The organism is uncultured Flavonifractor sp. (assembly GCF_944385615.1).
In the GTDB taxonomy this organism is placed as follows: Bacteria; Bacillota; Clostridia; order Oscillospirales; family Oscillospiraceae; genus Flavonifractor.
In genome coordinates, this window is the sequence record NZ_CALWXV010000001.1 from 170266 (window position 1) to 225711 (window position 55446).

The following is a 55446-nucleotide window of genomic DNA, read 5'->3' on the forward strand; positions in this document are numbered from 1 at the left end:
CTGCCCCCAGATGGCGTAGGTGCCCGTCAGCCACAGCTCCAGGTCGTTTTTTGGCTTGGTGTCCTCCGCCAGAATCCAGGTAAGCTTTTTCCCCAAAGCCCACAGCGCCACCATCACCACAAACAGACCCATATAGCAGTAGATGCCGTATTGACGGACAAAATCCTCCTGGGTCATTAAGGTCCACTTGGTGGCCTCCATGTCCACATAGTAGTCGGTGGTAGTCAGTTGGGGGGCTTCCCGGGCCAGAATGGCACGGTCCTGGTCGCTCAATTCCCAGGGCCGCCAGGTTCCCACCGGCGAACACCAGAACACCCCTTCCCAGGGTCTATACTGATCGGTTTCAATGTCGGTGTTATAGCGATAGGCTACGATCTCCCCACTGTCCAGCTGATACAGCCAATAGCATACGCCGGAGAGGTAGACCACGCCCTCCTGCTCGTCCTCCTCCTGATATTCCGGGAGGCAGATCACAAAACGATCTGTTGTCTCCATGTCCTGGATGGAACGGGCCACTGGGGTGTCTTCTGGAGCGATGCTTCCCACCGGAAGGGGCTCGTTCAACCCCTTCCACTCAGACACAATTGCCCACACCGGCCCGCTGACAAGCCAACTGCCCACAGGGAACACTGCCAGAAGGCAAAGAATCAGAGTGAGCATGCTGATGGTTTTCAGTCGCTTCATTAACATGATTTTATCCCGGCCTCTCATCAATTGATAGGATATGGTTCCCCGGTTATTTCCGCCGGATGGTCAGAAAACGAAACAGGTCGGCATCGCCGGTGGGTTGAAAGTAATCCCCCCGCAGGTCATCAACGGTCTGGACGGTTTCCAACTCCTCCGGGGGCAGGCTGTACAGATCACCGGAAGAGTATTGTGGTGGCTCAGATAATGGAGAAATTAAACAGTGATGGTCATGAGGCTGCGCTATGTATGCTACACGGATTGGTGGAGAATCCGCGATATCAGAATAAAGGAGAAACTTCAAACGAGCAGAAAGAAGGTGACCAATAGTGGCTAACATTCAAGAGCGCCGCGACAAGTCCGGCAAGCTGGTTTCCTACTCTATCCGCGTCCATCGTGGCCGGGGGCTGGACGGAAAACAACTCAAACCCTGGACGGCAACTTTTGAGGTGTCGCCCACCTGGACGGAAAAAAGCGCAAGAAAAAAGCGCAAGAAAAAAGGCCGAGGCTTTTGCCGCGACCTTTGAGAAAGAGTGCAAAGAGGGCGTGACCTCTGACAGCCGCCAGAAGTTCGCCGCTTACTGCGATTATGTAATTGAATTGAAAGAGCAACGGGGCGTGAAGCACTCTACCATAGTGAGATACAAAGAGATGACAGGACGAATCTATCCGCAGATAGGCCACATCAAGCTACGGGATCTGCGGGCCGACCACCTGAATGATCTGTACACCCTGCTGGGACAGGATGGGCAGAATAAGCGGGGCGGCAAGCTGTCGGCAAAGACAATCCTGGAGCACCACAGGCTCATTTCCACAGTGCTGGAGCAAGCGGTGAAAGAGGGCCTCGTCCCCTTCAATGTGGCCAGCCGGGCCACGCTCCCAAAGGCAGAGCACAAGGAAGTAAACTACTTCCAGCCGGAACAGGTGGCCGCCATCCGGGACGCACTGGAGCGGGAGCCAATGAAGTGGAAAACATTAGTTCACCTGTTACTCATCACCGGCGCACGGCGCGGGGAAGTGCTGGGGCTGAAATGGGACAAGGTGGACTTTGAAGGAAACCGCATTTACATCTGCAACAGCGTTCTATATTCTCCAGACGTGGGTATCTATGAGAGCACACCAAAAACAGAGCGCTCCCGGCGGTATATCACCCTGCCACCTGAGACCATGCAGCTCCTCCGCCAGTATCGGGCATGGCAGGCAGGGGAGCGGTTGCAGCTGGGGGAGTATTACCAGAACCAGGACTTTGTATTTTCCCAGGACAACGGCAAGCCCATGCACCCGGACAGCGTGACGGACTGGCTTAAGAAGTTCAGCAAGCGGCACGATCTCCCACACATCAACGCCCACGCTTTCCGGCACACAATGGCCTCCATGCTGTACTTCAACGGGGTAGACAGTGTGAGCATTTCCAAACGGCTGGGGCACGCCCAGGTCAGCACCACGGCCAATATTTATGCCCATGTGATGGAGGAGGCCGACCAGCGCAACGCCGACATTCTGTCCAGCATCTTTTTGAAAAAGGCTTGAATTTGAGAGGCGAGTTGAATTAAAGTTGAATTTCTCGACACGCCTCATTTTTGAAAATGGCAGAAAAGTAATAAAAAACACCTGATTCTCGTGGAATCAGGTGTTTTTTCTGGTTGCGGGGGGAGGATTTGAACCTCCGACCTCCGGGTTATGAGCCCGACGAGCTACCAAACTGCTCTACCCCGCGATATGGTGCCGGAGACCGGGGTCGAACCGGCACGGGATTGCTCCCACGGGATTTTAAGTCCCGGGCGTCTGCCAATTCCGCCACTCCGGCGTGGAGGGCTCCAGTCTCGCGCTCTCTCGAGTGCCTAGATAGAATACCACAGTAAGAAGAACATGTCAAGCCTAAATTTAAAAAATTCTGCGACAGAAATCGTACACATCTTTTCCGCCCGCCGGCATATACTGATACGTACATCACCGGGAAGGAGGGAACCCTATGAAACAGTACCCGCATGATGACACCATTCAGCGCGCCGGTCCCAACGGAGACGTAGACGATCTGATCTTCTGTACCGATCCGGCCTGGCCCGTCAGCAGCCGATAAAAACCGCCCGCCTTCGGGCGGTTTTTTGGTGCCCGTCTCTTTACATCGGCCCTGACGTTGGGTATAATAATATGGCTATTTTACGGAAATGAGAGTGGATCTATGTTACAGTTTGATGAATATAAGGTAAAGCTCAATAATCTGCGGCCGGAGTTGGACGAGCTGGAGCAGGCTCTGGGCCTGGAGGCCGCCCGCCGGGAGGCCGAGATGCTGGAGTCGGAGAGCGCCTCCGACGGCTTTTGGGACAACCTGGAGAAGGCCCAGAAGGTACAGCAGCGGGTGAAGAACCTGCGGGACAAGATCGAGGGACAGGAAAAGCGCAAGACCCAGTGGGAGGATTTGATGACCCTGTGCGAGCTGGGCAACGAGATGGAGGACGAGAGCCTGGTGCCCGAGGTGGAGGAGGGTTTTGCCAAGCTGGAGGCCGGTATTGAAGAGGCCAAGCTGTCCACCCTCTTTACCGGAGAGTACGACAACTCCAACGCCATCCTCACCTTCCATGCTGGCGCCGGCGGCACCGAGGCTCAGGACTGGGCTCAGATGCTCTTTCGGATGTACACCCGCTGGGCCGAGCGCCACGGCTTCACCTGCAAGACCCTGGACTATCTGGACGGCGACGAAGCCGGCCTGAAGAGCGCCACCATCCTCATTGAGGGAGAGAACGCCTACGGCCATCTGCGCAGTGAGCACGGCGTCCACCGCCTGGTGCGGGTATCCCCCTTTGATGCCAACGCCCGGCGGCAGACCTCCTTTGCTGCCATCGAGGTTATGCCCGACCTGCCTGAGGACGCCGACGTGGAGATCCGGCCCGAGGACTATGAGATGCAGGTCTTCCGCTCCTCCGGCGCCGGCGGCCAGCACATCAACAAAACCTCCTCCGCTGTGCGCCTCATTCACCACGCCACCGGCATTGTGGTGTCTTGCCAGACCGAGCGCAGCCAGTTCCAGAACAAGGACACCTGTCTGCGGATGCTGCGGGCCAAGCTGGTGGAGCTGAAAATGCAGCAGCACGCCGAGAAGATTTCCGACATCAAGGGCGTCCAGCTGAAGATCGAATGGGGCAGCCAGATCCGCTCCTATGTCTTTATGCCCTACCAGCTGGTGAAGGACAACCGCACCGGCTATGAGACCAGCAACGTCAACGGCGTCATGGACGGCGATCTGGACGGATTTATCAATGCGTATCTGAAGGCGGAGGCCACCGGTACCTGGGCGGAAAAATAAGCCGCCGGAGAAAAAGGAGAATTTGCCATGCGCAAGGTACTCTATCTGCTGAATTACGCGGGCAAGGCGGGCACGGAGCGGTATGTGGAGACCCTGGTCAAGTACCTCTCCGCCGACGGGCTGGTGCAGCCCTTCTTTGCCTACAATGAGGGCGGGCTGCTGGTGGAGCGGCTGGAGGCCATGGGGGTCCCCTGCCGCCAGATCACCATGCGCCGCCGGTTTGATACCCAGGCGGCCAAGGCGCTGGCCCAGCTGTGCTGGGAGTGGGACATTGATCTGGTCCACTGCCACTATCTGCGGGAGCACTATACCGCCCTGCTGGCCAAGAAATACAACAAAAAGATCCGGGTGGTGTACACCAACCACTTTGTGCTGGCCAACGATTTTATCACCCGGCTGTCCAACCGCTGGATGGACAAGCGGCAGGACCAGATGATTGCCGTATGCAACAAGGGCAGGGAACAGCTCATTGCCAACGGCTGGAGCGGGGACCGCATCCAGGTGATCTTCAATGCCGTGGACCCGGAGGCCTGGGAGGGGGACCGGTCAGAGTCCACCCTGCGCTCTGAACTGGGGCTGCCGGAGGACCGGTTTGTTATGCTGTGCGCTTCCCGTTTTGCCGACGATAAGGGGCATAAATACCTCATCGACTCGGTGAAGCGGCTGACCCAGCTGACAGATAAACCCTTCACTCTGGTGCTGGCCGGGGACGGCCCCCTGTTGGAGTCCTCCAAGGCTCAGGTCAAGGAGCTGGGTCTGGAGGAGCAGGTAAAGTTCATCGGGTTCCGCAAGGATATCAAAAATCTGTACAAAGGCTCCGACCTGTACGTCAATTCCTCCCAGCACGAGGCCCTGTCCTTCCTCATCATTGAGGCCATGGCCGCCGGTCTGCCGGTGATCGCCACCGATATGGGAGGCAACTCCGATATCGTCAACGATCAGGCGGGCTGTGGGCTGCTGGTGACCTATGACGACCCGGACTCCATGGCGGGGGCCATGAAGCGGTTTTTGGAGGACCCGGCCTTTACCGCGGCCTGCCGGGACCGGGCGCTGCAAACCATTCAGGAGAAATTTGAAGTCCATAAAATGGCCCAGGTCACCTATGGGGTCTATGAAAAAGCACTGCACAACTGATTCCAAGGAGTAATTATACTGATGTCTATCACAGAAAGTAGCCTGTTTCTCCGCTTTTTCCTGGCCTTCTGGCTGGGCATCCGGCGTGGGTGGGGCGAGAGCCTGCCGGGCCGGATGTGCGGAGGCCTGGAGCGGTGGTTCACCAGACAGCTGAGAGGCAGTGTGATCTTCCGCTTTGTCTGGCGGGAGGGAACGGTACCCAAGGCTTGGCCCAACAGCCTGTCCTGCCGTTTGTTTACCGCAATCATCAACATTCCCTGTACCATCTGCAAGTGGCTCTATCAGCTGGGCCGGCCGGTGTGGGACAGCAGCCTGTTCTGCCGCTTCCTGAGCGCGGTGGGCGGGGCCGGATTCTTCTTCCTGGGGCTGTTCATGCTGGTGATGCTGATGGCTCCCCATGAGATGTGGAACAATACCTATGGCCTGCTGGGAACGGTGGCTGTCGCTGGCCTGTTTATTATTGGCAGCGCCTCCCGGAGCCGTGACCGGCTGGAGCTGGACACCCTGGGGCCCTATATGACCCTCTATATGGGCCTCATCTGCGTGGCTCTGATGGGGTCTATTTCCACCCATCTGTCCATGCGCTTTTTTGCCTTCCATCTGACCGGCTTTTTGCTGGTGCTGCTGGTGGTGAGCAGCGTACGCAAGTATGAGCAGCTCCAGCTGATGGTGGCGCTGGCGGTGCTGGGTATCTCGGTGGCCGCCCTCTATGGCTGCTATCAGGGATATGTGGGGGTGGATGTGGTAGCCTCCCAGCAGGATATGACGGTGAATGAGGGGATGCCCGGCCGGGTCTATTCTTTCTTTGACAACCCCAACAACTTTGCTGAACAGCTGGTCATGCTGCTGCCCCTGGATTTTGCCCTCTTCCTCAACTCCCGCTGGCGGGGGAAGATTCTCTCTCTGCTCTCCCTGTGCGTGGGCGTGGCGGCTATCGGCTTCACCTACGGCCGTTCCTGCTGGATTGGCCTGACCCTGGCGGTGGTGGTGTTCCTGGCCCTCATGGACTGGCGGTGGGTGCCCCTGTTCATCCTGGCCGGATTGGTGGCCATCCCCTTCCTGCCGGAGACCATCTACAACCGGATCCTCACCATCACCAATACGCAGGACAGCTCCACCCGGTACCGCTTTGAGATCTATTCCACCACAGAAAATCTCATGCGGGACCACTGGGTCAAGGGTGTGGGCCTGGGTACCGATGTGATGAAGCAGGTCTTCCAGACCTATCCCACCAACTTTGACGGAACCTATCCCGTCCACACCCACAACAACTATTTGCAGATGTGGGCGGAAACCGGCATTTGGGGCGGGATCTCCTTCCTGGCGCTGCTGCTCTATCAGCTGAAGAGCGGCGTCAAGGCCTTCCGGGCCGCCGCGGACAAAAGGGTCAAGCGGCTGCTGGCTGCCGGTCTGGGCGCCTTCTGTGGGATTCTGCTGGTCAGCGTGGCGGAGTACACCTGGTTCTATCCCCGCAATATGTTCACCTATTGGTTCCTCTTCGGCGTTATCGCCGCCTGTGTCAAGCTGGTTCAGCTGGATACGAAGAAGAAGGAGGCATAAAAAACCGTTGCCGTTTTGAGGTCCTCTGACAGGGGAACCCTGTAGGCGTTTAAAACCCCGGCAGATATTGCTTCAGCAATATCTGCCGGGGTTTACTACTACACAGTATAGCAGAGAAGAAACGTCCCGGCTAAACCCATGTCCTCACAAAGTTTCGTTCTTGGGGTTGTCCCACAGTTCATACAGCCACTCAAATTCTCCCACAACATCCACAGATATAATTTCGTCCTTGTTCTCATCAACACATAAACGCAGATAGGCCACGGTTTCATCCTCTCTCTGCAATGCATAGTACCAGAATACATCGAACGCATTGGGCTGACCAAATCGTTCTAAAAAATCGGAAAAGCGGTCGGTCTTCTCCAGCAGATTCCGTGCAAGTTCTTCCTGCAGAGGTGGTGTGGCTGCGTCGTAGCGGTGCAGGTATCCCTCGATGGGCCGCACCGGATAGTCCGCAGGATGGTCCATATAAATGTAGAGCCCCGTATCGTCTGAGTCCGGCCAACCTTCTTCGTGGTACTTGAGATAATCACCGGCGGAATAAAAATCTACACTGGTAATTCCGATCTCGTTCTCGTCCCAGTCGTCTTCATCTACCATCTTCAGGGAACACCAGAAATAGGTTCCGTCACAACCAACCAGGAAGGCATCTGTCAATTCCGAGCGGCGCATTCCATAGGAAATCCGGTCATTGCCTGAGCTGCCTGTATCCCACCGCAGGTTAATTTGGGTGGGGCCAGGGTAAAGCTCAGTCAGCGTAACCAGCTGATCTTCCAGATCTGCGTCCGCGTTTTGGACGTTGACAGAAAAAAGTGATTTCATGGTCTGAACATCGCCTGTATCCAAGGCCGCAAAAAAGGCATCCACAGTCTCGCCATAGACGTGGCTTTTTTTGGATTCTTCCTCCAGCTGAGATAGACGGAGGGAAGATAAGCTGCAACCTGTCAGACCAACACACAGTACCGCCAGAATACCGATAACTGCCCAGCTTTGAAGGATAGAACTTACTTTTGGATGATATCGTCTCATATTGATCCCTCTTGTGGGGCCGATGCCCGGAGTCTTACTCCAGCACGGCACCCCGGGAGGCGGAGGTGACCAGCTTGGCATATCGGGCCAAATACCCTGTCTTGACCTTGGGCTCGGGGCACACCCACTTAGCCTTTCGGGCAGCCAGGACAGCGTCGTCCACCTGAAGCTCGATCTTGCAGGCGGGAATGTCGATGGAGATAATATCGCCCTCTTCCACCAGGCCGATGGGGCCGCCCTGGGCCGCCTCAGGGCAGACGTGGCCGATGGCAGCGCCACGGGTGGCGCCGGAGAAGCGGCCGTCGGTGATGAGAGCCACGCTCTCGCCCAGACCCATGCCTACAATGGCGGAGGTGGGGTTGAGCATCTCACGCATACCGGGGCCGCCCTTGGGGCCCTCGTAGCGGATGACCACCACGTCGCCAGGGACGATCTTGCCGGCATAGATGGCGGAAATGGCCTCCTCCTCGCTGTCAAACACCCGGGCGGGGCCGGTGTGAGCCATCATCTCAGGGGCCACGGCGGAGCGCTTGACCACACAGCCCTCGGGGGCCAGATTGCCCTTGAGCACGGCGATGCCGCCGTCCTGGGAGTAGGGATTCTCGATGGGCCGGATGAGCTCGGGATTGCGGTTTTCCACGCCCTCTAGATTCTCCTCCAGAGTCTTGCCGGTGCAGGTCATGACGGAGGTGTCCAGCAGGCCCTTTTTGGTCAGCTCTTTCATGACGGCGTACACGCCGCCGGCGCCCTCCAGGTCCTCCATGTAGGTGTCCCCAGCGGGGGCCAGGTGGCACAGGTTGGGGGTCTTGGAGGAGATCTCGTTGGACATGTCCAGATCCAGCTCAATGCCGCACTCGTGGGCGATGGCGGGCAGGTGGAGCATGGTGTTGGTGGAGCAGCCCAAAGCCATGTCTACCGCCTCGGCGTTGTGGAAGGCGGCGGGGGTCATGATGTCCCGGGGCTTGATGTCCCGTTTCACCAGCTCCATGATCTGCATACCGGCGTGCTTGGCCAGCCGCAGCCGGGCGGACCACACGGCGGGGATGGTGCCGTTGCCCCGCAGACCCATGCCGATGGCCTCGGTAAGGCAGTTCATGGAGTTGGCGGTGTACATGCCGGAGCAGGAGCCGCAGGAGGGGCAGGCGTTGTTCTCGTAGTCCTCCACACCGGCCTCGTCCAGCTTGCCCGCCTTGTAGGCGCCTACCGCCTCAAACATGTGGCTCAGGCAGGAGCGGCGGCCGTCGTTGAGCCGACCCGCCAGCATGGGACCGCCGGAGCAGAAGATGGTGGGGATGTTTACACGGGCGGCGGCCATCAGTAGGCCGGGCACGTTCTTATCGCAGTTGGGGATCATCACCAGACCGTCAAACTGGTGAGCCATGGCCATGGCCTCGGTGGAGTCGGCGATGAGGTCCCGGGTGACCAGGGAGTATTTCATGCCGATGTGGCCCATGGCGATGCCGTCGCACACGGCAATGGCGGGAAACTCCACCGGGGTACCCCCGGCGGCCCGGACACCGGCCTTGACGGCCTCGGCGATCTTGTCCAGATTCATGTGGCCGGGAACGATCTCATTATAGGAACACACCACGCCGATAAGGGGCCGCTCCAGCTCCTCCTTGGTGTAGCCCAGAGCATAAAAGAGGGAGCGGTTGGGGGCGCGCTCCACGCCTTTTGTCACGTTGTCACTGCGCATAGGGGATGACCTCCTTGTTGATCTGTATATAAGTTGTATGATAATACTTGCGTTGTCTGACTATATACTATATGATAGAGGCACAACTGTCAAGGACTGACCGGAAGGGAAGTAGGGTATGGAAAAAAAGAGTTTGGCCCAGCAGACCGCTGAGGGGTTATATGGCCGCATTGTGGTGGAAAAGGGCCTGAAGGCGGGGGAAAAGCTGCCCAACGAGGTGGACCTGGCCGGGGAGCTGGGGGTGAGCCGGGCCACCCTGCGGGAGGCCATCCGCACCCTCACCGCCCAAGGAGTGCTGGAGGTGCGGCGGGGGAAGGGGACCTTTGTGTCCCAGGAGGTGGAGGAGATGAGCGATTTCGGCTTTTCCACGCTGGAGCGGGTACGGGGCCAGCTGCGGGACCTGTTCGAGCTGCGCTCTATCTTTGAGCCGGAGGCCGCCGCCCTGGCTTGCCGCCGGGCCACAGAGGAGGAGCTGGCGGCTATCCTGGACCGGGGGGCGGAGGTGGAGCGGTGCATCCGGGCCGGGGCCGACCGGACCCAGGCTGACCGGGCCTTTCATGCCGCCATCGTCCGGGGGACACACAATGAATTTCTGGTGCGGCTGCTCCCGCTCATCGACCAGGCGGTGTCCTCCGCCCTGACAGCGGGGGAGCACCAGGAGCAGCTGGCGGAGGATACTTGCCGGGATCATGCGTTGCTGATGGAGTTTCTGCGCAAGCGGGATGGGGCGGGGGCCAAATACGCTATGGCCATCCACCTGCGGCACAGCATGGACGTGATGGGGCTGGAGCGGCCGAACTGATGAGGGCGCTTTCCATAACCGGCAGGATGGTCTTAAATACATTCAAAAAAGGGGTCCCGGATGATTCCGGGACCCCTTTTATAGCGGCAGTATATTAGTTGGAAGCAGTATCCAGGTCGGTGTCGCCGCCCCAGATCATGTTCTTGCGCAGCTCCTCGCCCACGATCTCCATCTGGTGCTTCTTGAGCGCGGCACGCTTGGAGTTGAAGAAGGTGCGGCCGTTCTTGTTCTCGGCGATCCACTTGCCGGCGAAGGTACCGTCCTGGATGTCGTCCAGCACCTTGCGCATGTTCTTCTTGGTCTCCTCGTAGGGCAGCACACGGGGACCGGAGACGTACTCGCCGTACTCAGCGGTGTCGGAGATGGAGTAGTTCATGGCAGCCACGCCGCCCTTATTGATGAGGTCGATGATGAGCTTCATCTCGTGGATGCACTCGAAGTAGGCGTTCTCAGGCTCATAACCGGCCTCCACCAGGGTCTCAAAGCCGCAGCGCATCAGGTCCACCACGCCGCCGCACAGAACAGCCTGCTCACCAAACAGGTCGGTCTCGGTCTCGTCGTGGAAGGTGGTCTCCATAACGCCGGCGCGGGCACCGCCGATGCCGGCGATGTAGGCCAGGGCGATCTTGTAGGCGTTGCCGGTGGCGTTCTGCTCTACGGCCACCAGGCAGGGCACGCCCTTGCCGTTGACATAGGTGGAGCGGACGGTGTGGCCGGGGCCCTTGGGGGCGGCCATGAACACATCCACGCCGGCGGGCGGGACGATCTGCTGATAGCGGATATTGAAGCCGTGAGCAAAGGCCAGAGCCTTGCCCTCGGTCATGTAGGGGGCAATGTCCTTCTTGTACACATCGGCCTGGACCTCGTCGTTGATGAGGATCATGACGATATCGCCCCACTGGGCGGCCTCGGGAACAGTCTTGACCTGGAGACCGGCCTGCTCGGCCTTGGCCCAGTTCTTGGAGCCCTGGCGCAGACCCACGCACACGTCGCAGCCGGAATCCTTCAGGTTCATGGCATGGGCATGGCCCTGGGAGCCGAAGCCGATGATGGCGATCTTCTTGCCGTTCAGGTAGGACAGGTCACAGTCCTTCTCGTAATACATCTTAGCCATAGTGATTGCACTCCTTTGTCGGATATGGTTGATGGCCCAATAGTAGCACAGCAGGGCACAAAAGAATGATAAGCATGATACAATCTTGAAAACTTTTTGAGCGGGGGCGGAGCAACGGAGTTTACAGGATATTTTTGCCCAAGTTAAACTCGGTCTGCTCCTTGGTCTCGTCCTCAATGGTATAAGCGCCCCGTTCCAAAGCCACCATGCCGGTGCGTACCAGCTCCAGGATGCCGAAGGCCTCCAGCAGCTTCTGCATGGCCTCGGCCTTGGTCTCGTCACCGATGAGGGCCAGGGTGAGGGATTTCAGGGACACGTCAATGATGGAGGCCCGGAAGATGTTGGCGATCTGGATGACCTCGTTGCGGATATCGTGGGTCTCGGCCTTTACCTTGAACATCACCAGCTCCCGGCGGATGGACCGCTCCGGCTTCAGCTCCTGCACCGAGTAGACGGGGAACTGCTTGCGCAGCTGGTTCATGATCTGCTCGATCATGGAGGCGTCGGCCATAACCTCAATGGTGATACGGGACACAGTGGGATCGTCGGTGGTGCCCACGGCCAGGGACTCAATGTTGTAACCCTTCCGGGAGAACAGCCGGGAGACCTGAGACAGGACGCCGGCGGAGTTTTCCACCAGCACCGAGAGGGTGCGGCGGGTGACAGTCAGCTCATTCATGTTCCACGCCCTCCTTTAATCCAGAATGAAGTCGGTAACGGGGGTACCGGCCGACACCATGGGGTGGACCATGGCGTCCTTGTCAATGGCGCACTCGATCACATAGGGCCGTCCGGCGGCTACCGCCCGGCGGAAGGCTGCCTCAAACTCGGTCTGGGTGGCAGCCCGCTCGCCCTGGATGCCATAGGCCTCCGCCAGTTTGACAAAGTCGGGGCCCCGGTCCAGATCGGTCTGGGAGAACCGTTTGTGGTAAATGAGGTTCTGCCACTGGCGGACCATGCCCAAAGTCCGGTTATTGAAGATAACGGTGATGACGGGAATATTGTAGTGCTCGGCGGTACACAGCTCATGACAGTTCATGCGGAAGCAGCCGTCGCCGGTACACTGGACCACCACCTTGCCGGGATTGCCCACGGCGGCTCCCATGGCGGCTCCCAGGCCAAAGCCCATGGTGCCGAAGCCGCCGGAGGTAATGAACTGCCCCGGCCGGGAGAAGTGGTAATACTGGGCGCACCACATCTGGTGCTGGCCCACGTCGGTGGCGATGATGGCGTCCCCGTCGGTGACTGCCTGGATGGTCTCCAAAATCTCATGGGGGTGGAGGATCTCGTCCTTCTTCAGGGGGACCTCCTTGTGGGAGAAGACCCACTGCTTCCACTCCGGGTAGTCGTGGGCGGGGAGCTTGGCGTTGAGCAGCTCCAGCACCCGCCGGGCGTCTCCGATGATGTGGTGGTGGGTCTTGACGTTCTTGTCGATCTCCGCCCGGTCGATGTCGATGTGGACGATCTTGGCATTGGGAGCGAAGGTGGCCGGGTCGGTGGCCACCCGGTCGGAGAACCGGCAGCCGATGGCGATGAGCAGGTCGCACTGGTCGCTGGCCGTGTTGGAGGCGTGGGAGCCGTGCATACCGATCATGCCGGTAAACAGGCGGTGGTCGCCGGGGCAGGCGCCGCCGCCCATAATGGTGGAAGCCACCGGAGCATTGAGAGTCTCGATGAACTGGCGGAACTGAGGCACCGCGCCACGGGAGCGGATCACGCCGCCGCCCACCAGCACCAGAGGCCGGTGGGCCTCCTCGATCATGTCCAGCAGGGTCTGGATGTCGCCGGAGTCAGGCTCGGGGGCCTTCAGGTCGTGGCTGGCCCGGCGGAGCATGGCGCCCAGACGGCCATGGTTGGGATGCTCGGATAGGGGCAGGGGCGTATATTCCGCCTCGGCGGCGGTGACATTCTTAGCGATATCCACCAGCACCGGGCCGGGACGGCCCGAGCGGGCGATGGCAAAGGCCTCCCGGATCACATCGGCCAGCTGGTTGGGGTCCTTCACCAGGTAGTTGCACTTGGTGATGGGCATGGAGATACCGGTGATATCCACCTCCTGGAAGGAGTCCTTGCCAATCAGGTTCTCACTGACGTTGCAGGTGATGAATACGACAGGGGAGGAATCGTAGTAGGCCGTGGCGATACCGGTGGTCAGGTTGGTGGCGCCGGGGCCGGAGGTGGCAAAGCATACCCCCACCTTACCGGTGGCGCGGGCGTAGCCGTCAGCGGCGTGAGAGGCGCCCTGCTCGTGGGCGGTCAGGATATGGCGGATCTTATCCTTGTAGCCGTGCAGCTCAAACTCATCATATACGTTCAGGATGGTGCCGCCGGGGTAACCGAATACGGTATCCACACCCTGCTCCAGCAGACATTCCATCAGGATCTGGGCTGTTTTCATTCTCATGGTGGAAAAGACCTCCTTTGGCTGGTATGGGAGAAAACAACATGGCGGCTTCGTCCCATAGGACGAAGCCGCCATGACGCTCCGTGGTACCACCTAATTTCGCGGGCAGGCCCGCGCGCTCTGCCCCCAATAACGGAGGGTGACCGTCCCCGCCTACTGTGGTTCAGCGGGACCGCTCCCGGGTGACCTTCCGGTGCGGCCTCACGGGAGCTTACACCAGCCGCTCCCTCTCTGCGCTTATGCGCCGCCCGTACTGTCCCGGTCATTGCGTTTCTGCCGCCTCCCGCCGGACGGCGGGGTGTGGCGTGAATTGTAGGTATAATCATACGCTTTTCCAAAGGGCTTTGTCAATCGGCCTTTTCAAACTTCTGCGTTTTAAACAAGTGAAGTGCCCTGGGGCGGGGGTGAAATCCACGGTTCCGTCAATTTGGAAACCAGCTGGTTTAGAAAGAACACTGAGCTCAATTTGGGGCAAAGTATATGTAAATTTCACAAAACTTGTTGGTTTAGCAGAAAAAACGGGGAGAAATTTAATGGTTTTAACTGGACAATTTGTGCGCTTTGCGCTATGATAATTCTGTTTGAGATACCGGTCAAACGACTCAGAAAAATGGCCCGTGTGTGGGTCAGATTTGCGAGGTGGACCTATGAAGCAAAGCTTTTACGGCGGCGTGCACCCCCATGACCGGAAGGAGCTGGCACGCCACAAGGAGATAGCGCCGCTGAGCGCTGCTCCCAAGCAGGTGGTCATCGCCATGTCCATGCATATCGGCGCCCCCTGCAAGCCCATTGTCGCGGTGGGCGACCACGTCAAGGTGGGACAGAAGATCGGCGAGATCGCCGGACTGGGCGCGCCCATCCACGCCTCCGTGTCCGGTGAGGTCAAGGCGGTGGAGCCGCGTCCCTACGTGGGCGGCGGCAAGTGTATGTCGGTGGTCATTGAGAACGATTTCCAGGATACCTGGGGTTCGGAGCTCACCCCCCATCCCGACTACAGCAAGCTGAGCACCCAGGAGATCGTGGACATTGTCAAGGAGGCTGGCATCACCGGTATGGGCGGCGCCGGTTTCCCCGCCCATGTGAAGATCAGCTCCGGGATTGGCAAGGTGGACACCCTGATCCTCAACGGCGCCGAGTGTGAGCCCTACATCACCGCCGACCACCGCCTGATGCTGGAGCAGGGCGAGCGGGTCATCGGCGGCGCCCGCATCCTGATGCAGGCCTTTGGCCTCAAGAGCGCCGTCATCGGTGTGGAGGCCAACAAGGAGGACGCCATCGAGCACCTGAAGAACCTGGTGGGCGGCAAGGGCGATGTGCAGGTGGAGAGCCTGCGCACCCGTTACCCCCAGGGCGCTGAGAAGCAGCTGATCCAGCGCATCACTGGCCGGGAGGTACCCCCCGGCGGCCTGCCCGCCCATGTGGGTTGCGCTGTGTTCAACGTGGGCACCGCCGCCGCCGTGTATGACGCGGTTGTGGAGGGCAAGCCTGTCACCCACCGTGTACTTACCGTCACCGGCGACGCCATCCAGGAGCCCAAGAACCTGCTGGTGCCTCTGGGTGTGTCCTTCCAGTCCCTCATCGACGAGGCCAAGGGCTTCAAGGAGGAGCCGGAGCGTATCCTCACCGGCGGTCCCATGATGGGTATTGCCCAGTACAACCTGGACGTCACCTGCATCAAGGGCACCAACGCCGTGCTCTGCCTCACCAAGCGGGAGGCTGCTCCCGTGGTGGAAGAGGAAGTCTGCCTGCGCTGCGCCCGCTGCGTCAACGTCTGCCCCATGCACCTGACCCCTGTGTACATGCATCTGTACGCTGAAAAGGGCATGTGGAAAGAGGCTGAGGCGCTCAACGTCATGGACTGCATCGAGTGCGGTTCCTGTAACTACATCTGCCCCGCCCGTATTCACCTGGTCCAATCCTTCCGTGTGACCAAGGGTGAGCTGCGGAATCTGGCGGCCAAGGAAAAAGCGGCGAAGGAGGCGGCCAAAGCATGAATGAGGAAAAGAAGCTGAATCTGACGGTGGCCTCGTCTCCCCACGTGGCCTCTCCCATTGATACCCAGAGCCTGATGCGGGATGTGCTCATCGCTCTGGTGCCCGCCCTTGTCATGGGCGTGGTGTTCTTCGGACCACGGGCTCTCGTCGCCACCCTCATCTCCGTGGTGGCCTGTGAGTTTTTTGAGTGGGCCTACCGGAAACTGATGCATAAGTCCATGGCCAACAAGGACCTGTCCGCCGCCGTCACTGGCGTGCTGCTGGCCTTTGTGTGCGCCCCCACGCTGCCCTATTGGATGCTCATCATCGGCGATTTCTTCGCCATTGTGGTGGTCAAGCAGCTCTTCGGCGGCCTGGGTCAGAACTTTATGAACCCCGCCCTAGGCGGCCGTGCCTTCCTGATGCTGTGCTATCCCGTGGCCATGACCACCTGGGTCGTGCCCGGGATCGGCGCTGACAAGTGGGCCGGTCTTCTCTCCGGCGAGGTCACCATGGCCGGCGCCGATATCGTCACCGGCGCCACTCCTCTGAGCGCTGACTACATGCACGGCGGCCTGCTGCCCGACGTCTCTCTGCTGGACGCTTTTGTGGGCAACGTGGGCGGCTGTATCGGTGAGGTGTCCGCCCTCATGCTGCTGCTGGGTGGCCTGTACCTGATTTGGCGGGGCGTCATCCGGGCCCGCATCCCTCTGGCCTACATCGCCACCGTGGCGGTGCTTACCTTCCTGTTCCCCATGGGCGGAAACGACCGGCTGACCTGGATGGCCTATCAGCTCTTCACCGGCGGCCTGTTCCTGGGCGCCTTCTTCATGGCCACCGACTATGTCACCAGCCCCGTCACCAAGAAGGGCGAGATCATCTTCGGCATCGGCTGCGGCCTGCTGACCGTGTTCATCCGCTACTTTGGCGGCTATCCCGAGGGCGTTTCCTACTCCATCCTCATCATGAACTGCTGCGTGTGGCTCATTGACAAGGTGGGCAAGCCCAACCGCTATGGCGTGACCAAGGAAATGAAGGCCGCCGCCAAGGCTGCCAAGAAAGCCGGAAAGGAGGGCTAAACCATGAGCGAAGCTGTAACCAAGAAAAAGGAGCCTGGGATGGCCACTCTGGTCATCGTGCTCTTTGCCATCTGCGCTATCACCGCTCTGCTGCTGGGCCTGACCAACGAGGTGACCGCCCCCTACATCGCGGCCAACAATGAGAAGACCACCCAGGAGGCCATGGCCAAGGTGCTGCCTTCTGACAGCTATGAGAAGGTCACGGACCAGTACACCGGCGGCGACGCCACGGTGGAGGACATCTATAAGGCCGGCGACGCCGGTTACGTGGTGCAGGTCAAGCCCGCCACCTCCTTCAGCGGTACGCTGACCGTCATGGTGGGTGTGGACACCGACGGCGCCTGCACCGGCATCTCCATTGTTAAGACCGGCGAGACCTCCGGCCTGGGCTCCAACGCCAGCAAGCCGGATTGGCAGGCCCAGTTTGTGGGCAAGACCGGTGAGGTCAAGGTGACCAAGGATGGCGGCGACATCAACGCCATCACCGGCGCCACCATCACCTCCCGCGGCGTGTCTGAAGCTGTTACCAGCGCCATCGCCGCCGCGGCCAGCATGGGCTAAGGAGGTTACATGTAATGAATGTGAAAAAGCAATTCATGGACGGTATGTTCTTCCAGAACCCCGTTACCGTCCAGCTGTTGGGCATGTGTTCCACCATGGCTATCACCACCACGCTGTTCAACGGTGTCGGTATGGGCGTGTCCGTGCTGGTCATCCTGACCCTGGCCAATATCATCATCTCTCTGCTGCGTAAGATCATCCCCAACAACATCCGTATCGCCTGCTTCATCGTGGTCATCGCCGGTTTCGTCACCATCGTTGACCTGTGCCTGCAAGCCTTCCTGCCGTCCCTGTCCGCCAGCCTGGGCCTGTTTATCCCGCTGATCGTGGTAAACTGTATCATTCTGGGCCGGGCCGAGTCCTTCGCCTATAAGAACGGCGTGGTGGTCTCTGCTCTGGACGGTATTTTCCAGGGCCTGGGCTACACCGTGATCCTGGTGATCATGTGTGTCATCCGTGAGTTCCTGGGCAACGGCACCTTCGGCGGCGGCATCCTCAACGGCGGCGACGGTATCCGCATCCTGCCCGAGGGCATCCCTGCTCTGGGTATGATCCTCCCTGTGGGCGGCTTCATTACCCTGGCTGTGCTCATCGCCGCCATGCAGTATTTCCTGAACAAGCCCAAAAAGGGCGAGAAAAAGACTGAGGAGGTGGCCAAGTAATGGATTGGGCACAACTGTTTTCCGTAGCCCTGGGCGCCATCCTGGTCAACAACTTCATCGTGGCCCAGTTCCTGGGCATCTGCCCCTTCATGGGCGTGTCCAAGAAGGTGGAGACTGCCTCCGGCATGGGCCTGGCCGTTATCTTCGTTATGGGCCTGGCCTCCGCCATCTGCTGGCCCATCAACCAGTTTATCCTGGTGCCCATGGGTCTGACCTTCATGCAGACCGTGACCTACATTCTGGTCATCGCCGCCCTGGTGCAGTTCATCGAGATGTTCCTGAAGAAGTCCATGCCCTCTCTGTATGAGGCCCTGGGCGTGTACCTGCCCCTGATTACCACCAACTGCGCCGTGCTGGGCGTGGTGCTGCAGAACACCCAGAACAGCTATGACTTCATCACCAGCGTGGTGTATGGCGTCACCGGCGGTATCGGCTTCCTGCTGGTCATCGTGATCTTCGCCAGCATCCGGGAGCGGATGGAGTTCTCCGATTGCCCCAAGGCCTTTGAGGGCTTCCCCATCGCCCTGATGGCCGCCGGTCTGGTGGCCCTGGCCTTCCTGGGCTTCTCCGGCCTGAAGGTCTTTGGTTAAGGAGGGCGGAAGAATATGAATACTGTTATTTTTGCTGTGGTGGTTCTGGCCGTACTGGGCGCCATCTTTGGTCTCGTCCTGGCCATTGCCGCCAAGGTGTTCGCCGTTGAGGTGGACCCCCGGGAGGAGGCTATCCTGGGCTGCCTGCCCGGCGCCAACTGCGGCGGCTGCGGCTTCCCTGGCTGCTCCGGTTACGCCGCCGCCGTGGTGAAGGGCACTGCTCCCGTCAATGCCTGCGCCGCCGGCGGTGAGGCGGTGGCTGCCCAGATCGGCGAGATCATGGGTGTGGCTGCCGGCGCCTCTGTCAAGCAGATCGCCCAGGTGCACTGCACCGGCTGCGGTCAGAACTACAAGCAGTACAACTATGTGGGCCTCCACGACTGCGTGGCCGCCTCCAAGCTCCCCGGCGGGGGAGATTTGGGCTGCTCTTACGGCTGTCTGGGTCTGGGCTCCTGTGAAAAGGTCTGTCCCTTTGACGCCATCCATGTGGTGGACGGCGTGGCCAAGGTGGACGAGGAGAAGTGTAAGGCCTGTAACAAGTGCGTAGACGTGTGCCCCCGGCACATCATCGCGCTGGAGCCCTACAAGACCAAGCGCCACGTCACCATTCCCTGCTCCTCCCACGACAAGGGAGCCGACGCCCGGAAGGTGTGCGACAACGGCTGTATCGGCTGCTCCCTGTGCATGAAGAACTGCCCCAAGGAAGCCATCACCATGGTCAACAACCTGGCTGTCATCGACTATGAGAAGTGTATCGGCTGCGGCATCTGCGCACAGAAGTGCCCCCGCAAGCTGATTACCGTGGACGGCAAGGTACCTGAGGTGAAGCCTGCGGCTCCCAAGCCCGCCGCTGCGGCTGCTGCCGCACCCAAGGCGGAGGCCCCCAAGGCCGAGAAGCCCGCTGAACCCAAGGAATAACAAGAAAAAAGCTGTGTCCCGGAACAATTCCGGGGCACAGCTTTTTTGTGTGATTTTACAGGTCAAACGGCTGGTTTTTCTGATATTCCTTACTCCAATGGGACAGCTGGAAGAGGGTCCACAGATCGGTGACGCCGGCGTAGAGCAGCACCACACCGATGACCCGGAACAGGGCGGCCTCAGTCAGCAGGGGGTGGAAGATCACAAAAATGCCCAGAGCGGCCGAGACGAGAGAGAGGATCAGATTGACATTCCAGCGGCCATACTCCATCTGACGCAGCTCCAGGGTACGCTTGACGCTGAGCAGGCCGTCAATAGCGATATAAATGCCCAGAATGATGGGGATGATGCTCTGGATCAGCGGGGGAAAGAGGACCATGACGGCCCCCACAGCCAAGGCTACGATCCCCAGGAAGAGTCCCAGGAAGGCCCCGCTGCTGCGGTCGTCGCTGCGGCAAAAGCCGATGATGGTAAACAGGCCGTAGAGCAGCAGAATGGCACCAAAGGCGTAACAGATGAGGTCCATGATGATGGTGGGCCACAGGAGCAGTACAAAACCCAGGACCAAATAGAGGATGGAGAGGAAGACAAAGCTGACGGTCATATTTTTCAGACGTTCTTTCATGAAAAAACCACCTTTCTCCTGTCTATTGCGCGGGGGTCTGCCAGCCCTTGCATACATCGATCCAGCCGGCGCTGTTGGAGAGCTGGGCCAGTTCGTCACAGGTGAGCTCCACCGCTGAGGCGGCGTTTCCAGCGGCGGGATAGACGATATCAAACCGCTGGAGGGAGATATCCAGATAGGTGACGGTGCCCGGATGCTCAATGGCGAAGGGGCATACCCCGCCGATTTCATGGCCGGTAAAGGTCACTACCTGTTCCGGGGTAAGCATGGTGGCCTTGTGGTGGAACTGGGCTTTGAATTTGGCGTTGTCGATCTTGGCATCTCCCGCGCATACAATGAGTACCGCCCCGTCTTCGTGCAGGAAGGACAGCGTCTTGGCGATGCGGGCGGGTTCACACCCAACGGCCTGAGCGGCCAGCTCCACGGTGGCACTGGACACGGTAAACTCCCGGACCCGGTCCTCATAGCCCCGCTGGCGCAGATAGGCCCGGCCTTTTTCAATCGACATGTTATTTGCCCTCTTTCTTGGCCTGAGCTTTGGCCAGGAAACGGTCGGTCTGGATGATGAAGCGCTGATGCTCCCCCTTGCCGATGGGACCAGCCTCGTCATAGGCGGCCACGGTGTAGGTGAGCTTGCGGCCCTCCACAGCGGTGATCTCCGCCTCGGCCCACACCTTCATACCAACAGGGGTGGCTGCATCGTGGCTGACATTGAGCAGGGTGCCTACTGTGCCCTGGCCCTCCTCCAACTGAGCTTGTACCGCGTTGACGGCGGCATTTTCCATCAGAGCGATCATGGCGGGGGTGGCAAAGACGGGGACCAGACCGCTGCCCACCGCGGCGGCTGTATTTTCAGGGGTGACCACCGTTTCGGCCCGGCCCTTCATTCCTACGGAAATCGACATAAAAATTGGCTCCTTTTCTATCAAATTGGTTCGCACAGGTATCATTCTACATCAATCTCCATGATAAGGCAAGAAGAAAGCCGCACATAACTGTGCGGCTTTCTTGCGGTGTTTTAGTTGGAGGCCAGCATGAGCCGGGTCCACTCGGAATCGTAGAGGGCCAGGGTCTCAGCGGGCAGGTTCTTGAAGCTTTCGCAGTTGGCCAGGATGGACTCGTCGGGGTAGGCGTAGGGATCGCCGGACACCTCGGGGTCCAGCTCCTCCCGGACGGAGAGCAGGGGAGAGGAATACCAGATCTCCTCGCAGTTCTTCAGACCGGCGGCAGTGGAGCACATATAGTTGATGAAGATCTCGGCGTTCTCCTTGTTCTCGGCGCTCTTGGGGATGCACATGGCGTCCACATACAGGTTGGTGCCCTCCTCAGGCAGGCAGAAGGCCAGGTCGGGGTTGACCTCAGCCATGGTCAGGTAGTCGCCATAGTAGTAGGCGCCGATGGCGGCCGAGCCGCTCTGCATCTTCTCAAAGATCTCGTCCATAACGTAGGACTGAACCAGGGGCTTCTGCTGGATCAGCAGGTCCACGGCCTCTTTGATCTGGGCCTCGTCGGTGGTGTTGTAGGAGTAGCCCAGCTGCTTCAGAGCCACGCCGATGGCGTCCCGGGAGTTGTTGAACATCAGGATCTGACCGGCATAGTCCTCGTCAAACATGATGTCCCAGCTGGTGGGGGTCTCGTCCACCATAGAGGTGTTGTAGATCACACCCAGCAGACCCCACATATAGGGCACGCTGTACTGGTTCTCCGGGTCGTAGTCGGGATTCTTCAGAGCGGGGTCGATGTCCGCAAAATTGGGAATGTTGTCGAAGTTCAAAGGCTCCAGCATATCCTCTTCGATCATACGGGAGATCATATAGTCGGAAGGGATGACCACGTCGTAGCTGGCGCCGTCGTTCTTCAGGACGCCGTACATAGACTCGTTGCTCTCGAAGGTGTCATAGTTGACCTTGATACCGGTCTCGGCTTCAAAGTCCTCCAGAACGGACTCGTCAATGTAAACGCCCCAGTTGTAGACGTTGACGACGCCCTTGTCGGCAGTGCCGGGGTCCTTGGCCTCGCCGGTGGCGTCGCCGCCGCAGCCGGCCAGCACCAGGCTGAGAGACAGTGCGGAAGTGGTCAGGAGTGCGAGAGACTTTTTCAATTTCTTTCTTTATCCCCTTTCGGAAATGAAATTTATAACAGGGCCACAGGCCATGTTACCGGGAAATAGTTCACTGTCCAGGGTTGAGCTTGGCTTTCCGGCGGGCGGAGGCGGTCTCCTGCCGGGCCTGCCGGATGTTGACAGTGAGAAGCAACACAAACACGAAGATAAACATCAGGGTGGACAGGGCGTTGATCTCGGGTGTCACCGGCTTTTTCACCGCGGTGTAGATTTCCACCGCCAGGGTGGTGACGCCGGAGCCCTTGGTGAAGTAGCTGATAACGAAGTCGTCGATGGACATGGTAAAGGCGATGATAAGACCGTTGAGCACGCCGGGCATGATCTCAGGCAGGATCACCTTGCGGAAGGCGTAGAGGCCGGAGGCCCCCAGGTCCTGGGCGGCTTCGTACACGTTGGGGTCCAGCTGCCGCAGCTTGGGCATCACCGACAGGATCACATAGGGCGCGTTGAAGGTGATGTGAGCGATGAGAAGGGTACCGAAGCCGGTGCGCCAGCGCACCCCCAGCAGATCGCTGAGGAAGCTGTCGTTAAACACACCAATGGCGAACACAAAGAGCAGCATCATGGACACGCCGGTGATGATGTCCGCGTTGGTCAGGGGGATATTGTTGACCGACAGGCAGATGGTGCGGGCCCGCCGGCGCATACTGTAAAAGCCGATGGCGGCGGCAGTACCCAGCAGCGTGGCGATGAAGGCGGCCAGCACCGACAAGATGATGGTGGTGCGCAGGGCCCCTAATAGACGGCTGTTGTGGAACAGCTCCACATACCAATCCAGGGAGAAGCCGCCCCACACCCGGTTACTTTTGGTGGCGTTAAAAGAAAAGACGATCAGCAGGACAATGGGGGCGTACAGGAACAGATAAACCAGAATGGTAAAGACTCTGGAGGGGATACGATGGTTTTTCACAGCACAGCCACCCCCTCTTCTCCTTCACCAAAGCGGTTCATGATCGCCATCATCACCAAAACGATTACCATCATCACCAGGGCGATGGCGGAGCCCAGGTGAGGGTTGTAGGCGTTGCCCAGGAACTGCATTTCAATGAGATCGCCCAGCAGCAGGGTCTTGCCGCCGCCCAGCAGGCGGGACAGGGCGAAGGTGGACACAGAGGGGATAAACACCATGGTCACACCGGACAGCACGCCGGGCAGGGACAGGGGGAAGATGACCTTGCGGAACACCATGGAGCTGCTGGCCCCCAGGTCCTGGGCGGCCTCAATGACCTTGGGGTCGATCTTGTCGATGACCGAGAAGATGGGCAGCACCATAAAGGGCAGGAAGTTGTACACCATGCCCAGCACAATGGCGCCCTGGGTGTTGATCATGTGGAAAAACTGGATGTTGGTGCCGAAAATGGCGTTCCAAACGTTGAAAAAGCCGATGGAGGACAGAAACTGGTTGATAAGGCCGTTGTCGTCCAGAATGGACATCCAGGCGTAGGTCCGCAGCAGGAAGTTCATCCACATGGGGAGCATGATGAGCATCATGGCCACCTTGCGTACCATCAGCTTTTCCCGGGAAAGAAAATAAGCCAGGGGATAGCCGATGAGGATGCAGATCAGGGTGGCCGCAATGGCCAGGCCAAAAGAGTGCCAGAAGGCGGGCACATAGGTGCCCATGTTGCTGAAGTTGTCCAGGGTGACGCTGCCATCCTGGCCGGTGAAGGCAAAGACCACCACCAGAATCAGAGGGGCCACCACGAAGATGGCCATCCATACCACATAGGGCGCAGCCAGCCACTTATTCTTCATCTTCGTTCTCCTCCAGCCGGTCTTCGTTCAGCTCGTCATACTCGGAGGAGTAGGAGCTGTAGTCGCCGAAGGTGCCGGAGTACTGGCTCTTCTTCATGATGTGGAAGCCGTCGGGGTCGATCTTCACCCCAATCTTTGCCCCCACGGGGGAGTAGTCGGTGGTCTGAATGAGCCACTTGAAGCCCCGGAAATCCACGATGATATCATAGTGGATGCCCTTGAAGGTGACCTCGGTGACAGTGCCGGTGAGCTGGCCCTCGGCCTCGGGAACAATGTCGATGTCCTCGGGACGGATGACCACGTCCACTGCCTCGCCGGGGGCAAAACCCTTATCCAGGCACTTGAACTTCCGGCCGTACATACCCACCACATAGTCCTCGTGCATAATGCCGTCGATGATGTTGGATTCCCCGATGAAGTCGGCCACAAAGGCGTTTTTGGGCTCATTATAGATGTCCTCGGGAGTGCCGATCTGCTGGATCTTGCCTTCATTCATCACCACAATGGTGTCCGACATGGTGAGGGCCTCTTCCTGGTCGTGGGTGACGTAGATGAAGGTAATGCCCACCTGCTGCTGGATGCGCTTGAGTTCGATCTGCATATCCTTGCGCAGCTTCAGGTCCAAAGCGCCGAGAGGCTCGTCCAGCAGGAGCACCTGAGGCCGGTTGACGATGGCCCGGGCGATGGCCACCCGCTGCTGCTGGCCGCCGGAGAGGGAGTTCACCGACCGCTTGCCGTAGCCGGCCAGGTTCACCAGGGCCAGGGCCTCCTCCACCCGCTGCTTGATCTCGGCCTCAGGGACTTTGACCATGCGGTTGGGGTTGTTGGGGTCGGGGATCTTGTTCACCCGCAGGCCGAAGGCCACATTTTCAAAGATGTTCATATGGGTGAACAGGGCGTATTTTTGGAAAACGGTGTTGACCTTCCGCTTATGAGGGGGAACGTCATTAATCCTCACGCCGTCAAAATACACGTCGCCGGAGGTAGGCTTCTGAAAGCCGCCGATGATACGAAGCGTCGTGGTTTTGCCGCACCCGGAAGGACCGAGCAGCGTGAGGAACTCCTTATCGTTGATATAAAGGTTGATGTGGTCCAGAATGACGTCGTCGTCAAATTTCATGAAGCAATCCGACAGGCGGATCAGTTCCTTGGACATGTATCCTCCCCCATTTCTAAACGGTAGTAAAGGGCGTACCCAAACCGGCGGTTGGGTACGCCCTTATGACGAAACAAATATATATGGAATTGCGAAAAATGTCAATAATAAAACGGCTTTTTTTTCAGGGATTTTACGGGCCTCATTTCTGAGGGACCGGAGGAGGGCAGGGGGGCAGCAGTTCATAGATCCGTTCCGACTGCGGAGGAGCCCCGCCGGCGGCCTGCCAGCCGGCGGAAAAGGCGATGCGCACCATGGCGAACAGGGCGTTTTCCGCCTCGTCATATTCGTGCCGGTCCAGGAACTGGGAGAAAGCCGCTTCAAAATCGTTGGTGTGCATATCCATCACCTCAATGAATATAATAACACAATGAATGACAAAATACAACATAATATGGTGTATAAAGAGCATAATAAGTTGCCTACAAAAAGAAATGCTCTCGCTACACTTTTAAACAAAAGGAGCGAGAGGTATGGATGCAAAACACTATAAAACCTTTGTCCGTATCGGGTTAAATATTATGTATTATCGGAAAGAACGGGGATGGACCCAGATGGACTTGGCGGAAGCGGTGGATTTGAGCCGGAATCATATGCAGCGTATTGAAGCGGCTACAGCGGTTCCCAGTCTGTCCACACTGCTGGACATTGCAGACGCTTTGGACGTGCCGGTAGAAAAACTATTCAAAGAACGGTAGTTTTATAAGAGGGGAAGTGAGATGTGAAGCATTATAAAACCATGGTCCAGGTCGGGCTGAATATCATGTACTACCGCAAACAGCAGGGATTGACCCAGGAACAGTTGGCCGAACTGGTGGGAATCACCCAACAGCATTTTCAACGGATTGAGACGGCCCATTCTGTTCCCAGCCTGTCTACGCTGCTGGACATTGCCGACGCTCTGGACGTGCCGGTGCAGAAGCTGTTCGACGTGCGGTGAGCGGGCGGATGCCTACATCCGCCCGCCGTTGCCCTGGGAGTTCCCGAAATACTCCTCCACAAAGTCCACATTTTCCACCGTGAACACCTTACCTCTTAAATACTCCAAAATCCCCGCGTCGGTGGGGAAGGTAAACTCCAGCTTGTAGGAGTAGAGGGCCTGGAAGGAGCGGCCATACTGCTTGTTGTCCTTCTCCCGGCCGTACTTGCCGTCTCCCAACAAAGGATGACCCGCGGCGGCAAACTGGGCCCGGATCTGATGGGTGCGGCCGGTGAGCAGCTCGCACTCCACCAGGGACAGCCCCCGGTTGACCTTTAACGTTTTATATAAGGTAGCGGCGCTCTTGCCGCCGGGGACCGGCCTGTGAAAGACCTTTACCTGGGCCTTGTCCTCATCTTTGAGCAGAAAACCCTCCAGCTTGCCCTGGGGGGGCGTCATTTTGCCGTGGATGATGGCCAGATAAAATTTGGCGATCTCCCGGTCCTTGATTTTCTGGTTCAGGATACGCAGCGTCTCGGCGTTCTTGGCGGCCATAACGATGCCGCCGGTGTTTCGGTCGATGCGGTTGCACAGGGCGGGGGTAAAGGAGTGCTCGTCCCGGGGATTCCACTCTTTCTTTTGATAGAGATAGGCCTGGATATGGGTGATAAGGGTGTTGACCTTCTCATGCTCGTCGGCGTGGCAGAGAAGGCCGGGGCGCTTGTTGAGCAGCATCAGGTTTTCATCCTCATACACAATGTCCAGCTTGGGCTTGAACACCGCCAGAAAGGCGTTGTCCTCCCGGGGCTGGTCAAAGAACTCGTCGTTGATGTATAATTGCAACAAATCCCCCACCTGGAGCCGCACGTCCCGCTGGGAACCCTTGCCGTTGACCTTCACCCGCTTCAGGCGGATGTATTTCTGGGCCAGCGGAGCGGGGAGCAGGGGAAGGGTCTTGCCCAGCCACCGGTCCAGCCGCTGCCCGGCGTCATTTTTTCCAATGGTAAATTCCCGCATAATGACCTCCAACGCGCCAAAGCGCGATTTTTTCAGCAGATAGTATTATACTGAACGGGCTGCTTCTGTGCAAGGGGGCGGGGCATTTGGCCCGGAAAAAGTGGCAGAAAAAAGTTGAAAAAAAGATTTGACAACCGGAAGTATTTTCGCTATAATATTCCGCGTACCATTATGAGGAGGGTGTCATGCGCTTAAATCTGAAGGAGATACTTCATGTACCGGGCGCGTCTCTGCCCTTTGAGTCCCAACTGGACCTGACCGAGTTGGATTTTTACGGGGAGCGGCCCTTTGCCCATCCCGTCGCCATCCACGGAACGGTACGCAATATGGCGGACGCTCTGCTGCTGGAGGGAAGCGCGGACACCACTCTGGAATTGGTGTGTGACCGCTGTCTGAAGCCCTTCCAGGAGGAGCTGCATCTGCCTGTCAGTACGCTGCTGGCAGAGACCCTGGAGGACGAGGAGAACGACGAGATCGTGCTCCTGGAGGACGGCTGTGTGGATCTGGACGAGCTGTTCACCACTGCTTTGGTGCTGTCCATGGACTCCAAGCACATCTGTTCAGAGGACTGTAAAGGTCTGTGCGCCACCTGCGGCGCCAATCTGAACGAAGGCCCCTGCGGATGCAGGAAAGAGATTGATCCACGTTTGGCTGCACTTGCGCAGCTGTTGGATAAAGATGAGTAAGTATTGCCCGGCCAGGGCATGAACCTAAGGAGGTGTCATAGATGGCAGTCCCTAAGAGTAAAGTGTCCAAGCAGCGCCGGAATAAGCGCCGCAGCTCCGTTTGGAAGCTGGAGACTCCCGGCGTCACCACCTGCCCCAAGTGCGGTGCGTTCCGTCTGCCCCACCGGATGTGCAAGAACTGCTTGACCTACAAGGGCCATGAGTTCGGCAAGGTGGAGGCTACTACCGCCGAGGCGAAGTAAATAGCCGAAAAAGAACGAGGGGATAGAAGCCCCTCTTTCTTTTTGCCCGGAATTCGGGTACAATAAGTAAGAAGCGCGGAGGCGCGCGGAACAGCCGGGTAAGACCGGAGCGGAGTAAAAGAGCCGACGGGCCTTCGGCCCGGGGGGTATTTTGCGCAGTCGCAGGGCTTATCCGGCGTTGTGCAGCCGCCGCAGCGTGACAGTAAGAAGCGCGGAGGCGTGCGGAACAGCCGGGTAAGACCGGAGCGGAGCAAAAGAGCCGACGGGCCTTCGGCCCGGGGGATATTTTGCGCTGTACCTGCCCCATGATTTTTTCCCTGAAAAGGAGCGTGCCCATGAGCCTGACCAAAATCGCATCGGTGGACCCCCACAGTCCGGCCCGGAAGGCGGGCGTCAGGCCGGGGGAGAAGCTCACCCACATCAACGGCCACCCTATTGTGGATGTGCTGGACTATAAATTTTACGCCTATGATCCCCGGCTGGAGCTGACCCTGGAGGAGCCGGACGGCGGGAGCCGTACCCTCCGAGTGCGCAAGGAGGAGGGGGAGGATTTGGGCCTCAACTTTGAGACCTACCTGATGGACAGGGCCCGCTCCTGCGCCAATCAGTGTATCTTCTGCTTTGTGGACCAGATGCCGCCGGGGATGCGGGCCACCCTTTATTTCAAGGACGATGACGCCCGGCTGTCTTTTTTGATGGGGAATTATATTACGTTGACCAATCTGTCCCAGCGGGAAATACAGCGGGTAATGGATCTGCGCATCAGTCCCATCAATATTTCTGTTCATGCCACCGACCCGGCCTTGCGGGAGCGTATGCTGAAAAACCGCCGGGCAGGGGAGTGCCTGTCCATTATGGAGCGATTTGCCCAGGCGGGGATCACCATGAACTGCCAGATTGTCTCCTGTCCCGGCGTCAACGACGGACCCGCTTTGGACCGAACTTTGGAGGAGCTGAGCGCCCTCTATCCGTCAGTGAACAGCATTGCTGTGGTGCCGGTTGGGGTGACCAAATTCCGGGAGGGGCTGTGCCCTATTCAGCCCTACAGCCCGGAGGGGGCCGCCGCCGTGCTGGATCAGGTGGAGCAATTTGCCGCCAACTTTCAGAAGAAGCACGGGACCAATCTGGCCTGGTGTTCTGATGAATTTTACCTGATGGCGGGCCGGACGCTACCGGAGAAGGGCTATTATGAGGACATGGCCCAGCTGGAAAATGGGGTGGGTATGCTGCGGCTGCTCACCAGCCAGGCCGCCATGGCCCTGGGGGACGGAGCGCCGGAGGAGGCACCCACCCCCTTTACCATTGCCACCGGCGTTTCCGCCGCTCCATTTTTGCGGGAAATTGTTGACATGGCCCGGGAAAAATGTGGTAATATAGAGGCAACGGTCTGCCCTATCCAGAACCGCTTCTTTGGAGAGACCATCACAGTCTCCGGCCTGATTACCGGCGGGGATCTGATAGACCAGCTGAAGGGAAAAAAGCTGGGAGAGCGGCTGCTCATTCCTGACAATATGCTCCGGGCGGGAGAGCGGGTCTTTTTGGATGACGTGACCGTAGAGCAGGTGGAGCAGACCTTGGGTGTGCCGGTGACCATTGTGCCGGCAGACAGTGGATTTGATCTGGCCGACGCTATTTTAGGCCTGCCGGTGGAGCGGGCTGAGTACAGCCTGCCGCCGGAGGATGAATACTATCACTATAACCCCTGAAACAAGACGGGAGGGAACCAATGAAACCCTTGATTGCCATCGTGGGTCGCCCCAATGTGGGCAAATCCATGCTCTTTAATAAACTGGTGGGCCAGCGGCTGTCCATCGTGGAGGACACCCCCGGCGTCACCCGGGACCGGCTGTATGCCGAGGCCGAGTGGCTCAACCGGAAATTTGATCTGGTGGACACTGGCGGTATCGAGCCGGGCACCGACAGCGAAATTCTGGCCTTCATGCGCCAGCAGGCGGAGATCGCCATCCAGAACGCCACGGTGATTATCTTCCTGTGCGACGTGAAAACCGGCCTTACCGCCTCTGACCAGGAGGTGGCCAATATGCTGCTGCGCTCCGGCAAGCCGGTGGTGCTGGCAGTGAACAAGATGGACCAGGTAGGGTCCACCACCAATCCGGATATCTACGAATTCTACAACCTAGGCCTGGGGGACCCCATCGCGGTGTCCGCCGTTCACGGCCACGGTACCGGTGATCTGCTGGACGAGTGCTTCAAATACTTCCCCCCAGAGGACGAGGAGGAAGAGGAGAACGACGTCATCAAGGTGGCCATCATCGGCAAGCCCAACGTGGGCAAGTCCTCTCTGGTGAATAAGATTTTAGGGGAGAAGCGGGTCATTGTCAGCGATATGGCGGGCACCACCCGGGATGCGGTGGACAGCTATTTTGAGAACCAGAAGGGCAAGTATCTGCTGATCGACACCGCCGGGATGCGGAAAAAGTCCAAGGTGGACGACCCCATCGAAAAGTTTTCCGTCCTCCGGGCCACCATGGCCATCGAGCGGGCCGATGTGTGCCTTATCATGATCGACGCCAACGAGGGGGTCACCGAGCAGGATACCAAGGTGGCCGGTCTGGCCCATGAGGCGGGCAAGGCCTGTATCATCGTGGTCAACAAGTGGGACTCCATCGAGAAGGATGACAAGACCATGGACCGGATGCGGCAGGATGTGCGCCGGGATCTGAGCTATATGACCTATGCGCCCATTGTCTTTATCTCCGCCCTCACCGGACAGCGGGTAGACCGGATCTTTGACCTTATCAACTATGTCAATGACCAGGCCTCCCTGCGCATCACCACCGGTATGCTCAATTCGGTGCTGGCCGACGCCACCGCCCGGGTCCAGCCCCCCACTGATAAGGGCCGGCGGCTGAAGATCTATTATATGACCCAAATCGGCATCAAGCCGCCCCATTTTGTCTGCTTCTGCAACGATGCCAAGCTTTTTCACTTCTCTTATCAGCGCTATCTGGAAAATCAGATCCGTTCAACGTTTGGCCTGGAGGGTACGCCGGTGCGGCTGACCATCCGCCAAAAGAGCGATAAGGAGGGGTAATGCCATGCCGGCAGGTTCCAACGAAATGATTGTTTTGGTGGTGGCGGCGGTAGCGGTCATCTCCTATTTCTTTGGCTGCTTCAATGGGGCGGTCATCGTCTCCAAGTATATCCTGCGCAATGATGTACGCAAGCATGGCAGCGGCAACGCGGGCCTGACCAACTTCTACCGGACCTTTGGCGGACCGCTGACCTTTGTTGTAATCCTTACAGATGTGCTCAAGGCGGTAATCGCTATTCTGCTGGGCCAGTGGCTCTTTGGTCTGGTCACGGCGCCCCAGGATTGGCAGGCCATCTGGCCGGTGCTGGGCAAGTACTGTGCGGGCACTTTCTGCCTGCTGGGCCACATGTTCCCCTGTATGTTCGGCTTCAAGGGAGGCAAGGGGATTTTGTCCGGCGGCACCATCGCCATTATGATGGACTGGCGCATTGCCCTGGTGGTGTGGGGCGGCTTTCTGATTCTGGCTGTCATCACCAAGTGGGTGTCCTTGGGTTCCATCTGGGCGGGGGCCTCCTTCCCCTTTGCCAGCTGGTTCGTTTATCAGAATGTGCTGATCCTCATCATTGCCATCTTTATTGGCGGCTTGGTGGTATGGAAACATCGTGGGAACCTGGTGCGTATCCTGAAGGGCACCGAATCCAAATTCAGCCTGCACCATAAACTGAACGGGGGTACGTCAAAGTGAAAATCGCGGTATTGGGCAGCGGCGGCTGGGGTACGGCTCTAGCCCTGGTGCTGCTGGAAAATGGACATGATGTGACCCTGTGGTCTTATGCGGAGCAGGAGTCCGCCCTGCTGAAGGAAAGCGGCGAAAATCCCCTGCTGAAGGGCGTCCCGCTGCCCCAGGAGTTGAAGCTGACCGCCGATCTGGCCTGCGTCAAAGGGTGCGGTGCGGTAGTGCTTGCTACCCCTTCCTTTGCTGTGCGTACTACTGCCCGGGCAGCTGCCGGGCTGCTGGAGCCGGGAGCGGTGCTGGTGTCGGTGTCCAAAGGCATTGAGAAGGACACATCTCTGACGCTGACCGAAGCCATTGAGCAGGAGGTGGGAGAGAGCCATCCCATTGTGGCACTTTCTGGTCCCTCCCACGCCGAGGAGGTAGGCCGCCGGGTGCCTACCGTGGTGGTGTCCGCTTCCAAGGACCGCTCCGCCGCAGAGCAGGTCCAGGATCTGTTTATGAATGAGCGTTTCCGGGTGTATGCCACCGATGATGTGGTGGGTGTGGAGCTGGGGGCAGCTCTGAAGAATGTCATCGCCCTGTGCGCCGGTATCAGCGACGGTATGGGCTACGGAGATAATACCAAGGCGGCGCTGATGACCCGGGGCCTGACTGAGATCGCCCGGCTGGGTGTGGCTATGGGCGGCCGCCGGGAGACCTTTGCAGGCCTGTCCGGTGTAGGGGACCTGATCGTCACTTGTACCTCCATGCATTCCCGCAACCGCCGCTGCGGCATCCTGATCGGCAAGGGTACCCCGGCCGAGCAGGCGGTGAAAGAGATTGGCGCTGTGGTAGAGGGATACTATGCCGCCGCTACCGCCCGTACGCTGGCCCAGAAGGTGGGGGTGGAGATGCCCATCACTGAGGCGGCCTATCAGGTGCTCTACCACGGAAAGGATCCCCGGCGAGTGATCGTGGACCTGATGACCCGGGAGCGGAAGCACGAATTGGAGGACAGTTGGGTGTAAAAAACGATTTTCAAAAAAATCTAAAAAAATCGAAAAAAACACTTGCATTCCTCTGAGGTGTGTGGTAATATAATTAAGCCGTCTGAAACACCGCGGCGACTTCCGGGTGTGGCGAAGTTTGGTATCGCGCTTGAATGGGGTTCAAGAGGCCGCTGGTTCGAATCCAGTCACTCGGACCAAAAAACCCGCAATCCATTGAGAACCAATGGGTTGCGGGTTTTTTATCATTTTCTCCAACGGCAAGAGCGACAACGAGTGAAGAAGGGCGGCGGGTACTCAACCTGCCGCCCTCCGTTCTTTTGAGGCCTGGAGCGGGGGCGGGACAGGACGGGGCGCTCCCCATATCCCCTTTGAAAGAGAAGGGCTTACAATGGATTTGTGAGCGATGTGAAAAGTGGAAGTAATACGCCAAAAAAGGCCCTTGAAAACAGTGCGGCGGAATGATATTTTACCAGCATAAAATTACCTTGCAATACAGCACTATTTTGCTATAATAAGAAGTAAAATTGCTGGATTGTCAGTTTAAAATGCAAGGTGTTTTTTTGGGAGTACCATTGCACTGTGGAACCTGGAGAAATACCCGACTTGAAAAATATTGTGCGGTGCGGTGGAGAGTTTATATGAGTGAAATAAAGAAAATTTCCGAAATGATTGATATTAATTTACTCCAGTCCATTCAGGATAACTGCTCCAGAGCAATGGGGATCGGGGCTGTGACGGTGGATTACCGGGGGAATCCCATCACTCGCTACAGCGGATTTACCGAGCATTGCATGAAGGTACGGGAGGTCCAGGGATTTTCGGAGATGTGCGCCCAGTGCGATGCCCACGGCGGCCTGCATGCGGCCATTACAGGACAGCCGTATATCTATCGCTGCCACGCCGATCTGGTGGATTTTGCCGTGCCGCTGATCGTGAACGGAACCTATATGGGAGCCGTCCTGGGCGGCCAGGTCAGGGTATGCGAGGAAGAAGCGGAACAGCTGGAATATATTCTCCCCCAGCAGAGCAACTGGCAAAAGCACGATCAGATCAAAGAGCTGTATGAAAAGATGGATACCGTTTCTTATGAAAAAATAGAAGCCACCGTTCATGTCCTGCGTGACATTATTGTGACCATGACCGAAAACGAGACCGGCAGGCGGATGCGGAGCACGCTGGAGGAAACGGAAAAAATGTTGTCGGAGGAGCGGGTTGCCCGCTCTGAGCTGGAGCAGATGCTGCGGGAGCGAGAGGATCATACGATTTTCCGCGGTTTGGAATCCAGCTATTTTTTCTATGTGATGAATATCATCTCCCGCCTGGCCTATGAGGAGCAGGCGGAAAAGACGGAACAGGTGGCATACGATTTTGCGGATGTGATCCGATATGCCTTGGGGAAAGAGAAAAAGATATCCACCTTGGGAGAGGAACTGAATTACCTTGAGGCGCTTTTGCGGATCCAAAAGGCCTGGGTGGGGGACAGACTGGAGTTTTCCTTCTCCATCCCCACCAGCTACTGGACCATTTTGTGCCCCTTTATGCTGTTGCAGCCCATCGCTGAAAATATTTTGGACAGCTTTGGAGAGGAGTGCAAAGCGCCCTTCAAGCTGGAGATTTACGGTGAGGAAGAAGGGGACAGCTTCCAGCTTCAGATCCGCTGCGATGGAGCGGTCAAGCCGCTGGATGAGTGGCTCCATTTATTAAACACCCCGGAGAGCGGCAGCCGGCACTCTCTCTACACGATCAACAGCAATATTCAGCGTGTGTTTGGAACGGGATATGGCGTCAGCGTACATAGGCGTGAGGATAGAAAGACAGGAATTCTGATCCGGATTCGACTGCCACTGGAGAAACGAGGACAGTTCTGAGGTAGTGGGACTCCCTGCTGTGTGCGGTAGGAGGAAGACCAGATGAAGCAGATTTTGGTATTAAGCGATAATGCGCTGGAGCGGCAGATTACGGGTAAAATTTTGTCTTCCGGTCTGGAGAAGGTTCATGTTCTTTATGCGATGGAAACGGAACAGGCCTTGCATACGCTGCAAACGGAACAGCTTGACCTTTTTGTAGCGGATATCCCGCAGTTTAACCTGGCCCGGTGCAATATGATTGCCGCGGCGCGGCAGCTGGCGCCTGAAACACCCATCCTGGTGTTGTCTTCCGGCGAACAGGAGCATGTTTCCCTCAATATCTGGAGGCTTGGCATCCGCGACTATCTGCTGAAACCCTGCCGGCCAGCTTGGATCGTCGCCGCGGCCAAGGCGCTGATGGGAGAAAACCGCAGACAGCCCGCTGCGCGGGAACCGGAGGCTGGACGGCAGGCCCGCTATCTGAACGATCTGGTGGAACATCTGCGCAGCTTCCAGTATAAAAAATGTATTCAGACCACAAGAGAATACCTTGATTTGCTCTACCGGGATGAGGATAATGTAAAGGCAGTGCGGGATGAAGTCGTGAACTTCGCCGCTGGAATCGCCGATCTGGGCGCGCCCTTCGGACAGGCTGTGCAGTGGAAGCTGTCCAGCTGTCTGGAGCAATTCCGCCTTCGGTTTGACCGCCAGGGGCGGAAGTACGAGAGCTATCTCACACTGGAAAAAATGTTGAATATTATGTTTGACGCCATGGAGGAGAGCAACTTCTACGAGGTGGAGAGCGGACAGCGGATCCTCAATTACATCGACCGCAATCTGCGCCGGGGGCTCAGCCTGGATGAGGCGGCGGAATATGCCAGCATGAGCTCCTGCTACTTCAGCAAGTTCTTTAAAAAGATGACCGGGCAGAATTATATTGCCTATGTGACCGACGGCAAGATCGAGCTGGCAAAGCAGATGCTGCTGGACACGAATATGCCGGTCATCAACATTTCCTATGAGCTCTCCTATGGCGAGACAAATTATTTCAGCAAGGCATTCAAGCGGAAGGTGGGCATTACGCCAACAGAATTCCGCGAACGCAACAGAAGAACCGGAGACGAAAGCAGCCGAATGGTACGCGAACAGGACGGCTGCCAGGAGGGGCAGGGAAAATGAAGGAATTCAGTTTCAGCACCAGGATTTTTTTTGGAGAAGGCGCACTGGAGCGGCTGCGTAAACTGGAAGATAAGCATGTCATGATTGTGACCGACCGGTTTATGGCCAGCATGGGCGTGCCGGATAAGGTGGCCAGCTACTTGACCCGCTGTCAGGTGGCGGTTTTTGACGGTGTTGTGCCGGACCCGCCCATTGAGGTGGTGGCAGCTGGTGTGCAGGCCCTTCAGGCCTGCGGAGCGGAGGCAATGATCGCTGTAGGCGGTGGCTCTACCATTGACGCTGCGAAGGCCATCCGGGCGGTAGCCAAGCAGACCCTTCAAATTGATACCGACCGGTGGGAGTGCTTCGCCATTCCTACCACCAGCGGGACGGGTTCTGAGGTGACGGAATACGCGGTAATTACCGACCGGGCCAAAGGGATAAAGTATCCTCTGGACAGCAAGGCCCTCCGTCCCCCGGTGGCCATTCTGGATCCTCAGCTGACGGTTTCTGCGCCTGCTTCCGTAACCGCTGATGCCGGTATGGATGTGCTGACCCACGCGATGGAAGCTTATGTCTCCAAAGGAGCCAATGATTTTTCTGACGCTTTGTGCGAAAAGGCCATTTCTCTGGTGTTCCGCTTTTTGCCCCTGGCCTATCAGGACGGCACCAACCTGCTGGCGCGGGAAAAGCTGCATAATGCGTCCTGTATGGCCGGACTGGCCTTTAACTCCGCCGGGCTGGGCCTGACTCATGGTATGGCCCATGCGGTGGGTGGAAAGCTGCATATTGCCCATGGCAGGATCAACGCCATGCTGCTGCCCCACATCATTTCCTTCAACGCCAATCTGACGGGCGTGCGCAACGGGGAGTACACCCTGGCGGCAAAAAAGTACCAGCGCATTGCCAAAACGCTGGATCTGCCCGCGCCCAGTGTCCGCCTTGGTGTGTCCAACCTGCTGCGGGAAGTAGAGCATCTGAACCGGGAGCTCAAGATCCCGTCCACACTGAAAGCATGGGGTGCCACGCCGGAACAGGTGAAGGAAGTGGAGCAAGAGATTATTTCCGCTGCTCTGGCGGATGTGACCACCAGCAGCAATCCGAGACCGGCTACAGCAGAGTGTGTGGAGGCCATTCTCCATCGCTTGTCCGGTTTTTGAACCAACAGAACAAAAAAAGACACCTGGCATCTCATGAAAATGCCAGGTGTCTTTTTTTGCCCTTGTGCATCATGAAAACAAAAAAGGACAGCCGGGCATAACCCCGAAGCATCGGACATTCAGGGGAGCGGGGGTCATGAACAGGAGAAAACGCGGAACGATCCCTTTGGAATAAAGCGACAAAAAAGCACTCAGGTCTGCCAAGAAAATAATGCTGATTGTCAGGTATAATGCATTCAGATAGCGCGCGTTTACCACATTAGGTACGCCGTGGGCCACAAAAGGAGGTTGTATGTATGCAGCAGGAAGCGCTCGGAATGGTTGAGACCAGAGGCCTGGTAGGCGCCATTGAGGCTGCCGATGCCATGGTCAAATCCGCCAACGTCAGTCTGGTGGGCTATGAGAAGATCGGTTCCGGCCTGGTCACTGTGATGGTGCGGGGCGACGTTGGCGCCGTTAAGGCGTCTACCGACGCCGGCGCCGCCGCAGCCCAGAAGGTGGGCGAAGTGGTTTCCATCCACGTCATCCCCAGACCCCACACCGACGTGGAGAAGATCCTTCCTCACATGGAGTAAGTTCCCGCGCATCTTCCCAGAGAATAAAACTTTAAGAAAGTTCGGAGGGTAAACACATGAAAGACGAGCTGATCAGCAAGGTCATGGACGAAGTCATGAAGAAAATGGGCGTGACTGAGACCACTCCCGCCCCCGCTCCCGCTCCTGCGGCCGACGAAGCGTGCTGCGCCGCGCCCGCCTGCAACCTGACCGAGTTTGTGGGCACCGCTCTGGGCCACACCATCGGCCTGGTCATCGCTAACCTGGATCATCAGGTGCATGAGCAGCTGAAGATCGATCCTAAGTATCGTGCCATCGGCATCATCAGCGACCGCGTGGGCGCCGGCCCCCAGATCTTCGCCGCTGACGAGGCCGTTAAGGCTACCAACAGTGAGTGCCTGCTGGTGGAGTGCCCCCGTGATACCGAGGGCGGCGCCGGCCACGGCTCCCTCATCATCTTTGGCGCTGAGGATGTTTCCGACGCCCGCCGGGCCGTTGAGGTCTGCCTGCGTGAGATCCCCCGCACCATGGGCGACGTGTACGGCAACAGCGCCGGCCACCTGGAGTTCCAGTACAGTGCCCGCGCCTCTTATGTGCTGAATAAGGTCTGGGGCGCTCCTCTGGGCAAGGCCTTCGGCATCACCGTCGGTGCTCCTGCCGGTATCGGCGTGGTCCTGGCGGATACCGCTTCCAAGGCCGCCACTGTGGACGCTGTCACCATTGCCACTCCCGGCAACGGCGGCACCAGCTTCTCCAACGAGGTCAACTTCTTCTTCTCCGGCGATTCCGGCGCTGTGAAGCAGGCTGTGATCGCCGCCCGCGACGTGGGCCTGCAGCTGCTCAAGACCCTGGCGCCCGACGAGGAGCTTAAGAGCACCACCACCCCCTACATCATCTAATTACGGGAAGGAGTCAGTTACATGAAGTCAAAGCGTTTTGAAGTGCTGGCCGCCCGCCCGGTCAACCAGGACGGCTATGTTCAGGAGTGGCCCGAAGTAGGCCTGATCGCCATGAACAGCCCCTTCGATCCCAAGCCCAGCATCAAGATCGAAAATGGTGTGATTACCGAGCTGGACGGCAAGACCCGGGCCGAGTTCGATATGCTGGATACCTTTATCGCCGACCATGCCATCCGTCTGGAGAACGCCGAGAAGGCCATGGCCATGGATTCTCTGGAAATCGCCCGCATGATCGTGGATATCAACGTATCCCGTAAGGAAGTGCTGGACATCACCCTGTCCCTCACCCCCGCCAAGCTGACCGAGGTGGTTGGCAAGCTGACCATCGTGGAGATCATGATGGGCATGACCAAGATGCGTGCCCGTATGATGCCCGCCAACCAGTGCCATGTCACCAACGTGCGTGACAACCCGGTGCAGATCGCCGCTGATGCGGCCGAGGCTGCCGTCCGTGGCTTTGCCGAGATGGAGACCACCGTTGCCGTGGCCCGCTACGCTCCCTTCAATGCCATGGCTCTGTTCGTGGGCGCCCAGACCGGCCGTCCTGGCATCATGACCCAGTGCGCCCTGGAAGAGGCTACCGAGCTGATGCTGGGTATGCGCGGCTTCACCACCTATGCCGAGACCATTTCCGTTTACGGCACCGAGCCCGTCTTCATGGACGGCGACGACACCCCCTATTCCAAGGCGTTCCTGGCCAGCTGCTACGCCTCCCGCGGCCTGAAGATGCGCTTTACCTCCGGTACCGGTTCCGAGGTCCAGATGGGCTATGCTGAGGGCAAGTCCATGCTGTACCTGGAGGCCCGCTGCCTGGCCGTCACCAAGGGCGCCGGCGTGCAGGGCACCCAGAACGGCTCCGTCTCCTGCATCGGCGTACCCGCCGGCGTGCCTGGCGGTATCCGTGCCGTGGCCGCTGAGAACCTGATCGCCATGCTGCTGGATCTGGAGTCCACCACTTCCAACGACCAGACCTTCACCCACTCCGACCTGCGCCGGGTGGCCCGTACGGTGCCTCAGCTCTTCTCCGGCACCGACTACATCTGCTCCGGCTACTCCGCTACCCCCAACTACGACAACATGTTCGCCGGCTCCAACTGGGACGCCGAGGACTACGACGACTGGACCATCATCCAGCGCGATATGAAGATCGACGGCGGCCTGCAGCCCGTCCGCGAAGAGGACGTGCTCAAGGCCCGCAACAAGGCCGCCCGCGCTCTGCAGGGCATGTTCCGTGAGCTGGGTCTGCCCGAGATCACCGACGCTGAGGTTGAGGCCGCCACTTACGCCAACGGCTCCAACGATATGCCGCAGCGTAACGTCAACGAGGACCTGAAGGCCATTGAGGACATGATGGCCCGCAAGGTGACCGGCGTTGACTTCGTGAAGGCGCTGGACCGCGCCGGTTTCCCCGATGTGGCCCACAATGTCTACAACATGCTCCGCCAGAAGGTGGCCGGCGACTACCTGCACACCGCCTCCATCTTCGACAAGGACTTCCACGTCCTCTCCGCCGTCAACGTGCCCAACGAGTATCACGGGCCCATGACCGGCTATCAGATCAGTGAGGAGCGCTGGAATGAGCTGAAGAACATTCCCAACGCCATCCGTCCGGAAGACATCTAAGAGGGGTGAAGCAACATGACGTTTGATGAAAACACTCTGCGCAGTGTGATTGAAGAAGTTCTCAAAGAGATGGGCGCCGGTCAGAGCACTCCCGCCGCGGCCCCCGCTGCGTCCACCATTCCCGCCGCCGGCAAGCTGACCGTGACGGAGGATGGCGAGGCCCGCAAGGGGTCCGCCGCCGACGAAGTGGTCATCGGCCTGGCTCCCGCCTTTGGTACCAAGCAGACCAAGACCATCGTGGACCTGCCTCATGACAAGGTGCTCCGCGAGATCATCGCCGGCATCGAGGAGGAAGGCCTGAAGTGGCGGGTCATCAAGGTGTACCGCACTTCCGACGTTTCCTTCATTGCCCATGACGCCGCCGAGTATTCCGGCTCCGGCATCGGCATCGGCATCCAGTCCAAGGGCACCACGGTCATCCATCAGAAGGACCTGCCTCCCCTGTCCAACCTGGAGCTGTTCTCTCAGGCGCCCCTGATCGACCTGGATACCTATCGTAAGATCGGCAAGAACGCCGCCAAGTACGCTAAGGGCGAGGCCCCCACTCCCGTTCCCACCAAGAACGATCAGATGGCCCGTCCCACCTATCAGGCTCTGTCCGCTCTGCTCCACATCAAGGAGACCGAGCTGGTGGACAACAACAAGAAGCCGCAGGCCGTTTCGGTCTCGTTCCAGTAAGGAGGCAGCAAGTTTATGGATCAGGAACTTTTGATGAAGCAGATCGTGGAGCAGGTCATGGCTGCCATGAAGACCGGCACCTCCGCTCCCGCCGCCCCCGCCGCTTGCTGCGGCGATAAGGTGACCGCCGCCAACTATCCTCTGGCTGAGAGCATGGCCGATAAGATCAAGACTCCTACCGGCAAGGATTTTACCTCTCTGAGCTATGAGAAGGTAATCAATGGCGAGCTGACCGCCGATGATATGCGTATCGCCCCCGAGACCCTGGAGATGCAGGCTCAGGTGGCTGAGTCCGTTCACCGCGAGGCCTTTGCCGGCAACCTGCGCCGTGCCGCTGAGCTGATCGCCGTGCCCGACGAGCGCCTGCTGGAAATCTACAACGCTCTGCGTCCCTACCGCTCCACCAAGGAGGAGCTGCTGGAGATCGCCAATGAGCTGGACGGCAAGTACGGCGCCAAGACCGCCGCTACTCTGGTGCGTGAGGCCGCTGAAGTCTATGAGAAGCGCGGCAGACTGAAGAAATTCTAATCTACTTACCAGAGTCAGGAGGCGCCCCATGAAACTTGTCGCAGGCATCGACATTGGAAACGCGACCACGGAAACGGCGCTGGCCCGTCTGGAGAATGGCCGCGCTGTGTTCCTGGCCAGCGGTACGGTGCCCACCACGGGCATCAAGGGCACCCGCCAGAACATCAATGGTATTTTCCACTCCCTGAACAACGCTTTGGAGAAGGCCGGCTATACCATTCAGGATTTGTCGGAGGTGCGGCTCAACGAGGCCGCCCCCGTCATCGGCGATGTGGCAATGGAGACCATTACCGAGACCATCATCACCGAGTCCACCATGATCGGCCACAATCCCGCTACACCTGGCGGTATGGGCGTGGGTGTGGGAGAGACCATCCTGGTCACCGACCTGGAGCAGGCCCCTGGGGGAAAGGACTATATTGCGGTCGTTCCCAAGTCCGTGGATTTTGAGGAGGCGGCCCGACTGATCAACCGGGGCAGCACCGGCAGCCGCCAGGTCACCGCTGCCATCGTGCAGCGGGATGACGGCGTGCTGATCCACAACCGGCTGGATCGAAAGATCCCCATCGTGGATGAGGTGGCCCTGGTGGATAAGGTGCCTCTGGGGATGCGTTCCGCGGTGGAAGTTGCCACGGCTGGCGGCGTGGTGGAGGTGCTCTCCAATCCCTATGGCATCGCAACCCTGTTCGGCTTGTCCTCGGATGAGACCCGGCAGGTGGTGCCCATTGCCCGGGCCCTGATCGGCAACCGCTCCGCGGTGGTCATCAAGACGCCCGCCGGAGACGTGAAGGAGCGGAAGATCCCCGCCGGTTCCATGGAGCTGATGGGGACCAACCGCAGCGTCAAGGTGGATGTGGACGCGGGCGCGGAGCGCATCATGAAGGCGGTGGAGTCCATCCCCGCCCTGGAAGATGTGCGGGGCGAGCCCGGCACCAACGCCGGCGGTATGCTGGAAAAGGTGCGCCAGGTCATGGCCAATCTGACCAACCAGCATCCCAGAGACATCAAGATTCAGGACCTGCTGGCGGTGGATACCTTTACACCGCAGAAGGTGCAGGGCGGCCTGGCCAATGAGTTTTCCCAGGAGAACGCGGTGGGCATCGCCGCCATGGTAAAGGCCGACCGGCTTCAGATGGAAGCCATCGCCAAAGAATTTTCCCAACAGATCAACGTGCCGGTACGGGTTGGCGGCGTGGAGGCCGACATGGCCATCCGGGGAGCCCTGACCACGCCGGGCACCAACAAGCCGCTGGCCATTTTGGATATGGGAGCCGGTTCCACCGACGCATCCATCATCAATCCCGAGGGAGATATCCACTCCATCCACTTGGCGGGCGCCGGTAACATGGTCACGCTGCTGATCCAATCCGAAATGGGTCTGTCCGACTTTGATACTGCGGAGGACATCAAAAAATATCCCTTGGCCAAGGTGGAAAGCCTGTTCCACATCCGCCATGAAAATGGCACCGTGGAATTTTTCCAAAAGCCCCTGGACCCCCACCTCTTCGCAAAGGTAGTCATTCTGAAGGAGGGAAAATTTATCCCTCTGGAAGGGGATATGTCCATGGAGCGCATCAAGCTGATCCGCCAGCAGGCCAAGCAGAAGGTGTTTGTCACCAACGCCATCCGTGCCCTTACCCGGGTGAGTCCGACCGGCAATGTCCGTGAGATCCAGTTTGTGGTTCTGGTGGGCGGCTCCGCCCTGGACTTTGAGGTGCCGCAGATGGTGACGGACGCTCTGTCCCAGTACAAAGTGGTGGCTGGTCGGGGCAATATCCGGGGAACAGAAGGGCCCCGCAACGCGGTTGCCACCGGCTTGGTCCTCTCCCTGACGGAAGGGGGAGCCTGATATGCCCATGGCCCATGAGATCAAAAAGCCCTTGATCCACTTTTTCTTCGCGCCCAACGCAGACCGCAGAGTCTTGCGGGAGGTGGAATTGGGAATGGAGGAGGAGGGGATCCCCTGGAAGCTGGAGCAGCACGAATCCGGGACAGCCTTAGCGCTGGCCTGGGAAGCGGCCAAAAGCTCCAATCTGGAGGTGGGCATCGGCGCCGACAGCCAGTGGCTTATTCTCCATTATAACAAGTTGGAAGAGGATCAGCCTTTATTCCGCATCTCTGCCCAATCCGGACCGGTACAGGCCCGGGCATTGGGAGCCAACGCGGCGCGTCTGGTCAAGAAGCTGCCGTTGAAGGCTCTGGACAGGAGGTGAAGATATGCAGCAGAAAAGTTTGGGACTCATCGAAACCCAGGGTCTGGCCGCCGGTGTGGTGGCAGCGGACGCCGCGGTGAAATCGGCCAACGTGGAACTGGTAGGCTACGAGCTTACGAAGGGAGGCGGCTGGACGGTCATCAAGGTGCAGGGCGACGTAGGCGCGGTGAAAGCCGCCGTTGATGCCGCCAGAGTCGCCGCCGGCAAGGTTAACCGGGTGGTGAGTACCCATGTGATCGCCCGTCCATCCAGCAGCCTGGAGCACTTGATCCACACCGCGGATACGGTGGGCGACCAGCAGCCCCAGCCCCCAAAGGGGCCGGAGCCGCCCTCTGATCCCCCCGCTCCCCAGCAGCCTCAGCCGCCGGAGGAGCCCCAGCCCCATACGGAGCTGACCGAAGAACAACCGGAGGAGCCTCAGCCGAGTCCGGAACCGGTGGAGGAGCCGGCGGAAGAACCACAGCCCGCTCCCGAACCGGCCGACCAACTGCCGGAAGAGCCGGAGGAGCCTGAATCCCCGGAAGAGACGCTTCCGGCCGAGGAAGCTGCAACTGAGCCGGTGCCGGAGGTACCGCCGGTGGAACAGCCGGCGGTCCAGGAGGAAGCGCAGCCGGCAGCTGCACCGCCCGCGGCAGAGGCAGCCAAAGCGGCTCCCACCTCCAGGCGGGGGCGCAAAGGGAGAAATAAATCATCTCAAGAAAAGTAAAAGCATGTAGTTTTTTAGGAGGTTATCACTATGGGTGAAGCGCTCGGTATGATCGAGACCAAAGGTCTGGTAGGAGCCATTGAGGCCGCCGATGCTATGACTAAATCCGCAAACGTGACCCTGATCGGCTATGAGAAGATCGGGTCCGGCCTGGTGACCGTGATGGTCCGGGGCGACGTGGGCGCAGTCAAGGCGGCTGTGGATGCTGGCGCTTGTGCCGCCGAGAAGGTTGGCGAGATTGTGTCTCAGCACGTCATTCCCCGTCCCCACACCGATGTGGAGAAGATCCTGCCCAAGATGCTGTAACACCTGTAAACGAGGTGGGGTATGGACAAAAAAGGAATCTATTCCAGTGAATTTGTCCGCGAGGTTACCCGCCTGGTGGTGGAGGCGCTCCAGGAGCATCAGCGCCTGGAGCGCTCCACCCCAATTGGGGTGTCCAACCGGCATATCCATCTGGACCGGGCGGATATGGACGCGCTCTTTGGCCCGGGCAGCGAGCTGACCGTCAAGAAAATGCTGGGCCAGCCGGGACAGTACGCCGCAGAGGAGACCGTCACCATCCGTGGTCCCAAGGGCGAACTGAACCGGGTACGTGTGCTGGGGCCTCTGCGCAATGAGACCCAGATCGAAATCTCTGTGGCCGACGGCTTTGTGCTGGGCGTAAAGCCTCCCGTGCGTGAGTCGGGCCAGATAGAGGGAACACCGGGCATCGAGATCATCGGGCCCAAGGGAAGCGTGAAAAAAGAGCGTGGCGTCATTGCCGCGCTGCGTCACATTCATATGACGCCGGAAATTGCCGAGCGCCTTGGATACCGGGACGGGCAGTACGTGCAGACCAAGATTGAAGGCCTGCGGGGCGCGCTGCTGTGCAACGTGCTGGTCCGGGTATCTGAGAAATACGCGCTGGAAATGCACATCGATGTAGAGGAGGCCAATGCGTTGGGAGTCAAAACCGGCGACCGGGCCTTTTTTTTGGAAGACTAGAGCAACGGAGGATGGGCAATGGGGCAGGATCTGACAAAATGCAATGAGACCCTTCTGGAATTTGAGCAGCTGATTGAGACGGGACGCTGTAATCCCTGGGAGGGGACTCTGCGGACAGGGGTAGACTTGGGTACCGCCAATATCGTACTGGCGGTGGTGGATGAGCAGAACCGGCCGGTGGCCGGAGCTACCTATCCCTCTACTGTGGTGCGGGACGGTATTGTGGTGGACTATATTGGCGCCCTTAACGCGGTGACCAAGCTGAAGGATGAGCTGGAGGCCCGGTTGGGCACTACCCTGGAGGTCGGAGCCTGTGCCATTCCGCCTGGAATCATTGAAGGCAATGTGCGGGTGATCGGAAATGTGGTGGAGGGGGCGGGTTTCCGCCTGACCAACGTCATCGACGAACCCACGGCGGCGGCCACGGTGCTGGGCATTACGGACGGCGCGGTGGTGGACGTGGGCGGCGGCACCACAGGCATCAGTATTCTCAAGGACGGCAAGGTGATCTTTACCGGAGACGAGCCCACCGGCGGCACCCACATGACGCTGGTACTGGCCGGATTTCACGGCTGGAGCACCCAGGAGGCCGAGCTGGCCAAGCGGGACCCGGCCCAGGAAAGCCGGGTCTATCCGGTGGTCAAGCCGGTGGTGGAGAAGATGGCTTCCATTGTGGGGCGCTATCTGAAGGACTATCCGGTGGAAGAGATCTATGTGGTGGGCGGCGCTTGCTGCTTTACCCAGTTTGAGCAGACCTTTGAGAAGTGTCTGGGCATTCCGGTCATCAAGCCGGCGGCTCCCCTGCTGGTGACGCCCCTGGGCATTGCCGTGAACTGTACACAATAAAAAGTAGGTGAGGACCGTTGACAACTGAGCAGCTGAACAGCCTGGCGCGGGAGGCCCTCCTGGTGGAGGAACTGGCCCAGCGGGTCGTGGAAAAGCTCCTGGCGCGGATGAAGCAAGCTCTGGTGGTCTATACAGGCTCCAACATCAGCGCCAAGGAAGCGCTGGAGGCCATGGGCCGCCTGCGAGCTGATGGCTTCACCTTTCGGGTCCTGCTCTCCCAAAGCGCCGCCAACCTGCTGGATGTCAAAGAGATCCAGCGGGTGCTGGAGCCGGAAGAGCTTTGGATCCATACGCCGGGCGAAACGCCCGAGGCGCTTACCGCCCGGTATGATACCATCATTGTGCCGGCGGCTACCGTCCGCACCGCCGCCCATGTGGCGGCCTGTATGGCGGACACCCCGGCGGCTGCTGTTATTCTGGACGGCCTGATGCGGGGAAAAGATGTGATCCTGGCCACCGACGGATGCTGCCCGGATCACAGCGAGCGGGAACGGCGGGGATTCCACATGGCAGAGCCTTTGAAACAGACTCTGCGGGGTAATCTGGAGACCCTGCGTTCCTACGGAGCGCGTCTGACCTCCGCCGAGCGGCTGGATGAGGCTGTCAAGCGGAGCTTGCAGAAGCGCTTTCTGCCAGGGGCGGCGTCAGCCGCCAAGGCCGCCCGTCCTGTGGAAGAGCTGCGGCTCAGTGGCCATGTCATCAGTGGACGGCAGCTGGCCACCTGTCCCTCCAACTGTACGGTTTGGGTGGAGTCCCACGCGCTGATTACCCAGCTGGCGGCCGATGAGGCCCGCCGTCGGGGCATTACCATCCGAAAAGAGACGCAAAGCAGGTGACACTATGTATTTAGGTAGAGTGATCGGGACCGTAGTTTCCACCAGTAAGAACGAGCATCTGGTGGGCATGAAGCTCCTGGTTGTGGAAAAGCTGACCGAGCGTCTGGAGCGGGACGGCACCAGTGAGATCGCTGTGGATTCTGTAGGCGCCGGCGTCGGCGAGATCGTGATCGTCTGCAAAGGCAGCTCCGCACGCTATGTCTTTGGAAGGGGCGACGCGCCGGTGGATACCTCTATTGTAGGTATTGTTGATACAGTTGAGGTGGGCTGATGGCGAACTTATATACCAAGACCGGCGATAAGGGACAGACCAGTCTGGTAGGCGGCGCCCGGGTCAGCAAGGACAGCCCCCGGGTGGAATGCTATGGCACCATTGACGAGGCCAATTCCATGCTGGGTCTGGCCTACGCGCAGACCGACCGGGCGTATATCCGTACCACCTTGCACACCATTCAGGGCAGGCTCTTTTCATTGGGGGCCGAGTTGGCCAGCGATGAGAAGGGCCTGGAAAAGCTGAAGGGGACCATTTCCGAGGAGGATGTGGCTTTCCTGGAGGGTGTGGTGGATACCTGCACCCAGACCACAGGGAAGCAGACCCACTTTGTCATTCCTGGCGTGGACCCCTGCTCGGCGGCCCTCCATGTGGCCCGCACCATTGTGCGCCGGGCAGAGCGGCATATTGTCACCCTGTCCCAGCAGGCTCCGGTGCGGCAGGTGGTATCCCGCTATGTGAACCGACTGTCCGACGCCATTTACGCGCTGGCACGCTTGCAGGAGGATCTGGTAGAGGAAGACCGTCTGCGGGAGAAGGTCACAGCCGTGGTACGGGAGAAGCTGGCCCAGGAGCAGACCGACCAGATGCCCGCGTTTTGTCTGGAAAATTTACACCGGATGGCCCGGCGGGCCGAGGAGAAGGCAAAACAACTGGGTGTGCCCGTGGTATTCGCGGCTGTGGATCAGGGCGGCAATCTGGTGCTCCTCCAGCGGATGGAAGGCGCCCTCTTGGCCAGCATTGAGATCGCCGCAGGAAAGGCCTATACCGCCAGCGCATTGAAAATGGCGACCCATGAGCTTGGCCAGGCGGCCGGGCAGAATGGGCCGCTGTACGGCATTGAAACCGCCATTCCCGGTAAAATTGTTTTGTTCGGCGGCGGCTTCCCCTATCTGGTGAATGGGGAAGTGGTAGGCGGTATCGGCGTATCCGGCGGTACCGTGGAGCAGGACATGGAGATCGCCCGTTGGGCAATGTCCCTGTAAGGAGGAAAAAGCAATGAACATTGACGAAACTGTAGTGGAGTCCATCGTAAAAAAGGTGCTCTCCCAGTTGGATAGTCAACAGCCCCAGGACTGCTGCCCCGGCGGCGAGTGGGGCGTGTTTAAGACCATGGATGAGGCCGTAAGCGCCGCTGTGACCGCTCAGCAGGAGTATCTGAACCGCTCCATGCATGACCGGGCCAAGTATGTGCAGGCCATCCGGGACGTGGTGCTGGACCAGGAGAATCTGGAGTACATCTCCCGTAAAGCGGTGGAAGAGACCGGGATGGGCGGCTATGAGTATAAGCTCATCAAGAACCGCCTGGCGGCGGTCAAGACCCCCGGTATTGAGGATTTGACCACGGACGCCATGACCGGCGACGACGGCCTGACGCTGGTGGAATACTCCCCCTTTGGCGTGATCGGCGCCATCACCCCCACCACCAACCCCACGGAAACCATTATCTGTAACTCCATCGGTATGCTGGCTGCCGGCAACGCCGTGGTGTTCAGCCCCCATCCCCGGGCCAAGGAGGTTTCCCTCCATCTGGTCCGGCTCATCAACAAGGCATTGGCCGTGGCCGGCGCCCCCGACAATTTGGTGGTAACCGTGTCCGAGCCCTCCATTGCCAACACCAACGCCATGATGAACCACCCCAAGATCCGTATGCTGGTAGCCACCGGCGGCCCCGGCATCGTCAAAACCGTGCTGTCCAGCGGCAAGAAGGCCATTGGCGCCGGTGCGGGCAATCCCCCCGTGGTGGTGGATGAGACGGCTGATGTGGAGAAGGCGGCCAAGGACATCGTGGACGGCTGCTCCTTTGACAACAATCTGCCCTGTATCGCAGAGAAGGAAGTCATCGCGGTGGATTCCGTGGCTGATTACCTGATCTTCAACATGAAGAAGCACGGCGCTTATGAGGTGAAGGACCCGGCTATCATCAACAAGCTGGTGAGCCTGGTGACCAAGGAGGGGAAGAGCCCCGTCACCGATTTCGTAGGCAAGAGCGCCAAGTACATTCTGGAGCAGGTAGGCATCAGCGTGGGAGACGATGTCAAGGTCATCCTGATGGAGGCCACCGAGGACCACCCCTTCGTGCAGGTGGAGCTGATGATGCCCATTCTGCCGGTGGTGCGTGTGCCTGATGTGGACCAGGCCATTGAGATGGCGGTACGGGTGGAGCACGGCAACCGCCATACTGCGATGATGCACTCCCGCAATGTGGAGAAGCTGACCAAGATGGCCAAGCTGATCCAGACTACCATTTTTGTGAAGAACGGCCCCTCCTACGCCGGTATCGGTGTGGGCGGCGAGGGCTACACCACCTTTACCATCGCCGGTCCTACCGGAGAGGGCCTGACGTCTGCCAAGTCCTTTGCCCGGCGGCGCCGCTGCGTTCTGGTCGGCGGCATGGACGTGCGTTAAAACGGAGGTTTGGGCCATATGCAAGAAAATCTCATCAGCCTGGTTGAACAGGCTGGCGTAGTGGGAGCCGGCGGAGCCGGCTTTCCCACCCATGTAAAGCTAAAGGCCCAGGCAGATACGGTCATCATCAACGGGGCCGAGTGTGAGCCCCTGCTCCGGGTGGATCAGCAGCTGATGGCCGATCAGGCTGGACCTCTGCTGGAGGCCCTGGACCTGCTGGTAGAGCAGGTCGGGGCCACCCGGGGCGTAGTGGCCCTGAAGGAACACTACCACGCCGCGGTGGAGGCTCTGGAACGGGAGCTGCCCGCTCACCCCAAGCTGTCTGTCCACAAGATGGGCGGCTTCTATCCCGCCGGCGACGAGCAGGTCATCGTGTATGAGGTGACCGGACGCATCGTGCCGGAGGGCGGCATTCCCCTGAATGTGGGTGTGGTGGTCAGCAACGTGGAGACCGCCCTCAATGTGCTGGAGGCGGTACGTCGCCAGACGCCTGTCATCGAAAAGTACGTGACCATTACCGGCGCGGTGCGCACACCAAAGACGGTAAAGGTGCCTCTGGGCATTACAGTGGCTGAGATGCTGGCTCTGGCCGGCGGCCCCACCGTGGAGCACTATCAGGTGGTCAACGGAGGACCCATGATGGGCAAGGTGGTCCCCACCGACAGCGTGGTGACCAAGACCACCAAGGGCCTGATCGTGGTGCCGGAGGGCCACCCGCTGCTGAACAGCCTGAACCGCAGCGCACCTCAGATGCTGCGGGACGCGGGAGCGGCCTGTATGCAGTGCTCCCTGTGCTCCGAGGTCTGTCCCCGGGGCCTGCTGGGTCACCGGATCCAGCCCCACAAGATGATGCGCCTTGCATCGTATGGGTCGCTCTGCGATCCTACCTATACCCCCATGAACGCCTATCTCTGCTGCGGATGCCGCCTGTGCGAGTACGCCTGTGTGATGGGTCTGCAGCCCTGGAAGCTGAACAACATGCTCAAGGGAGAGATGGGAAAGAACGGGGTGCGCAATTCCCTCCATGAGCAACCCCAGCAGGCGGCTCCCTTCCGCCAGTTCAAGCGCTATCCGGTCCATAAGCTGATCCAGCAGCTGGGTCTGAGCTCCTATGATGTGCCCGCCCCCATGGAGGAGGTCGCAGTCCAGAGCCAGACGGTGCGCCTGCCCTTGCGTCAGGGTGTGGGCGCGCCCGCGCAGCCAGTGGTCAAAAACGGCGACCGGGTGGAACGAGGTACCCTCATAGCTGTCATTCCCGAAGGAAAGCTGAGTGCTAACCTGCATGCCAGCATGTCGGGAACCGTGACGGCTGTAACCGAACAAGAAATTATTATTCGGCAATAAAGAAGAGAGGTATTGTTTATGGATATGTTCGCTCTGATCGCTGCTTTTGGCGGCGGTGTCATCGGCGCATATATGGGCGCTCTCCCCGCATTTATCATGACCGGTATTTTTGCCCTGGTAGGCGGCGTTCTGACGGCTGCCGGCGTGGGCGGCGATATTGCTGTTGGCATACTGGCTTTTGGCTCCTTTGTTGGTCCCCACATCGCCTTTGCAGGCGGCGTAGGCGCAGCTGGCTATGCCGGAAGAAAGGGTAAGCTGGCCTCCGGCACTGATATCCTCTCCTCCCTGAACGGCCTGGGCGAGCCCGATGTAATCATCGTGGGCGGCATCTTCGGCGTGCTGGGCTTCCTGATCCACTATGTCATCGGCCTGCTGCCCGTCATCGGCAACGCTGGCCCCGCCACCACCGACCTGCCCGGTATCACCGTGTTCATTCTGGCCGTCATCACCCGCCTGGTGTTTGGTAAGACTGGCCTCACCGGTCATTACACCGGTACCGGCAAGCGTGAGTGGTTCTCCACCGGCAAGGGCTTTGGGTATAACGTAGTCCTGGGTGCCGGTATCGGCATCGTGGTCAGCGGCCTGGCTATGTCCCTGTATCAGAGCGGCAACACTGCTGCCTTCGGCATCTTCCCCATCATCTGCTTCGGCTTTGCCGCCATTAGCCTGATCTTTACACAGACCGGCTTTGCCACCCCCGCCACCCACCACATTTTCCTGCCCTCTGCGCTGGCTGCCTCCGCTGGTATCCTGGCCTGGGGCGAGGCTGGTGTCCTGCTGGGCGTTCTGTTTGGCATCCTGGGCTCCCTGATGGGCGACCTGGTGGGCAAGAGCCTGAACAGCCACTGCGACACCCACATCGATCCTCCCGCTACCACTATTTTCATTCTGACCATCATCATCAACGCCATTTCCAGCGTGATTGTACCGGCGTAAGTTAGGAATTCTGCGGAAAAGAGGCCTGTTATGGGAAAATCCATCGGATTACTGGAACTAAAAAGCATTCCTGTGGGAGTGGAAACCGCGGACGCGGTGCTGAAGGCCGCTCATGTAGAACTTTTAACTGCTACTCCCACTTGCCCCGGAAAATATGTTATAATTATTTGCGGCGCGGTCGGTGCGGTGAAAAGCGCCATGGAGAGCGGAAAGCAGGCAGCGGGGGTCTATCTGGTTGGCCACCATATCATCAACAATGTGCATGATTCCGTTCCCAGCGCCATTGTCGGTACGGTGGAGGTTGCCCGGACGGCTGCCATTGGAATGATCGAGACGATGACCGCGTTGACCGCTGTTCAGGCCGGCGACATGGCCGCCAAGGCAGCCAACGTCACTCTGATGGAGATCCGCATTGCCAGAGGTCTGGGCGGCAAAGGCTTTATCCTGCTGACCGGAGAGGTCTCCTCGGTTCGTTCGGCGGTAAAAGCTGCCATGCATCAGTTGGAGGAAACAGGGGATATTACCAGCAGCTGCGTGATTCCGTCCCCTCATCCCGGCCTGATCGAGAAACTTTCCAATTAGGAGGTTGTTTGCAATGACTGCACAGGATTGCCCCAACTGCCACTATCCTGCGCCCAACCGGAAGCAGGATCAGGAAAAGAAGCAAGCGCCCCAGAGCCCCTATCATATTCCGGAGCCGGAGAAAGTAGAGGAGTGCGCCCAGTGCTTCTATCAGCCCGAGGAGCAGGATCAAGAGAAGCAGAAGGAAGACGACTGCAATCAGTGCTTCTATCGGCCTGAGAAATGACCCTAATACCCGTCCTGCCGGAGCAATCCGGCAGGAGGGGTTCTTATTCAGTTTTAGAAAAGGATGTGAGCTGTGTGGAACGATTGATCGGGAAGAAAGCCCCCTGGTTTTCCATGGAGGCGCTGGCAGCGGACGGAGAACACTTTACGCGGGTCAGCCTGTCGGATTACGAAGGAAAGTGGCTGGTGCTCTTTTTCTATCCCATGGATTTCACCTTCGTCTGTCCCACAGAGCTGACTGCCTTTTCTGACAGCCGGGAGCGTTTCGCGCAGGCTGGCGCGGAGCTTCTGTGCGTGAGTACCGACAGTGTATATACTCATCTGGCATGGCAGCGGAACGGCCTGGGCAAGCTGGGTTATCCCATGGGAGCCGACCAGACCCTGAAGGTGTGCGACAGCTATGGCGTACTGCTGGAGGAGGAGGGGGTGGCCCTTCGGGGGCTGTTCCTCATTGACCCGGAGCAGAAGGTGCGCTATAGTGTGATCCATGACAACAACATCGGCCGGAACCCCGACGAGGTGCTACGGGTGTTGGCGGCGCTCCAGACCGGCGGCCTGTGTGCCGCGGGCTGGCAGGCAGGGGAGGAGACGCTCCACCCGCAGATTCCGGAGCAGCTCCCGGCTGTGGGTGCCGCCAAGGATGTGCCGGTACAGATCTATACCATGCCTACCTGTAGCTACTGCCGCAGCGTGAAGGAATTTTTGCGGGATGCCGGTGTAGCTTACCAGGAGTTCAATTTGGAGCATGACAAGGCGGGACAGGCCTTTATGAAAGACAGAGGCTACACCGGCCTGCCGGTGACCGTCATCGGCGGGGAGGAGATCGTGGGCTACGATATGCCGCGGATCAAAGCCGCTTTGGGCCTGGGCTGACTGAATGAGGTGACATAGAATGGACTTAATGGATTTTGGACGGGTACAGGAAGGCAAAATGCGCATTGTGCAGGAGATGGTGCCCGGCAAACAGGTGACGCTGGCCCATATCATTGCCAGTCCCGACGAGATTATTTATCAGAAGCTGGGCTTAAATCCCAACGTGGACTATCAGCAGGCCGCCATCGGCATTTTGAGCATGACCCCCTCGGAGATTTCTGTGATCGCGGGCGATATCGCCATTAAAAGCTCCAAGGTGGAGATGGGCTTTATCGACCGCTTCAGCGGCACCTTGATTTTTACCGGGCGGATCTCCAATGTACAGACGGCCATTTCCGCCATTGTCACCTATCTGAAGAACCATTTGGGCTTTACCATCTGTGAGATTACAAGAACATGAAAAAGATCATTTTGATGGGCCGCAGCGAGTGCGGCAAAACCACCTTGACCCAGGCCCTGAAGGGCGATGTGATCCACTACCATAAAACCCAGTACATCAACCACTACGATGTGGTTATCGATACCCCGGGTGAGTACGCGGAAAATGCCACGCTGGCCAAAGCGCTGGCGCTTTATACCTATGAGGCCGATGTGGTGGGGCTGCTGCTCAGCGCCACAGAGCCCTACTCGCTGTATCCCCCCTGTGTGACCGCATGCTGCAACCGGCCGGTGATCGGTATCGTGACGCAGATCGACCACGAGGGTGGAGATCCGGACCGGGCCCATAATTGGCTTGCTTTGGCGGGCTGTGATCCTATTTTCCATGTGAGCTCCTACACTGGAGAGGGGATCTGGCAGATTTTAAACTATCTGCGTGAGCCGGGAGATGTGCTGCCCTGGGACTCCAGGGAAGACGCAGAACGGCCCAGGACGGTGCAGTCCAACAAATACGGCGCCCTTTGAGGTGAGGAGGAACCTTTTTGGATACCCATACATTTCTTCTGACCATGAATCGGGGGAGGTATAACCAGGACGAAGGCCTGGCGGGCAGTTCCTACTGTGTGTTTACCGCTCCGGTGGAGCTACAGGTCACCCAGGACCGCCTGTACCTGGAGGGTGAGAATCTGGTGCTGGAGTTGCTCTATGGCCTTCACGGTGATCCGGGGGCGCTTCGCCTGCGCCAGATAGGTACCAATGTGGTGCTGGAGGAATCGCCCGCCGGCGGGTTTGTCAGGTTTTTGGAGGATAAGCAAGTCAAGTACATCGGCCAGCTCATTATGTATGCCCTGCAATTTAAGATACAGGATCTGTCTGCCTATATATCCGGCTGTGCCGGGGCCATGAAAACGTTGGAGGATGCGCTGGACAACCGGCTGGACAACAGCGGCACGTATCAGCTGCTGGATTTTCGCCGCAGCTATACCCAGTGCGGCAACATGGTCATTGCAGTAAAGGAGATCCTGGCCCATATTGATAAGGGCTATTATCCCATGCAGATGCAGAACAGCTATGTGCTCCAAGGACAGGTCATGCTGGAATTTGAGTTTCTGGAAGAACGGTATGAGCTGACCAAGAACACGGTCATCAAGGACTTTGATACCTATACCTCCATCGTCAACAATAACATCAACCGAAGCGCCCGCCTGCTGAGCCTCATCTCTCTGGGCGGAGTGACCTTAAACTTCCTGTTTGGGGGCCTGTTGGCAGTTAACCCCATTCTAGGTGTGGTGGGCGGCCTGGCCATTGGCGGCCTGTCCGTTGGCGCCAGTATGATGTATCGCACCAACAAGCGGATGGAGCAGCCGCTGGAGCCTGGCCGCCGCCGTCATGCGTTGGGCTTTCATCGAAAGAGACTGACAGCGGAGGAGCCGGTTCAAATGGTGGAAGTGAAACAGAAAGAGGAATAAGCAAAGAAGGCAATCTGCCGCCGCAGCATTCTGCGGCGGTATCTTATCTTTGTGGGAAAAGAAAACATCAAACCAGTGAGGTGGGGAGGAAATGGAACGTTTTTTTGCGGTA

The 55446-nt window shown here is 58.7% G+C and carries 62 protein-coding genes, 3 tRNA genes, 1 pseudogene and 1 other annotated feature (2 of these 67 cut by a window edge); of the genes and pseudogenes, 49 read left to right on the forward strand and 17 right to left on the reverse strand.

Features of this window, described 5'->3' with window-relative positions:
* Positions 1 to 684 carry the 5' portion of a DUF1266 domain-containing protein gene (locus Q0J75_RS00830; protein WP_297195883.1) on the reverse strand. Its footprint begins 537 nt before the window's first position, so only the first 684 of its 1221 coding nucleotides appear in the window; its start codon is at positions 682 to 684; its stop codon lies beyond the left edge, outside the window.
* 329 nt (positions 685 to 1013) lie between these two features.
* On the opposite strand from Q0J75_RS00830, the gene Q0J75_RS00835 reads away from it, so the two are divergent.
* Positions 1014 to 1211, forward strand: a complete 198-nt coding sequence (locus tag Q0J75_RS00835; protein ID WP_297195884.1) for a hypothetical protein — start codon at positions 1014 to 1016, stop codon at positions 1209 to 1211.
* 19 nt (positions 1212 to 1230) lie between these two features.
* Positions 1231 to 2214: a tyrosine-type recombinase/integrase gene (locus tag Q0J75_RS00840; RefSeq protein WP_297195885.1), complete on the forward strand. Its 984-nt coding sequence runs from the start codon at positions 1231 to 1233 to the stop codon at positions 2212 to 2214.
* Between the two features lie 110 nt (positions 2215 to 2324).
* Here Q0J75_RS00840 and Q0J75_RS00845 read toward each other — a convergent pair.
* Both Q0J75_RS00845 and Q0J75_RS00850 read right to left on the reverse strand, forming a co-directional pair.
* Positions 2325 to 2401: transfer RNA gene (locus Q0J75_RS00845), tRNA-Met, on the reverse strand.
* 3 nt (positions 2402 to 2404) lie between these two features.
* Positions 2405 to 2491, reverse strand: a tRNA-Leu gene (locus tag Q0J75_RS00850).
* Positions 2492 to 2866: 375 nt separating this feature from the next.
* Here Q0J75_RS00850 and prfB point away from each other — a divergent pair.
* The 3 genes from prfB to Q0J75_RS00865 are packed head-to-tail and all read left to right on the forward strand — an operon-like array spanning position 2867 to position 6682.
* Complete coding sequence (gene prfB / locus Q0J75_RS00855; protein WP_297195886.1) at positions 2867 to 3988, forward strand: peptide chain release factor 2; 1122 nt, start codon at positions 2867 to 2869, stop codon at positions 3986 to 3988.
* Positions 3989 to 4015: 27 nt separating this feature from the next.
* A complete protein-coding gene (locus Q0J75_RS00860) occupies positions 4016 to 5122 on the forward strand; it encodes a glycosyltransferase (protein WP_297195887.1) in 1107 nt (368 codons plus the stop codon).
* Positions 5123 to 5143: 21 nt separating this feature from the next.
* On the forward strand, positions 5144 to 6682 hold the full coding sequence (locus tag Q0J75_RS00865) for an O-antigen ligase family protein (RefSeq protein ID WP_297195888.1): 1539 nt from the start codon (positions 5144 to 5146) through the stop codon (positions 6680 to 6682).
* Between the two features lie 144 nt (positions 6683 to 6826).
* Here Q0J75_RS00865 and Q0J75_RS00870 read toward each other — a convergent pair whose 3' ends face one another.
* Together Q0J75_RS00870 and ilvD are read right to left on the reverse strand one after the other, a co-directional pair.
* Positions 6827 to 7711, reverse strand: a complete 885-nt coding sequence (locus tag Q0J75_RS00870) for a DUF5104 domain-containing protein (protein WP_297195889.1) — start codon at positions 7709 to 7711, stop codon at positions 6827 to 6829.
* Positions 7712 to 7745: 34 nt separating this feature from the next.
* Positions 7746 to 9407: a dihydroxy-acid dehydratase gene (gene ilvD, locus Q0J75_RS00875; protein ID WP_297195890.1), complete on the reverse strand. Its 1662-nt coding sequence runs from the start codon at positions 9405 to 9407 to the stop codon at positions 7746 to 7748.
* A 118-nt stretch (positions 9408 to 9525) separates the two neighbouring features.
* Between ilvD and Q0J75_RS00880 the strand changes: the two genes are divergently transcribed.
* On the forward strand, positions 9526 to 10209 hold the full coding sequence (locus tag Q0J75_RS00880; protein ID WP_297195891.1) for a FadR/GntR family transcriptional regulator: 684 nt from the start codon (positions 9526 to 9528) through the stop codon (positions 10207 to 10209).
* 94 nt (positions 10210 to 10303) lie between these two features.
* Here the strand turns inward: Q0J75_RS00880 and ilvC are convergent, their stop codons facing one another.
* The 3 genes from ilvC to ilvB form a co-directional block, all read right to left on the reverse strand.
* Positions 10304 to 11323, reverse strand: a complete 1020-nt coding sequence (gene ilvC, locus Q0J75_RS00885; RefSeq protein WP_297195892.1) for a ketol-acid reductoisomerase — start codon at positions 11321 to 11323, stop codon at positions 10304 to 10306.
* A 121-nt stretch (positions 11324 to 11444) separates the two neighbouring features.
* Positions 11445 to 12002 carry an acetolactate synthase small subunit gene (ilvN, locus tag Q0J75_RS00890; RefSeq protein ID WP_297195893.1) on the reverse strand — a complete coding sequence of 186 codons (558 nt, stop codon included), beginning with the start codon at positions 12000 to 12002 and terminating at the stop codon, positions 11445 to 11447.
* Between the two features lie 15 nt (positions 12003 to 12017).
* Positions 12018 to 13727, reverse strand: a complete 1710-nt coding sequence (ilvB, locus tag Q0J75_RS00895; protein ID WP_297195894.1) for a biosynthetic-type acetolactate synthase large subunit — start codon at positions 13725 to 13727, stop codon at positions 12018 to 12020.
* 55 nt (positions 13728 to 13782) lie between these two features.
* Positions 13783 to 14002: a binding site (T-box leader), on the reverse strand.
* A gap of 372 nt (positions 14003 to 14374) precedes the next feature.
* Between ilvB and rsxC the strand changes: the two genes are divergently transcribed.
* Genes rsxC through rnfB form a run of 6 tightly spaced genes read left to right on the forward strand, consistent with a single transcriptional unit; the run spans position 14375 to position 19510 of the window.
* A complete protein-coding gene (gene rsxC, locus Q0J75_RS00900; protein WP_297195895.1) occupies positions 14375 to 15721 on the forward strand; it encodes an electron transport complex subunit RsxC in 1347 nt (448 codons plus the stop codon).
* Positions 15718 to 16779 (forward strand): RnfABCDGE type electron transport complex subunit D, encoded by a 1062-nt coding sequence (locus Q0J75_RS00905; RefSeq protein ID WP_297195896.1) that lies wholly within the window; start codon positions 15718 to 15720, stop codon positions 16777 to 16779. Before rsxC ends, Q0J75_RS00905 begins: the two co-directional genes overlap by 4 nt.
* A 3-nt stretch (positions 16780 to 16782) precedes the next feature.
* Positions 16783 to 17340 (forward strand): RnfABCDGE type electron transport complex subunit G, encoded by a 558-nt coding sequence (locus tag Q0J75_RS00910; protein ID WP_297195897.1) that lies wholly within the window; start codon positions 16783 to 16785, stop codon positions 17338 to 17340.
* A 14-nt stretch (positions 17341 to 17354) separates the two neighbouring features.
* Positions 17355 to 18002, forward strand: coding sequence for an electron transport complex subunit RsxE (gene rsxE / locus Q0J75_RS00915; protein WP_297195898.1), 648 nt, complete (start codon positions 17355 to 17357; stop codon positions 18000 to 18002).
* Positions 18002 to 18592: an electron transport complex subunit RsxA gene (gene rsxA, locus Q0J75_RS00920; protein ID WP_297195899.1), complete on the forward strand. Its 591-nt coding sequence runs from the start codon at positions 18002 to 18004 to the stop codon at positions 18590 to 18592. The genes rsxE and rsxA overlap by 1 nt, the downstream gene beginning before the upstream one ends.
* Before the next feature lie 15 nt (positions 18593 to 18607).
* On the forward strand, positions 18608 to 19510 hold the full coding sequence (rnfB, locus tag Q0J75_RS00925) for an RnfABCDGE type electron transport complex subunit B (RefSeq protein WP_297195900.1): 903 nt from the start codon (positions 18608 to 18610) through the stop codon (positions 19508 to 19510).
* 55 nt (positions 19511 to 19565) lie between these two features.
* On the opposite strand, the gene Q0J75_RS00930 is transcribed toward rnfB, so the two are convergent.
* The 8 genes from Q0J75_RS00930 to Q0J75_RS00965 all read right to left on the reverse strand — a co-directional run bounded on the left by Q0J75_RS00930 (position 19566) and on the right by Q0J75_RS00965 (position 25508).
* Positions 19566 to 20135 (reverse strand): HdeD family acid-resistance protein, encoded by a 570-nt coding sequence (locus Q0J75_RS00930; protein ID WP_297195901.1) that lies wholly within the window; start codon positions 20133 to 20135, stop codon positions 19566 to 19568.
* 22 nt (positions 20136 to 20157) lie between these two features.
* The gene (locus Q0J75_RS00935; protein WP_297195902.1) at positions 20158 to 20643 is read right to left on the reverse strand and encodes a YbaK/EbsC family protein; all 486 of its coding nucleotides are present in this window, start codon (positions 20641 to 20643) and stop codon (positions 20158 to 20160) included.
* A gap of 1 nt (position 20644) precedes the next feature.
* Positions 20645 to 21040, reverse strand: a complete 396-nt coding sequence (locus Q0J75_RS00940; protein WP_297195903.1) for a thioesterase family protein — start codon at positions 21038 to 21040, stop codon at positions 20645 to 20647.
* A 113-nt stretch (positions 21041 to 21153) separates the two neighbouring features.
* Entirely contained in the window at positions 21154 to 22236 is a 1083-nt protein-coding gene (locus tag Q0J75_RS00945; RefSeq protein ID WP_297195904.1) for an ABC transporter substrate-binding protein, read from the reverse strand.
* A 70-nt stretch (positions 22237 to 22306) separates the two neighbouring features.
* Positions 22307 to 23167: an ABC transporter permease gene (locus Q0J75_RS00950; RefSeq protein WP_297195905.1), complete on the reverse strand. Its 861-nt coding sequence runs from the start codon at positions 23165 to 23167 to the stop codon at positions 22307 to 22309.
* Entirely contained in the window at positions 23164 to 24012 is an 849-nt protein-coding gene (locus Q0J75_RS00955) for an ABC transporter permease (RefSeq protein ID WP_297195906.1), read from the reverse strand. Before Q0J75_RS00955 ends, Q0J75_RS00950 begins: the two co-directional genes overlap by 4 nt.
* The gene (locus Q0J75_RS00960; protein WP_297195907.1) at positions 24002 to 25168 is read right to left on the reverse strand and encodes an ABC transporter ATP-binding protein; all 1167 of its coding nucleotides are present in this window, start codon (positions 25166 to 25168) and stop codon (positions 24002 to 24004) included. Before Q0J75_RS00960 ends, Q0J75_RS00955 begins: the two co-directional genes overlap by 11 nt.
* A 142-nt stretch (positions 25169 to 25310) precedes the next feature.
* A complete protein-coding gene (locus tag Q0J75_RS00965) occupies positions 25311 to 25508 on the reverse strand; it encodes a hypothetical protein (RefSeq protein ID WP_297195908.1) in 198 nt (65 codons plus the stop codon).
* A 133-nt stretch (positions 25509 to 25641) separates the two neighbouring features.
* Between Q0J75_RS00965 and Q0J75_RS00970 the strand changes: the two genes are divergently transcribed.
* Both Q0J75_RS00970 and Q0J75_RS00975 read left to right on the forward strand, forming a co-directional pair.
* Positions 25642 to 25866, forward strand: coding sequence for a helix-turn-helix transcriptional regulator (locus tag Q0J75_RS00970; RefSeq protein ID WP_297195909.1), 225 nt, complete (start codon positions 25642 to 25644; stop codon positions 25864 to 25866).
* A 23-nt stretch (positions 25867 to 25889) separates the two neighbouring features.
* Positions 25890 to 26108 carry a helix-turn-helix domain-containing protein gene (locus tag Q0J75_RS00975; RefSeq protein WP_297195910.1) on the forward strand — a complete coding sequence of 73 codons (219 nt, stop codon included), beginning with the start codon at positions 25890 to 25892 and terminating at the stop codon, positions 26106 to 26108.
* Positions 26109 to 26120: 12 nt separating this feature from the next.
* Here the strand turns inward: Q0J75_RS00975 and Q0J75_RS00980 are convergent, their stop codons facing one another.
* Positions 26121 to 27104, reverse strand: a complete 984-nt coding sequence (locus Q0J75_RS00980; RefSeq protein WP_297195911.1) for an RluA family pseudouridine synthase — start codon at positions 27102 to 27104, stop codon at positions 26121 to 26123.
* A 185-nt stretch (positions 27105 to 27289) separates the two neighbouring features.
* On the opposite strand from Q0J75_RS00980, the gene Q0J75_RS00985 reads away from it, so the two are divergent.
* The 35 genes and pseudogenes from Q0J75_RS00985 to Q0J75_RS01150 form a co-directional block, all read left to right on the forward strand.
* A complete protein-coding gene (locus Q0J75_RS00985; RefSeq protein WP_297195912.1) occupies positions 27290 to 27790 on the forward strand; it encodes a YceD family protein in 501 nt (166 codons plus the stop codon).
* Positions 27791 to 27831: 41 nt separating this feature from the next.
* Positions 27832 to 28032 (forward strand): 50S ribosomal protein L32, encoded by a 201-nt coding sequence (rpmF, locus tag Q0J75_RS00990; RefSeq protein WP_297195913.1) that lies wholly within the window; start codon positions 27832 to 27834, stop codon positions 28030 to 28032.
* A 335-nt stretch (positions 28033 to 28367) separates the two neighbouring features.
* A complete protein-coding gene (locus tag Q0J75_RS00995) occupies positions 28368 to 29738 on the forward strand; it encodes a DUF512 domain-containing protein (RefSeq protein ID WP_297195914.1) in 1371 nt (456 codons plus the stop codon).
* A gap of 20 nt (positions 29739 to 29758) precedes the next feature.
* Complete coding sequence (gene der, locus Q0J75_RS01000; protein ID WP_297195915.1) at positions 29759 to 31087, forward strand: ribosome biogenesis GTPase Der; 1329 nt, start codon at positions 29759 to 29761, stop codon at positions 31085 to 31087.
* Between the two features lie 4 nt (positions 31088 to 31091).
* Positions 31092 to 31772 carry a glycerol-3-phosphate acyltransferase gene (locus Q0J75_RS01005; protein ID WP_297195916.1) on the forward strand — a complete coding sequence of 227 codons (681 nt, stop codon included), beginning with the start codon at positions 31092 to 31094 and terminating at the stop codon, positions 31770 to 31772.
* Positions 31769 to 32770, forward strand: a complete 1002-nt coding sequence (locus Q0J75_RS01010) for an NAD(P)H-dependent glycerol-3-phosphate dehydrogenase (protein WP_297195917.1) — start codon at positions 31769 to 31771, stop codon at positions 32768 to 32770. The genes Q0J75_RS01005 and Q0J75_RS01010 overlap by 4 nt, the downstream gene beginning before the upstream one ends.
* Before the next feature lie 102 nt (positions 32771 to 32872).
* Positions 32873 to 32949 (forward strand) — tRNA-Pro (locus Q0J75_RS01015).
* 468 nt (positions 32950 to 33417) lie between these two features.
* Positions 33418 to 34620 carry a PocR ligand-binding domain-containing protein gene (locus Q0J75_RS01020; protein WP_297195918.1) on the forward strand — a complete coding sequence of 401 codons (1203 nt, stop codon included), beginning with the start codon at positions 33418 to 33420 and terminating at the stop codon, positions 34618 to 34620.
* Positions 34621 to 34662: 42 nt separating this feature from the next.
* Positions 34663 to 35778 (forward strand): helix-turn-helix domain-containing protein, encoded by a 1116-nt coding sequence (locus tag Q0J75_RS01025; RefSeq protein WP_297195919.1) that lies wholly within the window; start codon positions 34663 to 34665, stop codon positions 35776 to 35778.
* On the forward strand, positions 35775 to 36917 hold the full coding sequence (locus Q0J75_RS01030; RefSeq protein WP_297195920.1) for a 1-propanol dehydrogenase PduQ: 1143 nt from the start codon (positions 35775 to 35777) through the stop codon (positions 36915 to 36917). The genes Q0J75_RS01025 and Q0J75_RS01030 overlap by 4 nt, the downstream gene beginning before the upstream one ends.
* A 296-nt stretch (positions 36918 to 37213) precedes the next feature.
* Positions 37214 to 37492, forward strand: a complete 279-nt coding sequence (gene eutM / locus Q0J75_RS01035) for an ethanolamine utilization microcompartment protein EutM (protein ID WP_297195921.1) — start codon at positions 37214 to 37216, stop codon at positions 37490 to 37492.
* A 56-nt stretch (positions 37493 to 37548) separates the two neighbouring features.
* Positions 37549 to 38370, forward strand: coding sequence for a propanediol utilization microcompartment protein PduB (gene pduB, locus Q0J75_RS01040; protein WP_297195922.1), 822 nt, complete (start codon positions 37549 to 37551; stop codon positions 38368 to 38370).
* Positions 38371 to 38391: 21 nt separating this feature from the next.
* The gene (locus Q0J75_RS01045; RefSeq protein WP_297195923.1) at positions 38392 to 40053 is read left to right on the forward strand and encodes a propanediol/glycerol family dehydratase large subunit; all 1662 of its coding nucleotides are present in this window, start codon (positions 38392 to 38394) and stop codon (positions 40051 to 40053) included.
* A gap of 15 nt (positions 40054 to 40068) precedes the next feature.
* The gene (locus Q0J75_RS01050) at positions 40069 to 40731 is read left to right on the forward strand and encodes a propanediol/glycerol family dehydratase medium subunit (protein ID WP_297195924.1); all 663 of its coding nucleotides are present in this window, start codon (positions 40069 to 40071) and stop codon (positions 40729 to 40731) included.
* Positions 40732 to 40746: 15 nt separating this feature from the next.
* Positions 40747 to 41259 carry a diol dehydratase small subunit gene (locus Q0J75_RS01055; RefSeq protein WP_297195925.1) on the forward strand — a complete coding sequence of 171 codons (513 nt, stop codon included), beginning with the start codon at positions 40747 to 40749 and terminating at the stop codon, positions 41257 to 41259.
* Between the two features lie 28 nt (positions 41260 to 41287).
* Positions 41288 to 43108: a diol dehydratase reactivase subunit alpha gene (locus Q0J75_RS01060; RefSeq protein WP_297195926.1), complete on the forward strand. Its 1821-nt coding sequence runs from the start codon at positions 41288 to 41290 to the stop codon at positions 43106 to 43108.
* 1 nt (position 43109) lies between these two features.
* On the forward strand, positions 43110 to 43472 hold the full coding sequence (locus Q0J75_RS01065; RefSeq protein ID WP_297195927.1) for a glycerol dehydratase reactivase beta/small subunit family protein: 363 nt from the start codon (positions 43110 to 43112) through the stop codon (positions 43470 to 43472).
* Positions 43473 to 43476: 4 nt separating this feature from the next.
* Positions 43477 to 44178: a BMC domain-containing protein gene (locus Q0J75_RS01070; protein ID WP_297195928.1), complete on the forward strand. Its 702-nt coding sequence runs from the start codon at positions 43477 to 43479 to the stop codon at positions 44176 to 44178.
* Between the two features lie 30 nt (positions 44179 to 44208).
* On the forward strand, positions 44209 to 44484 hold the full coding sequence (gene pduA / locus Q0J75_RS01075) for a propanediol utilization microcompartment protein PduA (RefSeq protein WP_297195929.1): 276 nt from the start codon (positions 44209 to 44211) through the stop codon (positions 44482 to 44484).
* 21 nt (positions 44485 to 44505) lie between these two features.
* Positions 44506 to 45165, forward strand: a complete 660-nt coding sequence (locus tag Q0J75_RS01080; protein ID WP_297195930.1) for a phosphate propanoyltransferase — start codon at positions 44506 to 44508, stop codon at positions 45163 to 45165.
* Positions 45166 to 45183: 18 nt separating this feature from the next.
* Entirely contained in the window at positions 45184 to 46011 is an 828-nt protein-coding gene (gene eutJ, locus Q0J75_RS01085) for an ethanolamine utilization protein EutJ (RefSeq protein ID WP_297195931.1), read from the forward strand.
* 17 nt (positions 46012 to 46028) lie between these two features.
* Positions 46029 to 46847: a flavoprotein gene (locus Q0J75_RS01090; RefSeq protein ID WP_297195932.1), complete on the forward strand. Its 819-nt coding sequence runs from the start codon at positions 46029 to 46031 to the stop codon at positions 46845 to 46847.
* 4 nt (positions 46848 to 46851) lie between these two features.
* Positions 46852 to 47118 (forward strand): EutN/CcmL family microcompartment protein, encoded by a 267-nt coding sequence (locus tag Q0J75_RS01095; protein ID WP_297195933.1) that lies wholly within the window; start codon positions 46852 to 46854, stop codon positions 47116 to 47118.
* The gene (locus tag Q0J75_RS01100; protein ID WP_297195934.1) at positions 47118 to 48104 is read left to right on the forward strand and encodes a cob(I)yrinic acid a,c-diamide adenosyltransferase; all 987 of its coding nucleotides are present in this window, start codon (positions 47118 to 47120) and stop codon (positions 48102 to 48104) included. The genes Q0J75_RS01095 and Q0J75_RS01100 overlap by 1 nt, the downstream gene beginning before the upstream one ends.
* Before the next feature lie 13 nt (positions 48105 to 48117).
* Positions 48118 to 49527 (forward strand): aldehyde dehydrogenase family protein, encoded by a 1410-nt coding sequence (locus tag Q0J75_RS01105; protein ID WP_297195935.1) that lies wholly within the window; start codon positions 48118 to 48120, stop codon positions 49525 to 49527.
* Between the two features lie 18 nt (positions 49528 to 49545).
* Positions 49546 to 50871 (forward strand): SLBB domain-containing protein, encoded by a 1326-nt coding sequence (locus tag Q0J75_RS01110; RefSeq protein WP_297195936.1) that lies wholly within the window; start codon positions 49546 to 49548, stop codon positions 50869 to 50871.
* A gap of 18 nt (positions 50872 to 50889) precedes the next feature.
* Positions 50890 to 51807 carry a hypothetical protein gene (locus Q0J75_RS01115; protein ID WP_297195937.1) on the forward strand — a complete coding sequence of 306 codons (918 nt, stop codon included), beginning with the start codon at positions 50890 to 50892 and terminating at the stop codon, positions 51805 to 51807.
* A gap of 30 nt (positions 51808 to 51837) precedes the next feature.
* Positions 51838 to 52389, forward strand: a complete 552-nt coding sequence (locus Q0J75_RS01120; protein ID WP_297195938.1) for a BMC domain-containing protein — start codon at positions 51838 to 51840, stop codon at positions 52387 to 52389.
* A gap of 13 nt (positions 52390 to 52402) precedes the next feature.
* Positions 52403 to 52615 (forward strand): hypothetical protein, encoded by a 213-nt coding sequence (locus tag Q0J75_RS01125; protein WP_297195939.1) that lies wholly within the window; start codon positions 52403 to 52405, stop codon positions 52613 to 52615.
* 74 nt (positions 52616 to 52689) lie between these two features.
* Positions 52690 to 53208 (forward strand): annotated as a pseudogene (locus tag Q0J75_RS01130) (peroxiredoxin); the annotation flags it as partial.
* A 48-nt stretch (positions 53209 to 53256) separates the two neighbouring features.
* Entirely contained in the window at positions 53257 to 53487 is a 231-nt protein-coding gene (locus tag Q0J75_RS13185; protein ID WP_363315694.1) for a glutaredoxin family protein, read from the forward strand.
* 19 nt (positions 53488 to 53506) lie between these two features.
* Positions 53507 to 53887, forward strand: a complete 381-nt coding sequence (locus Q0J75_RS01135; RefSeq protein ID WP_209345437.1) for a BMC domain-containing protein — start codon at positions 53507 to 53509, stop codon at positions 53885 to 53887.
* Complete coding sequence (locus tag Q0J75_RS01140; RefSeq protein ID WP_297195941.1) at positions 53884 to 54390, forward strand: EutP/PduV family microcompartment system protein; 507 nt, start codon at positions 53884 to 53886, stop codon at positions 54388 to 54390. Before Q0J75_RS01135 ends, Q0J75_RS01140 begins: the two co-directional genes overlap by 4 nt.
* 17 nt (positions 54391 to 54407) lie before the next feature.
* Positions 54408 to 55334, forward strand: coding sequence for a CorA family divalent cation transporter (locus Q0J75_RS01145; protein ID WP_297195942.1), 927 nt, complete (start codon positions 54408 to 54410; stop codon positions 55332 to 55334).
* Positions 55335 to 55425: 91 nt separating this feature from the next.
* Positions 55426 to 55446, forward strand: the 5' portion of a protein-coding gene (locus Q0J75_RS01150; protein ID WP_297195943.1) for an NCS2 family permease. The gene runs 1338 nt beyond the window's last position; the window shows 21 of its 1359 coding nt (coding positions 1-21); it begins with the start codon at positions 55426 to 55428; its stop codon lies beyond the right edge, outside the window.

Coding starts and splice junctions, on each gene's coding strand:
- Q0J75_RS01125 (WP_297195939.1), top strand. CDS start 52,403: ATGACTGCACAGGATTGCCCCAACTGCCACTATCCTGCGCCCAACCGG.
- Q0J75_RS01095 (WP_297195933.1), top strand. CDS start 46,852: ATGTATTTAGGTAGAGTGATCGGGACCGTAGTTTCCACCAGTAAGAAC.
- rnfB (WP_297195900.1), top strand. CDS start 18,608: ATGAATACTGTTATTTTTGCTGTGGTGGTTCTGGCCGTACTGGGCGCC.
- pduB (WP_297195922.1), top strand. CDS start 37,549: ATGAAAGACGAGCTGATCAGCAAGGTCATGGACGAAGTCATGAAGAAA.
- Q0J75_RS01005 (WP_297195916.1), top strand. CDS start 31,092: ATGCCGGCAGGTTCCAACGAAATGATTGTTTTGGTGGTGGCGGCGGTA.
- Q0J75_RS01105 (WP_297195935.1), top strand. CDS start 48,118: ATGAACATTGACGAAACTGTAGTGGAGTCCATCGTAAAAAAGGTGCTC.
- Q0J75_RS01115 (WP_297195937.1), top strand. CDS start 50,890: ATGGATATGTTCGCTCTGATCGCTGCTTTTGGCGGCGGTGTCATCGGC.
- Q0J75_RS00940 (WP_297195903.1), bottom strand. CDS start 21,040: ATGTCGATTTCCGTAGGAATGAAGGGCCGGGCCGAAACGGTGGTCACC.
- Q0J75_RS00985 (WP_297195912.1), top strand. CDS start 27,290: ATGCGCTTAAATCTGAAGGAGATACTTCATGTACCGGGCGCGTCTCTG.
- prfB (WP_297195886.1), top strand. CDS start 2,867: ATGTTACAGTTTGATGAATATAAGGTAAAGCTCAATAATCTGCGGCCG.
- Q0J75_RS01080 (WP_297195930.1), top strand. CDS start 44,506: ATGGACAAAAAAGGAATCTATTCCAGTGAATTTGTCCGCGAGGTTACC.
- Q0J75_RS01070 (WP_297195928.1), top strand. CDS start 43,477: ATGCAGCAGAAAAGTTTGGGACTCATCGAAACCCAGGGTCTGGCCGCC.
- Q0J75_RS00860 (WP_297195887.1), top strand. CDS start 4,016: ATGCGCAAGGTACTCTATCTGCTGAATTACGCGGGCAAGGCGGGCACG.
- rsxE (WP_297195898.1), top strand. CDS start 17,355: ATGAATGTGAAAAAGCAATTCATGGACGGTATGTTCTTCCAGAACCCC.
- Q0J75_RS00910 (WP_297195897.1), top strand. CDS start 16,783: ATGAGCGAAGCTGTAACCAAGAAAAAGGAGCCTGGGATGGCCACTCTG.
- Q0J75_RS00865 (WP_297195888.1), top strand. CDS start 5,144: ATGTCTATCACAGAAAGTAGCCTGTTTCTCCGCTTTTTCCTGGCCTTC.
- Q0J75_RS01060 (WP_297195926.1), top strand. CDS start 41,288: ATGAAACTTGTCGCAGGCATCGACATTGGAAACGCGACCACGGAAACG.
- Q0J75_RS01065 (WP_297195927.1), top strand. CDS start 43,110: ATGCCCATGGCCCATGAGATCAAAAAGCCCTTGATCCACTTTTTCTTC.
- eutM (WP_297195921.1), top strand. CDS start 37,214: ATGCAGCAGGAAGCGCTCGGAATGGTTGAGACCAGAGGCCTGGTAGGC.
- Q0J75_RS00930 (WP_297195901.1), bottom strand. CDS start 20,135: ATGAAAGAACGTCTGAAAAATATGACCGTCAGCTTTGTCTTCCTCTCC.
- Q0J75_RS01055 (WP_297195925.1), top strand. CDS start 40,747: ATGGATCAGGAACTTTTGATGAAGCAGATCGTGGAGCAGGTCATGGCT.
- Q0J75_RS00935 (WP_297195902.1), bottom strand. CDS start 20,643: ATGTCGATTGAAAAAGGCCGGGCCTATCTGCGCCAGCGGGGCTATGAG.
- Q0J75_RS01100 (WP_297195934.1), top strand. CDS start 47,118: ATGGCGAACTTATATACCAAGACCGGCGATAAGGGACAGACCAGTCTG.
- Q0J75_RS00870 (WP_297195889.1), bottom strand. CDS start 7,711: ATGAGACGATATCATCCAAAAGTAAGTTCTATCCTTCAAAGCTGGGCA.
- Q0J75_RS01140 (WP_297195941.1), top strand. CDS start 53,884: ATGAAAAAGATCATTTTGATGGGCCGCAGCGAGTGCGGCAAAACCACC.
- Q0J75_RS01120 (WP_297195938.1), top strand. CDS start 51,838: ATGGGAAAATCCATCGGATTACTGGAACTAAAAAGCATTCCTGTGGGA.
- Q0J75_RS01045 (WP_297195923.1), top strand. CDS start 38,392: ATGAAGTCAAAGCGTTTTGAAGTGCTGGCCGCCCGCCCGGTCAACCAG.
- Q0J75_RS00905 (WP_297195896.1), top strand. CDS start 15,718: ATGAATGAGGAAAAGAAGCTGAATCTGACGGTGGCCTCGTCTCCCCAC.
- Q0J75_RS01020 (WP_297195918.1), top strand. CDS start 33,418: ATGATTGATATTAATTTACTCCAGTCCATTCAGGATAACTGCTCCAGA.
- eutJ (WP_297195931.1), top strand. CDS start 45,184: ATGGGGCAGGATCTGACAAAATGCAATGAGACCCTTCTGGAATTTGAG.
- Q0J75_RS01025 (WP_297195919.1), top strand. CDS start 34,663: ATGAAGCAGATTTTGGTATTAAGCGATAATGCGCTGGAGCGGCAGATT.
- Q0J75_RS01110 (WP_297195936.1), top strand. CDS start 49,546: ATGCAAGAAAATCTCATCAGCCTGGTTGAACAGGCTGGCGTAGTGGGA.
- pduA (WP_297195929.1), top strand. CDS start 44,209: ATGGGTGAAGCGCTCGGTATGATCGAGACCAAAGGTCTGGTAGGAGCC.
- Q0J75_RS01135 (WP_209345437.1), top strand. CDS start 53,507: ATGGACTTAATGGATTTTGGACGGGTACAGGAAGGCAAAATGCGCATT.
- ilvN (WP_297195893.1), bottom strand. CDS start 12,002: ATGAATGAGCTGACTGTCACCCGCCGCACCCTCTCGGTGCTGGTGGAA.
- ilvD (WP_297195890.1), bottom strand. CDS start 9,407: ATGCGCAGTGACAACGTGACAAAAGGCGTGGAGCGCGCCCCCAACCGC.
- Q0J75_RS00970 (WP_297195909.1), top strand. CDS start 25,642: ATGGATGCAAAACACTATAAAACCTTTGTCCGTATCGGGTTAAATATT.
- Q0J75_RS00880 (WP_297195891.1), top strand. CDS start 9,526: ATGGAAAAAAAGAGTTTGGCCCAGCAGACCGCTGAGGGGTTATATGGC.
- Q0J75_RS01050 (WP_297195924.1), top strand. CDS start 40,069: ATGACGTTTGATGAAAACACTCTGCGCAGTGTGATTGAAGAAGTTCTC.
- Q0J75_RS00965 (WP_297195908.1), bottom strand. CDS start 25,508: ATGCACACCAACGATTTTGAAGCGGCTTTCTCCCAGTTCCTGGACCGG.
- Q0J75_RS00955 (WP_297195906.1), bottom strand. CDS start 24,012: ATGAAGAATAAGTGGCTGGCTGCGCCCTATGTGGTATGGATGGCCATC.
- Q0J75_RS01030 (WP_297195920.1), top strand. CDS start 35,775: ATGAAGGAATTCAGTTTCAGCACCAGGATTTTTTTTGGAGAAGGCGCA.
- der (WP_297195915.1), top strand. CDS start 29,759: ATGAAACCCTTGATTGCCATCGTGGGTCGCCCCAATGTGGGCAAATCC.
- Q0J75_RS00960 (WP_297195907.1), bottom strand. CDS start 25,168: ATGTCCAAGGAACTGATCCGCCTGTCGGATTGCTTCATGAAATTTGAC.
- rsxC (WP_297195895.1), top strand. CDS start 14,375: ATGAAGCAAAGCTTTTACGGCGGCGTGCACCCCCATGACCGGAAGGAG.
- ilvB (WP_297195894.1), bottom strand. CDS start 13,727: ATGAGAATGAAAACAGCCCAGATCCTGATGGAATGTCTGCTGGAGCAG.
- Q0J75_RS00995 (WP_297195914.1), top strand. CDS start 28,368: ATGAGCCTGACCAAAATCGCATCGGTGGACCCCCACAGTCCGGCCCGG.
- rsxA (WP_297195899.1), top strand. CDS start 18,002: ATGGATTGGGCACAACTGTTTTCCGTAGCCCTGGGCGCCATCCTGGTC.
- Q0J75_RS00980 (WP_297195911.1), bottom strand. CDS start 27,104: ATGCGGGAATTTACCATTGGAAAAAATGACGCCGGGCAGCGGCTGGAC.
- rpmF (WP_297195913.1), top strand. CDS start 27,832: ATGGCAGTCCCTAAGAGTAAAGTGTCCAAGCAGCGCCGGAATAAGCGC.
- ilvC (WP_297195892.1), bottom strand. CDS start 11,323: ATGGCTAAGATGTATTACGAGAAGGACTGTGACCTGTCCTACCTGAAC.